The following is a 56,993-nucleotide window of genomic DNA, read 5'->3' as shown; positions in this document are numbered from 1 at the left end:
GCGACGGTGACGTCGCGATTGCTGGCGATCATCGGGGCGTTCGACGAACGGCATCGCGTGCTCACGTTGACTGAGCTCGCGCAGCGGTCCGCCCTACCCGTGCCCACGGTGTCGCGGCTGGCCGGCGAGCTGGTGGCGGGGTCGGCGCTGCACCGCCGCGGCGACGGGCGGTTCGTCATCGGTCGCCTGATATGGGAGGCCGGTCTGCGGGCGCCGGTGGAGGGACGGTTGAAGCAGGTGGCCGAACCGTTCATGCACGACGTGTACGCGGCCACCCTGGCCACCGTGCACCTGGCGGTCCGGGAGGGGGCGCAGGTCCTCTATCTGGAGCGGATGTCGGGCCGGGCCTCGGTGCCGATCGTCAGCACCGTCGGGAGCAGGCTGCCGTTGCATTGCACAGGCGTGGGGAAGGTCCTGCTCGCCTACGCGCCGGCCGCGATCCAGCGTCAGGCGTTCGCAGAGCTGACTCGGGTGACGCCGTACACCATCACCTCGGCTGGTGTGCTCGGCGCCCAGCTCGAACGAGTTCGGCGCGACGGGGTGGCCACGACGTCACAGGAGATGTCACTGGGTGCATATTCGATGGCGGTGCCGGTGATCCGTAGCTCGGACGACACCGTGGCGGCCGCGATCGGGGTGGTGGTGCCCACCCTCAAACGCGACCGCCAGCGGTTGCTCGGAGCGTTGCAGGTCGCCGCGCGAGGTATCGGGCGCCTGCTGTAAGTCAGTGCCGGACGAACTGGTCGGCGGGCACCTTGTGCCCCAGCAGATCGGTGGGCACATCGCGCGTCTCGCGGGCGGTGAGCGCCGCGGCCGCGGCGATCACACAGACCACGGCGGTGAAGATGCTGATGACCACCCAGCCGCCCTCGCGCACCCCGCCCAGCGCGGTGACGATGGTGGGGGCGAAACCCGCCACCAGGAAACCCAATTGGGTACCGATCGCGACACCGGAGAACCGCACGGGGGTGGCGAACATCTCCCCGTAGAAGGACGGCCAGACCGCGTTGGCCGCGGCGTAGCCGAACGAGAAGGTGGCCACCGCCAGGACGAAGGTCAGCAGCTGATTGCCCTCACTCATCGAGAGCATGTAGAAGGGCATCAGCACCGCCGAGGACAGCGCGCCGTAGATGAACACCGGCTTGCGCCCGATCCGGTCGGCCAGTTTGCCGAACAGCGGCTGCGTGACGAGTGCGAACACGTTGGCCACCACGACCAGCCAGAGCGTGACATCGGCGGGCAGGCCCACCTTCTTGCCGTAGGCGATGGCCAGGTTGCCGAACACGGTGGACACGGCGGCGATGAAGGCGCAGAAGATGACCCGCAGCACGTCGGCCCAGTGGTTGCGGAGCAGCGGGATCAGCGGCATCCGGGCGATGGTGCCCGCGGCCTTGGCCTCGGTGAACTGCGGCGTCTCGTGCAGTTGGCGGCGGATGAAGTAGGCCACCACGACCACCACGGCGCTCAGCCAGAACGGCACCCGCCAGCCCCAGCTGTACTTGGCCTCGTCGGGCAGCGACACGAACGGGATGAGCACGAGCGAGGCCAGGATCAGCCCGCCCTGGGTTCCGGTCAGCGTCCACGAGGTGTAGTAGGCGCGCTGGTTGTCGGGGGAGTGCTCGAGCGTGAGCGAGCTGGCCCCGGCCTGCTCGCCGGCGGCCGAGAAGCCCTGCATCAGACGGCAGATCACCAGCAGGGCGGGTGCGGCCCAGCCGATGGTCTCGAAGGTGGGCAGGCAGCCGATGAGGAAGGTGGACAGCCCCATCAGCACGAGGGTGAACATCAGGACCTTCTGGCGGCCGATCCGGTCGCCGAAGTGGCCGAGGATGAAGGCGCCCACCGGTCGGGCCACGTAGGCGAAGCCGAAGGTGGCGAAGGACATCACCAGCGCGGCTTCGTCACCCGAGGGGAAGAAGACGTGCGGGAAGATCAGCGCGGCGGCCGACCCGAACAGGAAGAAGTCGTAGTACTCGACGGCACTTCCCATGAAGCTGGCCAGGGCGGCGCGCCGTGGGGTTCGGCCGGATGCGGTCTCGGGAGGATGCGCTGTGGTGGTCATCGGTTCTCCTATGAACGAATTATGTTGGGCTGAGCTGTCTTACGCGACGAGATTGCGAAAATGGGCGGACATTCTGGCGGCGTCCGGTACGAGACCGGTGATCAGGGCGAAGGCGTCGACGGCCTGGTGTACGGCCATATGGCCGCCGTCGAGGGTCCGGCAGCCGGCGGCGCGGGCCGCCTGCAGAAGGGCGGTGTCCAACGGGCGGTAGACGATATCGGCCACCCACAGGCCCGGGTGCAGCAGTGCGGTGTCGAAGGCGATACCCGGGTGTTCGGCCATCCCGGTGGGGGTGGCGTGTACGACGCCGTCGGCCTCGGGCAGCAGCACCGACAGCTTGTCGAACGAGGATGCGTCCACATGGGCTTGCGGATGGCGGGCGGCCAGGTCACCGGCCAGCGCGGTGGCCCGGTCGACGTCGAGGTCCACGACGGTCAGGTGGTCGGTGCCCAGGCCCAACAGGGCTGCGGCCACCGCTGTTCCGGCGCCGCCGGCGCCGACCAGGATCACGTGTGAGGTGGACGCGCCGGGCAGGCCTTCGGTGAAACCGTGGGCGAACCCGGTGATGTCGGTGTTGTATCCGTGCGCGCGTCCGCCGCGGAACACGACGGTGTTGACGGCGCCCAGGGCGCGCGCGGTGTCGTCGATGTCGTCGAGGTACTCGACGACGAGCTGCTTGCACGGGTGGGTGATGTTGAGGGCGTCGTAGCCCAGGGTCCGGGCCCAGCTCAGCACATCGCCGACGCGATCAGGGGACAGGCCGAGCACGTTGAGGTCCAGGGTGCGGTACACGTAGTCCAGGCCCTGGGCGCGGCCCTCGGTCATGTGCAGGGCCGGCGTGAGGGAAGGGCCGACGCCGGTGCCGACCAGCCCCACGAGGTAGGGGTGCGGTGTGGTCATCTGCTCGCGCTCCTTAATGTACGAACTAGTACGTACGCAAAGTAGAGCACTGTGGTGCGCGTCGCGTCAAGAAGGAAATGTGAGGCGGGTCTCGCGACGTCAGGGTTGGCTGGTCAGCCAGCCGACGACCACATCGCCGATCATCCGGCGCAGGTGGGCGCGCTGCGAGACATCGGAGAAGTCGATCCCGAACAGGTATCCGAAGGTGTATCGGTTGGCCACCTGGAACACGCAATATGAGCTGATCACCAGGTGTACGTCCAGGGCGTCGACATCATCGCGGAAGACGCCGGCGGCGCGGCCGTCGCGCAGGATCTCGTCCAGCAGGGAGGTCGCCGGCCGGGACAGTTCGGGCAGTTCGCGCAGCTGGGTGATGAATTCACCGCGGTGGATGTTCTCGATGGCCACCAGCCTGATGAACGCATCGTGCGCGATGTGGTGGTCGAAGGTGACCTCGGCCAGCATCCTGATGGCCTCCACCGGGCTCTTGTGATCCACCCGCAGCTTCTGCTCGGCATCGCGGATGCCGCGGTACGCGCTCTCCAGAACGGCCAGGTAGAGCTGCTCTTTGCCGCCGAAGTAGTAGTAGATCATCCGTTTGGTGGTGCGGGTGCGCTCGGCGATCTCGTCCACCCGGGCGCCGGAGTAGCCCGATTCGGCGAACACCTCGGTGGCCACCGCCAGCAGCTCCGCGCGGGTGCGTTCGGCATCGCGCTGCAGATCGGCTTTCGGCTTGGCGGCCATGACGGCAGAGCTTACTGGTGGGCGGGTTGGGCCGGTGCACCGCTTCCGGCCCAATTAACTATTTGGTACATTGATGTCCAGAGTGGCCCCCGTCACAGGAGGAATGATGAAGACATCGATCGCCACGGTCTCGCTCTCCGGCTCGCTCGTCGAGAAGCTGCACGCCTGCGCGGCGGCGGGATTCGACGGCGTCGAGATCTTCGAACCCGACCTGATCGCCGGTGATCACTCACCGGAGGAGATCCGCCAGCTGGCCCGCCGACTGGGGCTGTCCCTGGACCTCTACCAACCCCTGCGTGACCTGGAGGGTGTCGACGACACCGTCTTCGCCGACAACCTGCGCCGGGCCGGGGCCACCTTCGCCACCGCCCGCCGTCTCGGTATCGACACCGTGCTGGTGTGCAGCAACGTGGCCACGGCGACCATCGACTCCGACGAGGTGTCGGCGCAGCAGTTGCGTCAGGTGGGGGAGGTCGCCGCCGGTTACGGCGTGCGGATCGCCTTCGAGGCGCTGGCCTGGGGCCGCTTCATCGACGACTACCGCCGCGCCTGGCGGGTGGTGGAACTGGCCGCACACCCGAATGTCGGTGTGTGCCTTGACAGTTTCCATGTGCTCTCGCGCGGGCACGATCCTTCGGAAATCGAGGACATCCCCGGCGACAAGATCTTCTACCTGCAACTGGCGGATGCGCCCGCACTGTCCATGGACGTGTTGTCGTGGAGCCGCCATCATCGCCTGTTCCCCGGCGAGGGCTCATTCGACCTCGCCGGATTCGTCCGCCACACGCTGGCCGCCGGCTACACCGGCCCGCTGTCGCTGGAGGTCTTCAACGACACCTTCCGCCAGACCGATCCCGGTCACACCGCCGTGCACGCCCTTCGGTCGCTGGTGTGGCTGGACGATCAGGTGGCACACACCCTCACCGAGGCCAAACCGCCGACCGGCTTCGACTTCGTGGAGATCAAGGCCGAGGACACCAGCGAGGTGGAAGTCCTGCTCACCCAGCTCGGCTTCACCCCGCGCGGACGCCACCGCACCAAACCGGTCTCGCTGTGGTCGGCCGGCGCGGCCCGGGTGGTGCTCAACGAACAGCAGGCTCGCGATCAGGTGCCGCACGTCGCCGCCATCGGCCTGCAGGTGCCCGATGCCGAGGCCACCTCGCGGCGTGCGGCCGAACTGATGGCACCGGTGGCCTACCGGCGCACGTACGCCGCCGAGCAGCCGTTCGGTGCCGCCGTCGCCCCCGACGGCACCGAGATGTTCTGGAGCAGCGAGCCCGCCTGGGTCGCCGAGTTCGAACGCGGTGCGCCCCAGGGCCCGAGCCCGGTGGCCGCAATCGACCACGTCAACCTCACCCAGCCCTGGCAGACCGCCGAGGACGCCGTGCTCTTCCTCACCAGTGTGTTCGGCCTGACCGCGGGGGAGCCCGCCGAGGTGCCCGGGCCCACCGGGTTGGTGCGCAGCCAGGTCATGCACAACGCCGACAAGTCGGTGCGGTTGCCGCTGAACGTCGCGCCGCACATCCTGGACGGCGCAGGCCTGCCCCAGCACATCGCGTTCTCCTGCACCGATGTCCTCGCGCTGGCCCGCGCCGCACAGGCCGCGGGGCTGCAGTTCCTGGCCATACCGGACAACTACTACGACTACCTGTCCGGCCGGTTCGGCTTGGCCGAGGACACCGTGGCCGAACTGCGCGAGCTCAACCTGCTCTACGACCGGTCACCGCACGGTCATTTCATCCACTTCTACACCCGCACGGTCGGCACCGTGTTCCTGGAATTCGTGCAGCGGTTCGGCGCCTACGACGGTTACGGGACCGACAATGCACCGGTGCGCCTTGCCGCACAGCGGGGCCGCCTCGGTACCGTACGGACGTGACCGAACGCCTACTGCTGCTCGTCAACGGGCCCAACCTGAACCTGCTGGGTACCCGGCAGCCCGAGGTGTACGGCGCCACCACGCTGCCGGAGATCGAGGCCGCGGTGACCGCCCTGGCCGCCGAGCTCGGTTTCGGGGTGCGGGCGGTGCAGAGCAATCACGAGGGTGCGCTGATCGACGCGATCCATGCCGCCCGTGGCGAATGCGCCGGCGTCATCATCAACCCGGGCGCCTACAGCCACACCTCGATCGCGATCCGCGATGCGCTGTCCTCGGTCGACCTGCCGGTCGTGGAGGTACACCTGAGCAATATCCACGCCCGCGAGGAGTTCCGGCACCACTCCTATGTCTCGGGGGTGGCCGACGCCGTGATCGCCGGTGCCGGGCCCGCCGGCTACGACTACGCGGTGCGGTATCTCGCCGCCAAGCTGACATGAGCCTGCAGCCCCCGATCGTGCGCTACGCGGGTTATCTGGTGGCCGCCGAAGCGGTCACCGCCCTCATCGTGGCCGTCGTCCTGGCCGTGCTGGCCAGTGGCGGCACCGACAAACACGCGCAGGGATTCAACGCTTACGGCACCGCGGGCTGGTTCGCCATCATGGGCACCGGCCTGCTGGCCGGCGGCTGGGCGCTGATCACCGGCCGACGCTGGGGGCGCGGGATCGGTGTGTTCGCCAATCTGCTGCTGCTCGGGGTGGCGTGGTACCTGTTCACCTCGCACCAGGTGGCTTACGGGTTCGCCGTCGCGGCGCTCGCCGTCCTGACGCTGGGCATGCTGTTCAGCCCGTCGGCCGTGCACTGGACCACCGGCGAAGACTAGCCCTCGGTTCGGGTGCTGAGCACCCGCCGGGCGCTGGCTCGCCGGTCCTCGATGGCGCGGCCGAATTCCTGCAGCAGCAGGGGGTTCCGCTGCACCACCAACTCGATGTGCTCACGGTCCACGTGGACCACCGTGACCTCGCTGAGGGCATGCGCGTAGCCGATCACGGGCTGCCGGGTCAGGGTGCTCTGGCCGAGGAACCCACCCTCTTCGAGGGTGCCGATCATCAGCCGCGGTTCATCTCCGGTTCCCGTGGTCAGTGCGACACGACCGGCCAGGATGAACGTCATGCGATCCGGCACCTCACCGGCGCGCTGGATCACCTCGTCGGCGCCGTAGCGATCCAGCGTGGCGGAGGGAATCAGCTCCCGCTGCTGCTCGGCGTTCAGTCGCAACGTCGGTGCCACCACTTCGGCGACCGCCGCGGCGATCCGCTCGGGTGTCGTGAAATCGTCTGCGGCCTCGTCGAGATGCAGCCCCGCACGCCGCGACGCGTACCAGATCCATTGCAGGAATATGGTTTTGGCCGGCCCGTCCTCGGCGGGCGAGGTCAGCGGGATGGTGGTGCGGTACTCCAGCCCGCCGACAGGTGTCGCCGACACCGTGCCGCCGGGGCGCAACTGCGGCAGTTCGGAGGCCACCCTGGTCAGTAGAGCGCACACCTGATTGGGGGGATCGGCCAGCGAGAAGATCGTGGTCACGGTGATCTTGTGTTTGTCGCCGGGCCGGCTGAGGTTCGTGAACGAGGCGCCGGCAAGTACCGAGTTCGGCGTGATCTGCAATCCGGTGCTGGTCTCCAGGTGGACTGCGCGCCAATTGACTTCGACGACCCGGCCGCGGGCGGCCGCGGTGTCCAGCCAGTCGCCCAGCTGAAACGGCTGTTCGAACAACATCAGCAGGCCGGAGATGATCTGGCCGACCGAGTTCTGCAAGGTCAGACCGATGACGATCGAGGTGATGCCGAGCGCGGTGAACAGGCCGCGGACGTTCGCGCCCCAGATGTAGGAGAAGATCAGCGCCAAGCCGACGGCGATCAGCACGAAGCGCCCGACGTCGACGAAGATCGTCGGAACCCGCTTGCGCCAGGTGCCTGCGGGAGCGCCCTGGAACAGGGTGGCATTCACCCCGGACAGCAGCAGCACCAGCACGACGAAGGCGAAGAGGGTGGCGACCGTGCGGACCGAGGTGGCTTCGGCGGGAACCTGTCTGGCTTCGGTCAGCAGCAGCAACAGCGCACCGAGCGGCAGTAGGTAGTTGCGCATCACCGTCACCGGTCGCGCCAGGGCGCTCTGTTTCCGCCGCAGTGCATGCTGCCACTCGGTGAGTAACACCAGCCCGATCGGCAGTCCGATCGCTATGCCGACGGCCCAGTAGAACCAGGACGAGGTGAAGACGTCGGTCGTCATCGTGGCTCCACCAGTCGCCAGATGGGTTCGTCGTGCCCGTCCACGTTCACCGTGCCGACGGAGGTGAAGGTCATCGTCTCGCGCAGCGCTTGGTACACCCGGTCGGTGACGTCGATCCCGAGTTGTGACGAGCCGCTCTTGATCTGGTAGGCGACGTTCACCGCCGCTCCCCACATGTCGAACACGACGGAATGGCGGCCGCCGAGACCGCTGCTCACCGTGCCGGTGTCGATACCGGCACGCAGGCCCAGATTGTTGTTGGTCTCACTGTTGAACCGGTCGATGATGCGCTGGCATTCCACCGCGAAATCGACCGTCCGGCGCACGTTGTCCAGCCGCGGCACGTTCAAGCCGCAACTGCCCAGATAGCCGTTGCGCACCGCCCTGCCGCGTTCGATGCCGAGACTGTCTGCGGCGGCGTCGAATTGCCGCTCGATCTCGTTGACCAGGGCCAGCGAGCGATCCGAGGTCAGCTCGGCCTGGAGGCGGTCGAGCCCGACGATATCGGCGAAGATCACCGTGACGTCCTGATGCTCCTCGGCAGCGATCTCCTCACCCTGTCGGTAGCGCTCGGCGATCGGCTCGGGCATCAGCAGTGCCAACAGCCGGGCATTCTCCTTACGCTGCTCGATGAGGAGTTCCTCCTTGACCGTCAGGCTTCGGCTCATCTCGTTGAAAGCCTCGGTCAGATCCCCGATCTCGTCCCGCGTCTCGATCGGTATCGCGACGTCGTAGTCACCGGCGCTGATCCGTTGCGCGCCGGCTTCCAGTCGTCGAATCGGCCGGACGAACAGCTGGGCGAGGAACACCGAGGCCACGCAGACGGCGAAGATGATCCCGACCGTCGACATCACCATGGTCCTGGTGAACGTCGACTCTCTGGCGAAGGCCTCCGCAGTGTTGACCGTCGCAACGATGGACCAGTGCAGCTCCGAATCGGGGATCACCACCGGGGCGTAGGCCTGCAGCGCCCTGTTCCCGAGGTAATCGGTCGCGATCTGGGTCCCCGATTCACCGCGCGCGGCCGCTCGCGTGGTATCCGGTGGGATCGGCTGGACGAGGGTGGTGCCGCCCAGCTGGATGGCCCGGTCGGCGATATCGCTCGGGGTGCCGGCCTCGACGACATCGTGTCGGTAGGCCTGCGGATCCTGCAGGAACACCCGGGAATCGGAGCGCATCAGATTGTCGGGGCCGACCAGGAAGACTTCGCCGGTGTCACCGAGGCCGAACTCCGTCCAGCGCTTGTCGAAGGTCATCAGCCTGTTGACCTTCGACGCCGGGAACTGCATGGCGAGCACACCCACCGCGTGACCGTCCGCCACGACCGGGGTGACCATCCACGCCGTCGGCTCGTTCTCGGCGGGCTGGTAGACCTCGAAATCGGTGAATCCCACATAGTCGAGAGCATTGGAGGACAAGGCTTTTTCGTATGCGGCCCGCAGTTTGGATCCGCTGTACGGTCCGGTCAGGATGTTGGTGCCCAGATCGACGTCTTTGTACGCGGTGTAGACCATGTTGCCGCGGGTGTCCAGGAGCATCGCGTCCTCGAACTCGAAGCGGGTGACGATCTCGCGGAAGAAATCCTGGTATCGGGCGTTGGCGGCCGACCACAGGCTGCCGTCATGGGCGTCGTCCATCTTGACGGCGGCGTCGTCGTTCTGCCGAAGTGCGGTGTAGTTGGCCTGGAGGTAGCGCTGGGCGGTGTCCTGCGGGATCAACTGGTCGGCGTCGAGCTTGACTCCGCTGGACTGCTGAACCTGCGTGAGATAGGTCTTGGTGTAGTAGTCGGTGAGTGACTGCGCCTGCGCCGGACTGAGGGGCTTGTTCTCCAGCGCGTCGAATCCGGCGGTGAAGTCCGCCAGGGCGCTCCGGGTGGTGGCGCCCCGGGCGTAGATGATCATCGAGTTCTTCAGGTCGTTCAGTTGTTCCTGGAGCGCGCGCGACTGTGACTGCCGCACTTCCGTCAGCCGGGTGAAGGCGGAGTCGCGCAGTGAGGTTCGGCCCGTCTGGAAAGCGATGATGCCGACGACGGTGGCCGCCACGATGGTGCACAGCACCAGCATGACCACGAGCTTCGACTGGATGCTGACATTGGCGAGCGGCCGATGACGCCGGAAACGGTCGATTCGCCGGGACGGCGCCGGGGGTTGGTTACCCGATTCGGGCGCGTTGTCACCCCGATCCGCGGCAGCGTGTTGCTCCGATACCTCTGCCATCGGCATCCCTTCGCCGCTCCGACCTCACCGGTCCGGCCGCAGATTAACACCGAAGGGACAGATGGGGACCAAGTGTCTGATGGGATTTGTCAAGAATTTACGCAAACGCAGGCCGGCCGAGACCGAAAACCGCAGCGGATCCTGTGCGAACCCTGTCAGTCGCGTGTGGTCAGGCGTTCTCTTGCGCCAGTGCGGTCAGTTCGGGTCCGGACACCCGATAGGTGGTCCACTCGGTCTGCGGCTTACCGCCGACACTGTCGTACAGGGCGATCGCGTTGACATTCCAGTTGAGCACCGCCCACGACAGCCGGGTGCCTCCGCGCCGCACACATTCGGCGGCCAAGGTGGCCAACAACTTCCGGGCCAGACCCCGCCGCCGGAATGCCGGGCGCACGAACAGGTCTTCGAGGTAGATCCCGGTCACCCCGTCCCAGGTGGAGAAGTTCAGGAACCACACCGCGGTGGCCGCGGCCTGTCCGTCAACCTCGACCACATGCGCGTACGCCACCGGCTCCGGGCCGAAAAGGGCGGTGTGCAAGTGCTCTTCGGTGACGGTGCACTCGTCGGAAGCGTTCTCGAACTCGGCGAGCTCCCGGATCATCCCGACGATCTCGGGCTCGTCACCGGGTCGGGCCCAGCGGATCAACTCACTCATTCGCTACTCCTAGTCCTGTCAGGATCGTCCGGAACTTGGTGGTGGTTTCGTCGACCTCGTCATCGGGATCCGATTCGGCGACGATCCCGCCGCCGGCATGCGCCAGTGCGGTGCGGCGGTCGGTCGAGAGCACCGCACAGCGGATCGACACCACCCACCGGCCGTCGCCGCGGGCGTCACACCAGCCCACCGCGCCCGCGTAGAAGCCGCGGTCACCCTCGAGTTCGGCGATGAGTGCGGCGGCCGTGTCGGTGGGTACCCCGCCGACGGCCGGAGTGGGGTGCAGGGCCAGCGCGAGATCCAATGCGGTGGTGCTGCTTTCGCGCAGCCGACCGCGGATCGGGGTGCTCAGGTGCCACAGCGCGTCGGTGCCGTGCAACTCGGGTTCGGGTGCGATCTGAAGCTCGACGCACAGCGGGTCGAGCGCCTTGCGCATCACATCGACGACGAATGCGTGTTCGCGGCGGTTCTTTTCGGACGCCGCGAGCCCCGCGGCGTGGGCGGCGTCGACCGCCGGGTCCGCCGATCGCGGAGCCGATCCGGCGAACGGCTGGCAGATCACCGTCTCGCCCTCGCGTGCCACCAGCAGCTCGGGGCTGGCACCGATGAGCGTGCCCGCCGATCCCAGTTCCGCCAGATAGACGGTGGCGGCCGGGTCGGCGCTCGCCAGCCGGCGCAGCACCGAGCGTGGATCCCAGCCGTCGTCGGCGGTCAGTTTCAGCGCGCGGGCCAGCACCACCTTGTCCAGGGCCGACTCGCGCAGCCGGCGTACCGCTTCGGTGACCCGGGCCCGGTGCACCTCGCTGGCGGGCAGGGTCTCCCGTGCGCGCACCGTCGGGGCCGCCGTGACGGGCCAGTCCGGCAGGGCGCCGGTGAACTCCACCCGCTCCGGGGTGAACAGTGCGGCGGGCTTACTCAGGTCAAAAGGCAACGCGCCCAACACGATAGCGGCTGCGCCGGTTCGCAGCGCCTCTTGGGCATCGGGTATCCGGGGGTAGTGCCGGAGGGCTCCGTCGGCGAGCACGGTGCCCGACGGCCCGGAGAGCACGAACGACGGTGTCACGCCGGCAGGCACGGGTTCACATGGCCGGTCAGGCCCAGTGCGGTGATCTGGCGTACGCCGTGCTCGAAACCGCATACGGCGATCGAGGCCGCGGCCATCGACAACCGGATTCCCTCGGACACCGGCAACTCGATCCATCGGGTCAGCATCGAGCGGGAGAAATGGCCGTGCCCGACGAACACCACATCACGGTCGACCATCTGGCCCAGCGCCAACTCCACCGCGGCGTCGGCCCGTGCGGTGACATCGGCCATGCTCTCGCCGCCCGGGCACGGATGCGTCCACACCGTCCAACCCGGCACGGACTGCCTGATCTGCGGTGTGGTGAGCCCCTCGTAGTCGCCGTAATCCCACTCGGCCAGCAGGGGCGTGACCTCGTCGACGGTCAGCCCGGCCAGCTCGGCGGTCACCAGGGCGCGCCGGCGCGGACTGCTCACCACCAGCGGGTTGCTCAGCTGCAGATCGCCCAGCGCCTCGGCGGCGAGCTCGGCCTGCTTCCGGCCGACATCGGTGAGTTCGAGATCGGTGCGGCCGGTGTGCTTGCCGATCTTCGACCATTCGGTCTCACCGTGGCGAAGCAGGAACAGCCGGTGTTGCTGGACGCTCACCTCGGGGCGAGCGAAGCGACGGGGAAACTTGTCGGGGCGAGCGAAGCGACGGGGGAACCTTTTGGGCGAGCGAAGCGACGGGGGACATCCACCGGGCCGATTCTGCCCCACGCCCGGCCGCAGTGGACGCTCGCGTGCTTGGATGGTCGGTGTGACGCGAGTACTAGCGGTCGCCAATCAAAAGGGTGGGGTCGCCAAGACCACGACAGTGGCGTCGTTGGGTGCTGCCTTCGTCGAGCTGAAGCAGCGGGTGCTGCTGATCGACCTGGACCCGCAGGGCTGTCTGACGTTCTCGCTGGGCCAGGATCCGGACGACCTGGCGGTGTCGGTGCACGAGGTGCTGCTCGGTGACGTGGAGCCCAATGCGGCGCTGGTGACCACCGCCGAGGGCATGACGGTGCTGCCGGCCAATATCGACCTGGCCGGTGCTGAGGCGATGCTGTTGATGCGGGCTGGCCGTGAATACGCGCTCAAGCGCGCCCTGGCCAAGGTGTCCGACCAGTTCGACGTCATCATCATCGACTGCCCGCCGTCGCTCGGGGTGCTCACGCTCAACGGTCTGACGGCTGCCGATGAGGTGATCGTGCCGCTGCAGTGCGAGACGCTGGCGCACCGCGGTGTGGGCCAGTTCCTGCGTACCGTCAGCGATGTCCAGCAGATCACCAACCCGGATCTCAAGCTGCTCGGTGCGCTGCCCACGCTGTACGACTCGCGCACCACACACAGCCGTGACGTGCTTTTCGACGTCGTCGACCGGTACAACCTGCCGGTGCTCGCGCCACCGATTCCCCGCACGGTGCGGTTCGCGGAGGCCACGGCCTCCGGCGCCTCGGTCCTGACGGGCCGGAAGAACAAGGGCGCCAACGCTTATCGCGATCTGGCCGGAGCACTTCTGCGACACTGGAAGACCGGCAAGGCGCTGGCGACGTTCACCCCGGAGCTCTGAGCCCCAGCGCCCGAGGGGATCACCCCAGCGCCACCACGGTGCCCCCGCGCTGCTCCAGCAGCGTCGACCCGGCCACCGCGGGGATCACCGGGTCCTGCGACGGCGGCCGCTTGAGGTCGATATGGCGCACCCCGGCACCGGTTTCGGGATTGAACACGTCGTAGCCCGAGGTGACCGGCACCAGCAACTCGCCGGCCATCAACGTCGCGGGCCCGACCGGAGCGTTGGATCCCGACGGTGCCACCGTGTACTTGTAGCGCAGCTGATTCGCGTCGAACACCAGCACCGAATCGCCGGTCCACCAGGTGATCAGGTCACCGGGATGGGATACCGCGGCGTTGGGGGACACCTTCTGGTTCAGCAGGGTGCTCGCCGTGACCGTGCCGGTGTCGTCCACGACGTTCACGGTCGGTTTCGGGGTCGGGATGTACAGCGCGGTGGTGGTGTCCGACACCGCGATCACCCGCGCGTCCGAGTCGACCGAGACACCGGGCTGCTGCTGGAATTTCGTCTTGGGAGTGTCCTCCTCGTCCGACGGCGTCAGCATCGTCAGGCGCATATCGGCCTGATTGGGGCAGCCCTCCAGCACCGATACCTGCGATGAGCTCGCCGCGGCGGACACCAGTCGGCACAGCGGGTCCTGTGGCACATCGGGTTTGATCCGCGCGTCCAGTGCGCCCCAACTGAGCATGCGCACCATGTCCGAGCGCCACAGTTCCAGCCGGCTGTCACCGGCCGAGAGCACCGTGGTGCCGTCGGACGACAGCGTCACCTCGGCGTCCGCGTAGGCCGTCCGGGTGGGGCCACGGCGCCCGGTCTGGGCGTCGATGGTGCTCACCTGTCCGCAGCCCCGGTTGTCCGGGTACACCGCCACCGCGTACTGGTAGACCCAGGTCACCCCGCACAGGTCGAGATCACGCGCATAGGACCACAGCCGTGTACCGCTGGCCGGGTCGTGCCCGACGACCTCGCGGCCGTCGCCGGTGACGACGGCACCGGCGACCACCAGGGGCTGGGTGGTCTTGGCGCTCGGGGTCGACCACAGCTCGTGCAGTGCGTCGGGAACCTTCGTGGCGGGTTTCAGGCTCGGCACCGGCGCGGCGGCCGGTGTGCTGATCGTGGCCCGCGCATCACTGGTCCACCAGATCAGCGCGGCGACCACCGCCACCACCACGGCGATGGCCGCGGCTGCCACCAGGTCACCGCGGGTGCGGCGCTCCGGCGACAGTAGTCGAGGGAGTGCGGGCATTTAGCCGGCGGCGGGGGTCGCGGCCTTACGCGGACGGCGGCGACGCCGGCGCTTGGGCGCACCACCGGTTTCGTCGGTGCCCTCCTCGGCGGTCTCACCGGTGCCACTGAGCTCGGTCACGGCGACCTCGTTGAGCGCGGCGCCGTCCACCTGCTCGGGATGGCCGGTCGCCCCCTGGCCACCACGAGTGCGCCGCCGACTGCGGGTGCGCGCGGGGCGCTCGGCCCTTTCGGTCCGCTCGCCGCCCTCGTCGGGGGTGCGCGTCTTGGGTTTGCGTGGGGCCGCGATCGATCCCGTGGCCTCGGTGGGGATATTCAGTTCGGTGTACAGATGGGGCGAGTTCGAGTAGGTCTCGACGGGATCGGGGGTGTTCAGCCCGAGCGCCTTGTCGATCATCGTCCACCGGGGCAGCTCGTCCCAATCGACCAAGGTGACGGCGATACCGGTCTTGCCGGCGCGGCCGGTGCGACCGATGCGGTGCACGTAGGCCTGCTCGTCCTCGGGGATCTGGAAGTTGATCACGTGGGTGATGTCATCGATGTCGATACCGCGGGCGGCCACGTCGGTGGCCACCAGGACGTCGACGTCACCGTTGCGGAAGCCTTTGAGGGCCTTCTCACGGGCGATCTGACCCAGATCGCCGTGCACGGCGCCGACCTTGAAACCGCGCTCGCCCAGTTCGTCGGCCACCTTCTGCGCGGTGCGCTTGGTGCGGGTGAAGATCATCGTCGCGCCGCGGCCCTCGGCCTGCAGGATGCGCGCGACCATCTCGACCTTGTCCAGGGCGTGGGCGCGGTAGGCGAACTGCTCGGTGGTGTCGTGGGTCTGTGAGGACTGCGGTGCTTCGGCACGGATATGCGTCGGCTGGTTCATGAATGTCCGGGCCAGCGTGATGATCGGATCCGGCATGGTCGCCGAGAACAGCATCGCCTGGCGGGTGTCCGGGGTGAGCCGCAGGATGCGCTCGATATCCGGCAGGAAGCCCAGGTCGAGCATCTCGTCGGCTTCGTCGAGCACCAACACCGACAGGCCGCCGAGCTGCAGATGGCCCTGCTGGGCCAGATCCAGCAGCCGGCCCGGGGTGCCGACCACGACGTCCACGCCCTTCTGAAGCGCCTCGATCTGCGGTTCGTAGGGGCGGCCGCCGTAGATGGCGGTGACCTTCAACTTGCGGCCGTCCGGGCCCGGCACGTACTTCGCGGCGGTGGTCAGGTCGTCGAAGACCTGCAGACACAGCTCACGGGTCGGGACGACGATCAGGGCGCGCGGGGCGCCGGTCAGCGGGCGGTTCTGGTCGGTGGACACCCGGTGCAGTAGCGGGACGCCGAACGCGAGGGTCTTACCCATCCCGGTGCGGGCCTGGCCGATCAGGTCTTCACCGGCCAGCGCGAGCGGCATGGTGAGTTCCTGGATGGCGAACGGGTGCTCCTTGCCATTCTCGAGGAGTGCGCGGACGATCTCGTCGCGCACGCCGAGGTCGGCGAAGGTGATATTCGGTTTGCTGGTCAGAGCGGTCATATTGTGGTCGGCATAGCTTTCGCTGCCTTGCTGCCTTTCGGTGTCATTCCTCGTCGCGTCTGTTGTCACGCGCGCACGAAGATGACGAGAAAGCGGTCGCTTCTCCCCGGATGGGGTGATGTCAGCCCGCTGGGCCCTGCCCTGTCGATCGGGCCGGCCGAACCACGTGCACGCACATTGCCGTAGGCGACGGCGCCTCAGCGAAGCCGTAAACAAGCCGCTGCCTGTCCCTATGATAGCTGGCTTGTCCGCGGCTCGGTCGCAACGGCACCTGGCGTCTAGAGTTGGCCCATGTCTCAGACGTCCCCGGCGCAGCCGGGTGCAGAGCCGCAGCCGGCCGTCTCGGCCGACCATCCCGGCGTCACCGAACTGTTCGCACTGCTGGCCTACGGCGAGGTCGCGGCCTTCTACCGGCTCACCGAGGAGGCGCGGATGGCGCCGAATCTGGCCGGCCGGATCAGCATGGCCAGCATGGCCGCCGCCGAGATGCGGCACTACGAACTGCTGCGTGACGCGCTGGCCGAACGCCACGTCGACGTCGTCCCGGCAATGACGAAATATGCTTCGGCACTTGAGAATTACCATCGATTGACGACGCCGAGCACATGGCTGGAGGCGTTGGTCAAAACGTATGTCGGCGATGCGCTGGCCGCGGATTTCTATCTCGAGATCGCCCACGTACTACCCGATGATGCGGCCGGCGTGGTGCGGTCGGTGCTCTCCGAGACGGGTCACTCCCAGTTCGTGGTCGCCGAAGTGCGCGCCGCCGTCACCGCCAGCGACCGGCAGCGCCATCGGCTGGCGTTGTGGTCGCGGCGGCTGCTCGGTGAGGCCATCACCCAGGCGCAGTACGTGATGGCCGATCACGACGAACTCGTCGATCTGGTCATCTCCAGCGGTGACGGGCTGCTGCAGATGTCGGAGTTCTTCGACCGGTTGCAGCGCACCCACGCCAGCCGGATGCAGGAACTCGGCCTGGCTTGACGCCGGGCCCGGCCCGCTACTTGGTGCAGGTCGCGATGATCGTGTTGTTGGTCTGGGCGACCAGCGGCGTACCTGCCGCGTCGGTGATCGCGCAGTTGAGCTGAGCCCCGATGCTGGTCGCGGTGACCGAGCTGAGCTGCACCCCCGGGTCGAGGGTGACAGTCTTGGTCCACGGCAGCGCCGCGTTGACGTCGGTCTGCAGTGCACCCTGCTGGTCGGTGTAGATGATCGTCACCAGGTCCAGCATCTGCCGATTGCCGGTGACCGTGTAGGTGATCGTGCGGGCGGCGGCGGGGTCGACCGCGGGCGCGGCGACCGGCGCCACCGGGGTTTCTGCAATGGTCGGTGCCGCGGTGGCCGTCGGCGTGGGGGTCACGGTGGTGACCGTTTCCGCCGGGAGGGTCGGGGTCTGCTGCTGAGCGGGCAGCGGGGCCGGGGCCGGCGCCGAGGTGGTCGCGGGGGCGCTGGTGGTCGCCTGCGCCGCGGAGGTCGACGCCTGGGTGGCTGACACCGAACCGCTGTCGCCGCCGCCGAGGATCACGCCGGTGCAGATGACGGCGACCATCAGGATGACGCCCGCAACGCCCGCGACCCAGATCCACCGGCGGTCCAACTGGTCGTGGTAGTCGGCGGGGAACTCGTACTCGTATTCCGCGCCGTCGTACTCGGTGTTGTCGTACTTCGCGCTGCCGTACTCCGCGTACTCCGCGCCCGTGTCGGCGTCGTCGTACTCGTAGGAGTCATCGGAATAGCGCGACCGGTAGCCGGCGTCGCGCGTCGCGGAATTTCTTGAATAAGGCCTGCTCATAGCGTTTCCCAAGTGGTCGCGGTGCGTACCTGGCCGATGCTAATGGGACTGCTGTGGCGGGTGAGGCCGACGCGGCGAGGCCACCGGTCACGGTCCGGACTCGTTCTCGTAGCTGTCGGGTCGCGACCCGTGTGACAGCCCGCTTCGCTCTCGGCGTACCGACCTTGGCGTCGTGGCCCGGGCCGCGTCCACTAGCCTGATTGCACGCAAGGCACACCAACCGAAAGGGTCGCAGCGTGGACGTCAAGATCGGGGTCGCCGACAGCCCGCGAGAGCTGGTCATCAACAGCGCGCAGACCCCAGGCGAGGTCGAAGAACTCATCACCAAGGCGCTGGGTTCGGACGGAGTGCTTGCGTTGACCGACGAAAAGGGGCGCCGTTACCTGGTGCAGGCGTCGAAAATCGCCTACGTGGAAATCGGCGCCGCCGATACCCGCCGAGTCGGCTTCGGTGTGGGCGCGGTGGGAGCCGAGGCCGTCAAGAACGGGTGAGCGGCACGTGTGACAGGCCGCCCCAGGCGAACTGCACCGTGCCCTCGACGGCCGCCTCTTTCGTGATGGGGCGGTCGTTGTCGAGCCAGTACCGCGCGCAGTCCACACTCGTGGACACCAGACCGACCGCGATCATCCTGGCTCGATGCGCCTCCAGCCCGGAATCGCGGCTGATCAGGTCGAACACCGCGTCGGTGCACGATTCGGTGGCCACCCGTACCTGGGCCGATACCTGGGGTTCGGTGACGTAGTCGTTCTCGAAGATGAGGCGGTAGCCCTGGCTGTCGTGTTCGACGAAATCGAAGAAGGCCTGCACGGCCGCACGCAGTCGCTGACGGTTGTCGGTGGTGGTCCGCAACGCCTGCCGGACACCGGACACCAGATTGTCCACGTGTCGTTGCAGCACCGCCAGATACAGCTCCAGCTTGGACGAAAAGTGTTGGTAGAGCACAGGTTTGCTGACACCGGCCCGGTCGGCGATCTCATCCATGCCCGCGGCGTGGTAACCGCGGTCGACGAACACCTCGCTGGCGGCGATGAGTAGCTGCCCGCGGCGTTCGTCACGCGGGAGCCGGTTTCCGCGCCGGGTGCCGCCGGTGCCCGCCTTGGCGCCTCTTTGTTCGGCGGCATTGGCGAGATCACTCATCAGGTCCTCAATCTTGAACTCTCATACGCGCACTCAGGCGCTAGCGGGCATGTGCCCATGTGTTGATCGTCACGACATTACTACCGCACCGTGAGGTAGGCCCCGTCGCAGGTCCCTGTGACGGTGGCGCGCCGGACCTGCGCACGTCACGGTCTGTGTAATCCTGGTGCGGTGACCTACGACCCGGGGCGTCGCGCAAGCGACCGTGCGCCCCTCGGGGAGGAGCGAAGCGACCGGGGGAATGTTCCCGTGCTGCGCAGTGACCGGCGCGAGCCGCTGCGCGCCCAGCGCGACCCGCTGGCTGACGACCAGGGTCGGCCCCGCTCCAACCGCGAGGACCGTCGGAATCTGCGCAAGCAGACGTGGCTGGGCCGGTTCGTGTCCACCTACGGATGGCGGGCCTACGCACTGCCGGTGCTGGCCGTACTCACCGTCGTGGTGCTGTACCAGACCGTCACCGGGACGAGTGCGCCCATGCCGGCCAAGGCCGACGGCCCGATCCAGGGTCCGCCCACCCTCAACGCTGCCGGCACCGCCATCATCGGGGCGCCGCCCAAGGGCCTCACCCAGTTCGACGCGAACCTGCCGACCGGCATCCTGCCCGACGGTGGCCCGTTCACCGAGTCGGGCGCCAAGACGTGGCATGTGGTTCCCGGCACCACCCCCAAGGTGGGCACGGGGGACACCAAGACCTTCCGCTACACCGTCGAGGTCGAGGACGGCGTGGACACCACGTCCTTCGGCGGCGACGACGGCTTCGCCCGCATGGTCAGCGAGACCCTGGCCAACCCGAAGAGTTGGCGGCACAACCCCCAGTTCGCCTTCGAACGTGTCGACGGTGACGCCCAGCCGGATTTCCGGGTGTCGCTGACCTCGCCGCTGACGGTGCGGGAGGGCTGCGGGTACGACATCCCGCTGGAGGCGTCCTGCTACAACCCGGCGTACGCGGAGAATCAGCCGCGGGTGTTCGTCAACGAGGCCCGCTGGGTGCGCGGTGCGGTGCCGTTCCAGGGCGATATCGGCTCGTACCGGCAGTACCTGATCAACCATGAGGTGGGCCACGCGATCGGCTACCCGAAGCACGAACCGTGCCCGGAGAACGGCGCGCTGGCCCCGGTGATGATGCAGCAGACCTTCTCCACTGACAACGACGATGCCGCCAAATTCGACCCCGAATCGGTGAAGCCCAACGGACTCACCTGCAAGTTCAACTCCTGGCCGTATCCGATCGCCTGACGGCGCGGCAGGGGAAGGTTTACCCCTGGATTACCGTTGAAGCTGTGGGCCTGGTGAGATTGACGCCAGCATTGCGATCGAGTCAAGGAGAGCCACGGTGACGTCGTTACCACCGCTTGTGGAACCAGCCGCCGAACTGACCCGGGACGAGGTTTCCAGGTACAGCCGTCACCTGATCATCCCGGACCTCGGGGTGGACGGTCAGAAGCGTCTCAAGAATGCCAAAGTGCTGGTCATCGGGGCCGGCGGGTTGGGATCTCCGACGCTGCTGTACCTGGCCGCGGCCGGCGTCGGCACCATCGGGATCGTCGAGTTCGACGTGGTCGACGAATCGAACCTGCAACGACAGATCATCCACGGCCAATCCGATATCGGCCGGTCCAAGGCGCAGAGCGCGCGCGACTCCGTGCTCGAGGTCAACCCGCTGGTGAACGTGGTGCTGCACGAGTTGCGCCTGGAGCCTGACAACGCGGTGGACCTTTTCGCGCAGTACGACCTGATTCTCGACGGCACCGACAACTTCGCCACGCGCTACCTGGTCAACGATGCCGCCGTGCTGGCCCACAAGCCGTACGTGTGGGGTTCGATCTACCGGTTCGAGGGCCAGGTCTCGGTGTTCTGGGAAGACGCCCCCGACGGGTTGGGCCTCAACTACCGCGATCTGTACCCGGAGCCGCCGCCGCCGGGCATGGTGCCCTCCTGCGCCGAAGGGGGCGTGCTGGGCATCCTGTGCGCGTCCATCGCCTCGGTGATGGGAACGGAGGCCATCAAGCTGATCACCGGAATCGGCGAGACCCTGCTGGGCCGGCTGATGGTGTACGACGCGCTGGACATGACGTACCGCACCATCAAGATCCGCAAGGATCCGTCGACGCCGAAGATCACCGAACTGATCGATTACGAGGCCTTCTGCGGCGTGATTTCGGACGCCGCTGCCGACGCCGCGGCGGGTTCCACGGTGACCCCGCGCGAACTGCGTGAGCTGCTGGATTCGGGCAAGCCGGTCGCCCTGATCGATGTCCGCGAACCGGTCGAGTGGGAGATCAACCACATCGAGGGCGCCGAGCTGATCCCGAAATCGGCGCTGGAGGCCGGCGGTGGTCTGGCTCAGCTGCCGCAGGACCGGACCCCGGTGTTGTACTGCAAGACCGGGGTGCGTTCGGCCGAGGCGCTGGCCGCCGTGAAGAAGGCCGGTTTCGCCGATGCGCTGCATCTACAGGGCGGAATCGTGGCTTGGGCGAAGCAACTCGAGCCCGACATGGTGATGTACTGAGCGCTCTGTGACGCAGGCACCGCTTAGGCTGACGTGCGTGACTGACGAACTGCCACCGGATCATGTGTTGGCGGCGTTCGGACTGGCGGGGTTGAGCCCCGTCCCGCTCGGCTCCAGTTGGGAGGGCGGCTGGCGCTGCGGCGAAGTGGTGCTGTCGATGGTCGCCGACCACGCGCGCGCCGCCTGGTCGGCGAAGATCCGTGAGACGTTGTTCGCCGACGGGATCCGGCTGGCCCGGCCCGTCCGTTCCACCGACGGCCGCTATGTCGTGGCCGGGTGGCGTGCCGACACCTTCGTCGCCGGCACCCCGGAACCACGGCACGATGAGGTGGTCTCGGCGGCCGTGCGGCTGCACGAGGCGACGGCCAAGCTCGAGCGGCCGCGATTCCTCACCCAGCCGCCGGTGGCGCCGTGGTCCGATGTCGACGTGTTCATCGCCGCCGACCGTGCCGCATGGGAAGACCGGCCGTTGCATGCCTTGCCGCCGGGAGCGCGGGTCTCACCGGGTTCGGCGGACGGGCAGAAGTCGATCGAACTGATCAATCAGCTGGCCTCGCTGCGCAAGCCGACCCGAAGCCCCAGCCAGCTGGTGCACGGCGATCTGTACGGCACCGTGCTCTTCGCCGGCGCCGCCGCGCCCGGTATCACCGACATCACCCCGTACTGGCGGCCCTCGGTGTGGGCGGCCGGCGTCGTCGTCGTCGATGCACTGGCGTGGGGTGACGCCGACGACGGTCTGGTCGAGCGCTGGAGTCCGCTGCCGGAGTGGCCGCAGATGCTGCTGCGCGCACTGATGTTCCGGCTCGCCGTGCACGCGCTGCACCCACGGGCGACGGCGGCGGCATTCCCGGGCCTCGCCCGCACCGCGGCGCTGGTCCGCTTGGCGCTCTAGCCTTCGCCCTCACCCGCGCCCAATTGAACAAACGGGCGCGAAAGTGCCAGGAACACTCCACCGTTTTGTCGATCTCGGCAGTGGAGAGCACGTTGGTGCGCTGACTTGGCGTCCTGGGTCTTGGTTACTCGCACTTCTGCGCCCCTGCCGCCAAGTCGACGATGCTCGCGGTTTCCCTGATCGGTGTGTTACGCCGCCATTGCGGCGGTGAGGTGCGCGCAACGCAGATGTATTCCATCCCTAACCAGTCGGTAATGGTGGGCGCCTGTAATTGGAAGCACCCCAACAACACCCAAACTTGGAGTCCTTCATGGCATTTGACGCATCCATCGCCGAGAACATCGCCACCTCGCTGGCCGAGATCCCGCACCCGTCGCTACCCAAAGGGTCGAACATCTACGGCGGCACCAAGATCTTCCCCGACTACCAGGCCGAGGAGGGCGAGAGCTACTTCACCCTCGTGCACGGTATCGCCCACGAATCCTCCGTCTCCTTCGTGGCGGTGCTGCAGGCCACCCGGGCGCTGCGCAAGGGCTTCGAGTCGGCGATCTATTTCTACGGCCCCGGCGCCATCAATTGCCTTGCCACCCGCGGCTTTCCGAAGACCGGCGACTCCGGCTTCCCCGGCGAGCAGAACATCAACGACGCCCTGGCGACCTTCATCAAGGAGGGCGGCACCGTGTTCGCCTGCCGGTTCGGGCTCGCCCTGCACGGCGGGCGCGAAGAGGACCTCATCGAAGGCGTGATCCCGGCGCATCCGCTCGATGTCCAGGACGCGCTCATCTACTACGCCCGCAAGGGCGCCATCATCAACTCGACCTACATGGTCTAGGGGCGCACCGTCATGACCACACTTGCCGCCGTCTCGGCCAACTTCACCCGGGACCTGGAACAGAACTACGCGCTCATCGCGGCGCTCACCGAGGAGGCCCGTACCAAGGGCGTCGACTTCCTGGTGTTCCCGGAGGCCGCCATCGGCGGCTATCTGTCCTCGCTGGGCAACCACGGCGACACCGTCAAGAACACCAAACGCTCACTGCCACCGGCCATTCGGCTGGACGGACCGGAGATCGCCAGGGTTCAGCAGATCGTCGGTGACCTGGTGATCGCCATCGGCTTCTGCGAACTGGACGACGACGGCGAGACACGCTACAACACCGCCGCGGTGCTGGACGGCAACACCGTATACGGCACCTATCGCAAGGTGCACCAGCCACTCGGTGAGGGCATGTCCTATTCCGCGGGATCCGGATACGGGGTGTTCGACACCCCGGTCGGCCGTGTCGGCCTGCAGATCTGCTACGACAAGGCCTTTCCCGAAGCCGCCCGGATGATGGCCCTGGGCGGCGCGCAGATCATCGCCAGCCTGTCGGCGTGGCCCGCGGCGCGCACCGCCACCGCGGAGAACCTGCAGGACGACCGATGGACCTACCGGTTCAACCTCTTCGACACCGCTCGTGCGCTGGACAACCAGGTGTTCTGGATCGCCTCCAACCAGAGTGGAACCTTCGGCTCGCTGCGCTACGTCGGCAATGCCAAGGTCGTGGATCCCGGCGGAAACGTCTTGGCCACCACACTTCTCGGTAGCGGGATGGCCGTGGCCGAGGTCGACATCGACGACACGTTCCGCACCATGCGCGCCGGGATGTTCCATCTGCGCGACCGCAGGCCCGACGTGTACGGCCCGCTCACCGATACCGACGCCATGCGCGAGGCAAAGTGGCGGGAGCTGGCCCATGCCTGAGATGACCTTCGAGGTGCGCTGGCCCGACGGCAGCACCCAGCGGTGCTACTCACCGAGCCTCGTCATGCACGACTATCTGTGCACCGGAACGCATTACACCGTCGGTGAGTTCGTGGACCGGTCCACCCGAGGACTGGCCGAGGCCAGTGAGCGGGTGCGGGCCAAGTTCGGGTTCGCCTGCACCTCGGCCGCCGACACCACCGAGCGGATCGCCGGCGCCGCAGCCCGATTCCCGCAACAGGCGCTCATCCAGATCACCGGCATGCATCCCGCACTGGAGCAGTCATGACCACCACGCACATCCCGGTCGCGATCATCGGCGGCGGGCAGGCCGGGCTGTCGGTCAGCTGGTACCTGGGCCGCATGGGCGTCGAGCACGTCGTGCTGGAGGCCCAAACCCCGGTGCATGCCTGGGCTGACACCCGCTGGGACAACTTCACTCTGGTCACGCCCAACTGGCACTGCCGGCTACCCGGGTACGCCTACGCTGGACCGGATCCGGACGGCTTCATGACCCGCGACGAGGTAGTGGCCTGGCTGGCGGGCTGGCTGGACACGTTCGAGCCGCCGCTGCGTACGCATACCCGGGTCACCCGACTGGCCAACCGCGCCGAGGGTGGATTCGAGCTCACCCTGGACGGGCACGAGACGCTGACCTGCGAGCAGGCCGTCATCGCCACCGGTGGCTATCCACTTCCTGTGATACCCCCGTACGCAAGCACATTGGACGCCGGTATCACCCAGATCCATTCCGAGTTGTACCGTAACGCCGCCCAGTTGCCCGACGGTGCGGTCCTGGTGGTCGGTACTGGACAGTCCGGCGCCCAGATCGCCGAGGATCTCCATCTGGCAGGCCGACAGGTGCACCTGGCCGTCGGCAGCGCGCCACGCGTCGCCCGGTTCTACCGGGGCCGGGACTGCATGACCTGGCTGGCGGATATGGGGCTCTACGACAAGCCTGCCCAGCAGTACCCGGGTGGTAAGGCCGCCATCGAGAAGACCAACCACTACGTCACCGGCCGCGACGGCGGCCGCGATGTCGACCTGCGGCAGTTCGCAGCCGAGGGGATGAAGCTCTACGGCACGCTGGCCGACGGCAAGGACTCGTGGTTGCGGTTCGAGCCCACCCTCACCGATGCGCTGGATCACGCCGATGCGGTGTACAACTCGATCTGCTCCGATATCGACCGCTACATCGACGGAGCGGGAATCGACGCGCCGCCGCCGTCCCGTTACCAGCCCGTGTGGTCACCCGAAGCCGAGCCCACCGCACTGGATCTGGCCGAAGCCGGCGTCACCAGCATCGTGTGGGCCATCGGGTATCGGCCCGACTACCGCTGGATCGAGGCCAGCGCGTTCGACGGTGGCGGCCGGCCCATGCAGACCCGCGGGATCACCAACGTCGACGGGCTGAGCTTCATCGGACTACCGTGGATGCACACCTGGGGATCCGGCCGTTTTCTGGGCATCGACCGCGACGCCAAACACGTCGCCGACACCATCATCAGCAGCAAGGTTCGCCGCCGCACCTTCCATACCGACGCCGTCGCGATCTAGGGAGTTGTTGTGTCTGTATCCACGCGAGTCGACCTGGCCCTGCTGGGTTTCCGCGGCCGTCCACCGGTCAGCCGCACCGCGGGCGCCGGCCCGAGCGCCGACGGCCACCTCGTCATCGACGGCCTCAACGCGGCCATTCCGCGGAATCCGCAGAGTCCGTTCGTGTTCGATGGCAGCCGGGTGCTGCTCGACGGCGAGGACACCGGGTTGGACGTCGAGGTCGTCGACCGGCCCAGGTTCTACGACCTGAGCACATCCGACGGGGTGCCCTACGAGAAACTGGCCCGGCTGCACGGTCGTAACGTGCTGGCCACCACCGTGGTGCAGACCTGTATCCGCTACGGGGAGGACCAGCGCTGCCGGTTCTGCACCATCGAGGAGTCGCTGCGCAGCGGCGCCACCACGGCGGTCAAGCGGCCGGCCGAACTCGCCGAGGTGGCCGAGGCCGCCGTCCGGCTCGACGGCGTCACCCAGATGGTGATGACCACCGGCACCTCGGCCGGAACCGACCGCGGTGCGCGACATCTGGCCCGCTGCGTGCGGGCCGTCAAGGCCGTCGTGCCGAACCTGCCCATCCAGGTGCAGTGCGAGCCACCCGCCGACCTGGCGGTACTCACCGAACTGCGGGAGGCCGGCGCGGACGCCATCGGTATCCATGTCGAATCGCTCGACGAGCAGGTGCGACGACGCTGGATGCCCGGCAAGGCCACGGTGTCGATGGACAGCTATCGGGCCGCGTGGCGGGAGGCGGTGCGGGTGTTCGGCCGCAACCAGGTCTCCACGTACCTGCTGGTCGGACTGGGCGAGAATCCGGACGAACTCGTCGCCGGGGCAACCGAACTGATCGAGATGGGTGTCTACCCGTTCGTGGTGCCCTACCGGCCGCAGCCCGGCTCGTTGGCCGTCGATGTCGATGCTGCCGCCGCCCCGGACTCGGCCCTGGTGGAGAAGGTTTCCCGCGAGGTCGCCGCGGCGCTGGCCGTGGCGGGGATGACCGGAACCGACCAGCGGGCCGGGTGCGCCGCCTGCGGAGCCTGCTCGGTACTGCAAAGCCTGGGGGCCTGATGATCAGATTCGATGCCAGCCCGGTGCCCTCGGAGCTGTCCATTCTCGCCGGAACACGCCCGCCTGCACCGTTTCTCATCCACCCGGCCGAGGGTGTCGAGCTCGACGGTTACCACCGGCTGCGGCGGGACGCCTTCGTCCTCGAGCAGGGCCTTTTCGCCCACAGCGACCGTGACGATATCGATGACGATCCCCGCACTGTGGTGTTGGTCGCCACCGGGCCCGACGGCCGAGTTCTCGGGGGAGTCCGGTTGGCACCTGTCGGTGCGGTGGACCTGGGCTGGTGGACCGGCAGCCGACTGGTCGCCGAACGCGGCGGGCCCCGCGGTGTCGGGCCGGCGCTGATCCAGGCCGCCTGCGCATACGCCGAGTCGGCGGGCGTGCTGCGCTTCGAAGCCACCGTGCAACCGCGTTATCTGCCGCTGTTCGACGCACTCGGCTGGCAGACCCTGGGCGACACCGAGGTCGCCGGCCGGCCGCACGCGGCGGTCCGCTGGCCGCTCAACCCGTTCCGGGCCCTGGCCGCGGCCACCAAGACGTTCCTCGGGCCGGCGCTGGCTCCGCTGCGGGCCCCGGACGGCGCACTCGGCCCGGTCGGGTTCGTCGGCGACGACGGCGCGCCGGTCCCGGGCACCGATCTCGTGGCCGCCTGCGACGCCATCATTCCGTCCATGGTCGAACGCGACCCCGAATGGGCGGGCTGGTGCTCGGTGCTGGTGAATGTCAACGACCTGGCCGCGATGGGGGCCGCACCGGTGGGGCTGCTGGATGCGGTCGGTGCCCCCACCCGGGCCCTACTGGATCGGATCATCCGCGGCATCGCCGCGGCGTCGCACGCCTGGAACGTGCCGGTGCTCGGCGGGCACACCCAACTCGGCGTGCCCGCTGCGCTGGCCGTCACCGCACTGGGCCGCACCCGCACACCCGTGCCCGGCGGCGGCGGGCGCGCCGGTGACGCCATCGCGCTCACCGCCGATCTCACCGGTGGCTGGCGGCCCGGATATACCGGCCGGCAATGGGATTCGACAAGTGGACGGGACGGTACCGACCTGCGCGCCATGACCGGACTCGTCGCCGCGATGCGCCCCGCCGCGGCCAAGGATGTCAGCATGGCCGGCGTCGTCGGCACCTTGGGCATGCTGGCCGAAGCAGGCGGCACCGGAGCCGAACTGGACGTTGCCGCGGTGCCGCGTCCCGCCGGCGCTGCCATGGGCTCATGGCTGACCTGTTTTCCCGGCTACGCGATGCTCACCGCGGGTGCCCTCGAGTCGGTGCCGACGCCGCCGGGGGTGGTCACCGCCGCCTGCGGGTCGCTCACCAGAGCGCCGGGAGTGCGCCTACGCTGGCCTGACGGGGTGACGACGACGGCACTGACGTCGTCGGTCACCGGTCTCGGAGCGGCTTGAGGGGAGCCATGGCGACAGTCACGCTGGGAGCCGTTGCCGCTCATTTCGGCCGCGATGTGGATCGCGGGGTGTCCAAGGTCGTCGGCATCGTCGAATCGGCGGCCCGCGACGGGGTCGACCTCTTGGTGCTGCCGGATGCCTGCCTCGGGGGCTATATCGGTGATTTCGCCGCGCCCGACCCCGACGACCCGCCGCCGGCACTGGATCCCGACGGCCCCGAGATCGCCGCCGTGATCGCCGCGGCGGGCCCGATGACCGTGTGTGTCGGCTACGCCGAGGCCGCACCGGGCGGGGGCCGGTACAACGCCTCGATCTGCGTGTCCGGCGACGGTGTGCTCGGCGCCTACCGCAAGGTGCACCAGCCCGCCGGTGAGGCCCTCACCTATCTGGCCGGTGATGCATTCGCGGCGTTCGACACACCCGTCGGGCGGGTCGGCATGCTCATCGACTACGACAAGACCTTCCCCGAGGCTGCCCGGGCGCTGGCGCTCGACGGTGCGCACATCATCGCTGCATTGTCGGCCTGGCCCGCGAGCATCACCGACCGTGCGTCCCGGCTGCCCGCCGACCGGCAGTCACGGCTGTTCGACCTCTACGACTGCGCCCGGGCCGCGGAGAACCAGGTGGTCCTGGTGTCCTCCAATCAGACCGGCGTGATGGGCAACCTGCGCTTCCTCGGGCAGGCCAAGGTGGTCGGACCGGGCGGGGACATCCTGGCCACCACGCGGTCCAAGGGCGGGATGGCAAAGGTCGAGATCGATGTCGAAGCTGAGATCTCACGCGCCAGAAGGGTGTTGAACCACCTCGCCGAACGGCGCCCGGAGACGTATCGCCTCAAGTCGGTGCGGGGCTGACATGCGGATCGCCCTGCTGACGTACTCCACCAAACCCCGTGGGGGAGTGGTGCATACGCTCTATCTCGCCGAGGCGCTGGCGCGGCTGGGCGCCGAGGTGACGGTGTGGTCGCTGGCCCGTGCCGGGGACCGGGGCTTCTTCCGTGACGTCGACCCGGCCGTGACGGTCCGGCTGGTGGAGTTCACCGACCATGAGGGAGACACCGTCACCGATCGCATCGTCCGGTCGATCGAGGTACTCGGGCGCGCGTTCACCCCGGGTGACTACGACATCGTGCATGCGCAGGATTGCATCAGCGCCAACGCCGTCGGCGTCTGCATCCGCACCGTCCACCACCTCGACCAGTTCACCACCCCGGTGCTCGCGGAATGTCACGAGAAGGCGATCGTCGAGCCGTACGCCCGTATCTGCGTGTCCGCCGCGGTGGCGGCCGAGGTACGTGCCGGCTGGGGATTCGACCCTATCGTGATACCCAATGGTGTTGACGCGCAACGATTCATCGACGCGGCCGCGGACACCGAGGGTCAATCCCGCTGGCGGGACGAGCTGGGTGGCTACATCCTGACCGTCGGCGGTATCGAACCGCGCAAGGGCACCGTGGATCTGGTGCAGGCCTATCACCTTCTGCGACAACAGCACCCCGAACTGGCCCTGGTGATCGCCGGCGGTGAGACGCTGTTCGACTACCGCGACTACCGGGCCGCATTCGACACGGCCTGTGCCGAGCTCGATGTCGACCCGGTCATCCTCGGTGCGATCGCCGACGATGATCTGCCGGCGCTGGTCGCCGCGTGCGACGTGTTCGCCTTCCCGTCCACCAAGGAGGGATTCGGATTGGCGGCGATGGAGGCGCTGGCGGCCGGGCGGCCGGTGGTGACCCGTGATCTGCCGGTGCTGCGGGAGGTGTTCGGCGACACGGTGCGCTTTGCCGCCGATATGTCCGGATTCGCCGCCGAAATGGTTGCGGCCCTTGCCGAACACGCCGACCCCACGCCCGGCCGGGAACTGGCGGCCGCGATGACCTGGGAGGCGGCCGCCCGGGCCCACCTGGACTTCTACGCGAACGCGTGACGGTACTCGCGTAGCGGCACCCGCCCATCGGCGGCAAGCACCCCCTCGGCCCGAAGTCGTTCGAGTTGCCGGGTCGCCAGATGCGGGGCAGGTCGCCCGGATGCGGGAATCACCCTGTGCCACGGAAGGTCTGAGGAATCGGTGCGCATCACCCAGCCGACGATCCGCGGGCTGGACAGACCGGCCTCCGCGGCGATATCACCGTAGGTGCTCACCCGGCCGGCCGGTATCGCGGCCACCAGCGCGCGCACCGCCTCCACCTGCTCCTCGGTGACGCGCGCCATCTCAGCCCAGCTGACCGCGGATGATGGCGGCGGTCTCGGCCGGGAGGGCCTGGTTCACCATGTGATCGCAATCCAGATCGGTCAGGACGAACCGGTCGCCCAGTGCCGCCTGCAGAGCGCCGATCAGTTCGGCGCTGACATACGGCGGCGAAGTCCGGGTGGCGCGAATCAAGGTGACCGGAATGACGTTGGCGGGCAGTGCGATCGGGCGGGTCAGCTCACTCCAGTACGACATCGTGGCCGGAACGCTGATCCGCCAGCCCAGCCGGCCGTTGGGCAGCGTGATCAGATGCTCGTCGAGTTCACGCTCGAGTTCGGCGGGGTCGGCGGCGGCCACCTCGCCCCATGAGCCGGACAGCTTGTCCGCGCGAGCCTCGTCTCGATCCGGGTAGTCGGGGGAGGACAGCATCGCATCGGCGATATCGCGCATCCAGCCGCCGTCCAGCGCCACCGCCGGATCAAGCAGTACCAGCCCGGCCACCAGATCGGGGCGGGTCGCGGCCAGTGTCAGCGCCACCGCCCCGCCGAACGAGTGGCCGGCCACCAGCACCGGCCCGGAAGCCTCGGCGTCCAGCACGTCGGCCAGCGCCGCCACGTTGGCCTCGATGGTCCACGGCGCCGCCCAGCTCGACCGGCCGTGCCCGATCAGGTCGGGAGCCAGGATCGACACCTCGGGCAGATGTTCGGTGGCCAGTTTCTCCCACCGCCTTCCGTGTCCGGTCAGTCCGTGGATGGCCAGGACCTGGACGGGTTTGTCGGGACCGTAGCGATAGGTGTGCAGCACGTGGGTGACGCTACATTCGCTCGCCCGGACTTGTCGTACCCCCGTGATGACATGTCGCCATGACCGCATCGAGGACCGCGCTGAGCCCCGGCGCGTTGGCCGACTCCGGTCTGCGCGGCACCGTGCGGGTACTCGGCGGTCCCGGCACCGGCAAGACCCGGCTGCTCATCGACACGGCCGCTACGCACATCGCCGCCGGCGCCCCGACCGAGTCGGTGCTGCTGCTCACAGGGTCGGCGCGACTGGGTGCCGCCGCCAGGGCCGAGATCACCGCCACCCTGCTGCGCAGCGGCGCCGGTGTGGTCCGGGAACCGCTGGTGCGTACCGTGCATTCCTACGCCTTCGCGGTGCTGCGGCTGGCCGCCCAGCGCAACGGTGACCCGCCCCCGCGCCTGATCACCGGCGCCGAGCAGGACGGCATCATCCGCGAGCTGCTCGCCGGTGATCTCGAAGACGGCGCCGGCATGTGGCCGTCGGCGCTGCATCCCGCACTGAGCACCGCGGGCTTCGCCTCCGAACTGCGTGATCTGATGGCGCGCTGCGCCGAGCGTGGGGTCGACCCGGTGGCGCTCCAACGCCTCGGCAGGATGTCGGGCCGCGCGGAATGGCAGGCGGCGGGTCGCTTCGCGCAGGTGTACGAGCAGGTCATGTTGTTGCGCGCCGCGGTCGGGATGGCGGCCCCGCAGGCCACCGTGCCGGCCCTGGGCGCCGCCGAACTCGTCGGGGCGGCCCTGGACGCGCTGGCCACCGATCCCGACCTGCTGGCGGCTGAACGCGCCCGCGTCCAGCTGCTACTGGTCGACGATGCCCAGCACTTCGACCCGCAGGCCGCGCTGCTGGTGCGGGTGCTCTCGGCAGGTGCCGGACTCACGGTCATCGCCGGTGATCCCAACCAGGCGGTCTTCGGGTATCGCGGTGCCGATCCCGCGTTGTTGCGCACCGACACCCCCGCGGTCACGCTGACCGCTTCGCATCGTTGCTCGGCAGCCGTGGCCACCGCGATCTCCGGCATTGCCCGCAGGCTGCCCGCTGCCGAGGGGTTCGGCGAATTCACCAGTGCCACTGAGGAATCCGGGTCGGTCTCGGTACGCATCGCGGCCTCGGCGCACGCCGAAGCCACCCTGGTCGCCGACGCGCTGCGGCGTGCCCACCTGGTCGACGGGGTGCCGTGGTCGCAGATGGCGGTGATCGTGCGGTCCGTGCCGCGGGCCGGCGCCGCGCTCGGGCGGGCCCTGGCCGCCGCCGGTGTCCCGGTGGACCTGCCCGCCGCCGAACCGATCCTGGCCCGGCAGCCCGCCGTGCATGCCCTGCTCACCGTGCTCGGTGCCGCCACCGGCGATATGCCGGGTGACGCGGTGCTCGACCTGGTCACCGGTCCGCTCGGCCGGATCGACCCGGTGTCCCTGCGCCAGCTGCGCCGGACACTGCGCCGCCTAGACAACCATCAGCGCGAATTCCCCGAACTCCTCGCCGAAGCTGTGCGGCACGTGCCCGACGGACTGGCCCCCGAACACGGCCGCAGCCTGCAGCGGGTCGGCACGGTGCTGCGCGCCGCGCAGCGCAGCCACCGCGCGGGGGAAGATCCCCGCGCCACGCTGTGGCAGGCCTGGCACCGCAGCGGACTGCAGCGCCGCTGGGTGACGGCCGCCGAGCGTGGCGGCGCCGCGGGAGCGGCCGCCGAGCGTGATCTGGACGCTGTCACCACCCTGTTCGAGGTGGCCGAACAGTACGTCACCCGAACCACCGGGGCGACGCTGACGGGTCTGCTCGACCATGTCGACGGTTTGAGCCTGCCGGTGACCGCCGATCGCACGCCCCGCGGCGAAGCGGTTGCGGTGTGTAGCGCGCACGCGGTACTGGATCGGGACTGGGACTTCGTGGTCATCGCCGGTGTACAGGAAGGACTGTGGCCCAACACCGTTCCACGCGGCGGCGTGCTGGCCACCCAGCACCTGGTCGATATTCTGGACGGGGTGACCGAGCCCGGCCAGCCGGTGTCGGTCCGGGCGCCGCTGGTGGCCGAGGAACGACGTCTGCTCATCGCCGCGATGGGGCGGGCCCGCACCCGGCTGCTGGTGACGGCCGTCGACAGCGATGCCGGTGACGCCGCGATGCTGCCGTCACCGTTCTGCGCTGAACTGGCCGATCTGGCCACTGACGCGCAGGTAAGCGACCCCGCTCCCGTCGTCGCCCCGCGGATACTGACCCCCGCGGCGCTGGTGGGCCGACTGCGGGCCGTGGTGTGCGCCCCGGAAGGAGAGCTCGACGACGAGGTACGTGCCTGCGCGGCAGCACAATTGGCCCGGCTGGTCGAAGCCGGGGTGGCCGGCGCGGACCCGGCATCCTGGTACGGCAGGACGGCGCCGTCCACCAGCGAGCCGCTGTGGTCGGGCGATGAGCACGTGGTGACCGTGTCGCCGTCGACCGTGCAGACCCTGTCCGAATGCCCCCTGCGCTGGCTGCTGGAACGCCACGGCGCAAGCGACAGCCGCGATGTCCGCTCGGCGGTCGGATCCCTGATACATGCCCTGGTCGCCGACTCGACCAAGACGGAGAACCAACTGTTGGCCGAACTGGAAAGCATCTGGGGCGCGCTGCCGTTCGAATCCCAGTGGTACGCCGACAACGAACTGGCCCGCCACGGCGCCATGCTCACCGCTTTCGCGCAATGGCGCGAACTCACCCGCCACCAGCTGACCGAGGTGGGCACCGAGGTCGCGGTCGACGGCATGGTCGCCCCCGGGGTCCGGGTGCGGGGCCGCATCGACCGTCTGGAGCGCGACAACGCCGACCGCCTGGTGATCGTCGACGTCAAGACCGGGAAGAGCCCGGTCATCAAGGACGACGCCCAGCGCCACGCCCAGCTGGCGCTCTACCAACTCGCCGTCGCAGAAGGTGTGCTGCCACACGGCGACGAACCCGGTGGCGGTGTGCTGGTGTACCCCGGCAAGCCCAGTGCGGGCGGGGCGACCGAACGCCACCAGGACGCGCTGACACCGGATGACGTGGCCCGGTGGCGCGAGCAGGTCGCCGCCGCGGCCGGGGCCACCCAGGGGCCCGCATTCGTCGCCCGGGTGAACGACAATTGCGGGCACTGCCCGGTGCGCGCGATGTGTCCGGCGCACCAGCGTGGGGAGGAGCAGTGATCAGCACCAGGTACAGCCCGGCCGAACTCGCCGATGCGCTGGGTCTTTTCGCACCGACCGACGAGCAGGCGGCCGTCATCGCCGCGCCCCCGGGACCGGTGGTCGTGATCGCCGGCGCGGGTGCGGGCAAGACCGAGACGATGGCCGCGCGGGTGGTGTGGCTGGTCGCCAACGGTTACGCCGCGCCGGCCGAGGTGCTCGGGCTGACCTTCACCCGCAAGGCCGCCGGCCAGCTGCTGCGCCGGGTCCGCGCCAGGCTGGCCAGACTCGCCGGCTCCGGGCTGTGCCCGGAACTCCGGGCCGACGAACCCCCGACCATCAGCACCTACCACGCGTTCGCCGGTTCCCTGCTGCGCGAACACGGCCTGTTGCTGCCGGTGGAACCCGACACCCGGCTGATCGGGGCGACCGAGCTGTGGCAGTTGGCCTTCCAGGTGGTGTGTGAACATCCCCGGACACTGGACACCGACAAATCCCCGGCCGCGGTCACCGGTCAGGTACTGCGACTGGCGGGGGCACTCTCGGAACATCTGGTGGACACCGCTGCGCTGACCGACACCCATATCGAGTTGGAGCGGCTCATCCTGAATCTGCCCGCGGGCGCCAACCAGCGCGACCGCGGGCCCAGTCAATGGCTGCTGAAGTTGTTGGACACCCAGACCGAACGCACCCAGTTGGTCCCGCTCGTCGACGAACTGCACCGCCGCATGCGCGCGGCAAAAGTGATGGACTTCGGCGCGCAGATGTCGGCGGCGGCCCGCTTGGCCGTGGCAGCGCCACGGGTGGGAGAGCAGCTGCGGCAACGCTATCGGGTGGTGTTGCTCGACGAATACCAGGACACCGGTCACGCGCAGCGGATCGCCCTGTCGTCGTTGTTCGGCGGCGGCATCGACGACGGCCTGGCGCTCACCGCGGTGGGAGATCCCATTCAGTCCATCTACGGCTGGCGCGGTGCCTCGGCCACCAATCTGCCCCGGTTCGCCACCGATTTCCCGCTCTCGGACGGGACGCCGGCACCCACCCTGGAGCTGCGGACCAGCTGGCGCAATCCGCCGCAGGCACTGCATCTGGCCAACGCGGTGTCCGCGGAGGCCCGGAGCCGCTCGGTCAGCGTGCGGGAGCTGCTGCCGCGTCCCGATGCCGAGCGCGGCGATATCCGCTGCGCACTGCTCACCGATGTGGTGGCCGAACGGAACTGGGTGGCCGACGAGATCGCGCGGCGTTACCTGGCCGGCCCCACCCCGCCCAGCACGGCAGTGCTGGTGCGCCGCAATGCCGATGCCGCCCCGATGGCCGACGCGCTGACCGCGCGCGGTGTTCCCGTCGAGGTCGTCGGTGTGGCCGGGCTGCTGGCTATCCCCGAGGTCGCCGACGTGGTCGCCATGCTGCGGCTGATCGCCGACCCGACGGCCGGGGCGGCCGCGATGCGGGTGCTGACCGGACCGCGCTGGCGTCTGGGCGCCCGCGATATCGCGGCCCTGTGGCAGCGGGCGGTGGAGTTGGACGGGCCGGCGGCGGTGGCGAGCACCGCGCAGATCGTCGCCGCCGCCGCGCCGGATGCCGACGCGGCCTGCCTCGCCGACGCGATCTGCGACCCGGGAGCCCAGGGCCGTTACTCGGCGCCGGGTTACGCGCGCATCGTCGCCCTCGGCCGCGAGTTGACGGTCCTGCGCGCTCATCTGGCACATCCGCTGCCCGATCTGATCGCCGAGATCCGCCGGGTGCTCGGGGTCGACGCCGAAGCCAGGGCCGCCCGGCCGGTGGCTGCCGGCTGGGGCGGCACCGAACATCTCGACGCTTTCGGTGACGTCGTCGCCGATTTCGCCGATCGCGCCGAGGCTTCCCCGGACGGTCTGCTGGCCTATCTGGAGGTGGCTGCGGACATCGAGAACGGTTTGGCGCCGGCCGAAGTCACCGTCGCCGCCGACCGGGTTCAGATTCTCACCGTGCACGCGGCCAAGGGTTTGGAATGGCAGGTGGTCGCCGTGCCTCATCTGAGCGCCCGGGTGTTCCCGTCCACCGCGATGGCGCGAACCTGGCTCACCGATGCCGGTGACCTACCGCCGCTGCTGCGCGGCGATCGGGCCACCGAGTCGCAGCACGGTGTGCCGGTACTGGACACCACCGACGTCTTCGACCGGAAAGCCCTGTCCGACAGGATCGCCGCGCACAAGGACCATCTGGCGCAGCGGCGGGTGGATGAGGAGCGCCGGCTGCTGTACGTGGCGCTCACCCGCTGCGAACACACGCTGTTGGTGTCCGGCCACCATTGGGGGCCCACCGAATCGAAGCCACGCGGACCATCGGAATTCCTCCTGGAGCTGCGGGGCATCATCGACGCTTCGGCGGCCTCCGGTGATCCCTGCGGGGTCATCGACCACTGGGCCCCGGATCCGGCCGAGGGGGACCCGAACCCGTTGCGTGACACGGTCGTCGAGGCGGTGTGGCCGGCTGAGCCGGCGCGGCGTGAGGTGCTCGACCGTGGCGCCGAACTCGTGCGCCGAGCCGATTCCTCGGCGGATGTCAGCGCCGCCGACGCGGAGAACTGGGCCGCCGATGTCGACGCGTTGTTGGCCGAACGGGCCAGGGCCGGTGCGCCGGAGGCGGTGACACTGCCCGCGCAACTGTCGGTCAGCATGCTGGTCGAACTGGGTAAGGACAGGGCGGCCGCCGCGCAGCTGTTGCGGCGCAGGCTGCCGGTCCGGCCCGACCCGCATGCCTTGCTGGGCACCGCATTCCATGACTGGGTGCAGCGCTTCTTCCACGCCGAGCGGCTGTTCGACCTGGACGATCTGCCCGGTGCTGTCGATGGGGACACCGGGCGGGCGCACGCCGAGGAACTGGCCGGGTTGCAGGCCGCGTTCGCGTCATCGGCGTGGGCGGCGCGAACCCCCGTCGACGTCGAGGTGCCTTTCGACATGATGATCGGCACGACGGTGGTGCGCGGACGTGTCGATGCCGTGTTCGACGACGGGGACGGCGCGCAGATCGTGGTCGACTGGAAGACCGGTGACCCGCCGAGCACCCCCGACGCTCAGCGGGCGGCCGCGGTCCAGCTCGCGGTGTACCGGCTGGCGTGGGCGGGGATGTCCGGCCGTCCGCTGGACTCGGTGCGGGCGGCGTTCCACTACGTGCGTAGCGGTGTCACCGTGCGGCCCGACGAACTCCCCGGGCCCGAGGAACTGGCCGCGCTGCTGGCGCAGGAGGAGCTGACCTCGTGACGGTCACGAATTGCGGTAGATCTTCCACGCCTGCGTGATCATCGGGACCTGCAACGGCAGCCGGGCCACCGCGCCGATGCGCATCGGCAGCGGCTTGTCCTTCCACAGCCGGACCATGTTCACGTTGGCCGGGAACACCCCGACAAACAACGCGATCGAGGCGAGCGCACCGAGCTTGCGGGTGCGCGGTGCGAGCAACAGCGCGCCTGCCCCGGCCTCCGCAACACCGGAGGCGTAGGTGTAAAACCGCGCGCTACCAGGAAGTTCCTCCGGGACGATCGTGTCGAAGGGCTTGGGCGCGACGAAGTGCAGGATGCCCATGCCCACCAGCCAGCCACCCATGAAGCGAGCACGGGACTGGTTGGATGACTGTCGAACGGCCGAGGAAATGGAAGTCATGGTTACATTGTGACGTGCCCAGCTCACGCCAATCGGTGAACCGTGGCCAAAGGTAGGTTGCGTCGGCGGCTGGAGGCGGTCGACCAGAACCTGACTTCCCGCCCGGACGCCGACCTCGTCGAAATCCTCAACATCCCGGAGAAGTTCGTCAGTCCGGGTCGCCGAATCTTCATGCGGGTCATCTGGGCGCTGTCCGCTCTGGTCGCGGCGGTGCTCATCGTCTACATCGACCGGCACGGCTACCGCGATGTCGCGGCCACCCCGGAGGAAAGCGACCCGCTGTCCCTGCTGGACTGCATCTACTACGCCACCGTGTCGCTGTCCACCACCGGTTACGGCGACATCACGCCCTATACCGAATCCGCGCGCCTGGTCAACGTTCTGGTGATCACGCCGCTGCGCGTGGCGTTCCTGATCGTGCTCATCGGGACCACCGTCGAGACCTTGACCACCCAGTCGCGCCAGGCACTGAAGATCCAGCGATGGAGGAGATCCGTGCGCAACCACACCATCGTCGTCGGCTACGGGACGAAGGGCCGGACTGCGGTTTCCGCGATGATCGGCGATGACGTGGCGCCCGGGGACATCGTCGTGGTCGACGACGACCCGGCCGCGCTGGAGCGGGCCAAGAGCGCGGGGCTGGTCACCGTGCGCGGTAGCGCCACCGACTCGGAGGTGTTGCGGCTGGCAAGCGCCCAGCACGCCAAGTCGATCATCGTCGCCGCCAACCGGGATGACACCGCGGTGCTCGTCACGCTCACGGCACGCGAACTCGCCCCCAACGCGAAGATCATCGCCGCGGTACGGGAGGCCGAGAACCAGCATCTGCTGCGCCAATCCGGCGCCGACACGACCGTCGTCACCTCCGAGACCGCGGGTCGGCTGCTGGGCATCGCCACGCAGACGCCGAGCGTGGTGGAGATGATGGAGGACCTGCTCACTCCCGATGCCGGGTTCGCGGTTGCCGAACGGCCCGTCGAGCCCAAGGAGGAGGGCGGTTCACCGCGCCATCTGGCCGACATCGTGCTGGGTGTGGTGCGCGACGGGCAGCTGCTGCGTGTGGACGACGAACGTGTCGACGCCCTCGAGCCGACCGACCGCCTGCTCTACATCCGGTCGAAGGAGTAACCGATGAGCGCGTTCACGCTGCGCAATGTCCCGCTGCTGTCCCGCATCGGCGCCGACCGTGACGACCAGGTCCGCACCGATATCGATGCCGCGATCGCCGGCTGGCCCGACGCCGCCGTGTTGCATGTCGACCGGCGCAACCAGGTCTTGATCTCCGGCAGCAGTGTGGTGCTGAGCAAGACGACCGCTCTCGGTGACACCCCGCCGGACCACGCGGTGTTCCTGGGCACGCTGGCCGACGGCCGGCATGTCTGGGCGATCCGTGGCGCCCTGGAAGCCCCGGAGGACGACTCCGTCGAGACCGAGGTGCTCGATCTGCGCCGCGCCGGCCCGATCTTCGACGATGCCAGCGCACAGCTGGTGGCCACAGCCACGGCGCTGCTGAACTGGCATGACGCCGCCCGGTTCAGCCCGGTGGACGGCTCGCCGACCAAGACGATCAAGGCCGGGTGGGCCCGCATCAACCCGGTCAACGGGCATGAGGAGTTTCCCCGTATCGATCCGGCGATCATCTGCTTGGTGCACGACGGCCACGACCGGGCGGTGCTTGCCCGCCAGACCGTCTGGCCGGAACGGTTGTTCTCGCTACTGGCCGGCTTCGTGGAGGCAGGGGAGTCGTTCGAGTCGTGCGTGGAGCGCGAGATCGCCGAGGAGATCGGGCTCACTGTGCGCGATATCCACTACCTCGGCAGCCAGCCGTGGCCGTTCCCGCGCTCGCTGATGGTGGGTTTTCATGCCATCGGCGACCCCGACCAGCCGTTCTCGTTCAACGACGGTGAGATCGCCGAGGCCGAGTGGTTCACCCGCGCGCAGGTGCGCGAAGCACTCGAACACGGCGACTGGAACAGCGACTCACCGTCGCGGCTGTTGCTGCCCGGATCCATCTCGATCGCCCGGGAGATCATCGAGTCGTGGGCCGCGGCCGGCTGACCAGCCCGACCGCGTACCCGCAGCTCGTACTCGCGCGCGATATCGCGGGCACGGTCACACAGCGTCATGAGGTGCCACGCATCGCGCAGCCTGGACGGTTCGGATGACAGTGCGTCGATCTCGGCGTTGACCGCGTCGAACTCGGCCCGAAGTGCATCGATCGTGTCGAGGTTGCCGTTCATGTATCGAACACTAGTTCGATACACCGACAAGCGCGCGATCAGCCCAGCTTTGCCTTGACCTGCTTGACGTTCGGGTTGGTCAGGGTGGACCCATCGGCGAACTTGACGGTCGGCACCACGTGGTTACCGCCGTTGACCGAGCCCACGAACTCCGCTGCGGCAGGATCGCCCTCGATATCGATCTCGGTCCAGGAGATGCCTTCGGCCTTCAGGGCGGTCTTCAGGCGAGAGCAATAGCCACACCATGAGGTGGTGTACATGGTCAACGCAGCGGTAGTCATAGTGCCTACAACGTAGCGGACCTCATGTGCATGCCCGGCAGCGAAGCGACGTCCTGGGGCGAGCGAAGCGACGGGGGAGCGACGTCCGAGCGAGGATGTCACCACGCCCTGCGATGATGGACGCCATGCCGTCCGTCGACAGCCTCCTCGTCGACCTCGACGACGAACAACGCGAGGCCGTGCTCGCCCCCCGGGGGCCGGTGTGTGTGCTCGCCGGCGCCGGTACCGGCAAGACCCGCACCATCACCCGGCGCATCGCGCATCTGGTGGCCGCCGGTCATGTCGCACCCGGACAGGTGCTCGCGGTGACGTTCACCGCGCGCGCGGCCGGGGAGATGCGGGCCAGGCTCCGAGCCCTCGGCGACGAGTCGGGGGTGGGCACCGCGGCGGTGCAGGCGGTCACCTTCCACGCGGCGGCACGCCGGCAGCTGCAATACTTCTGGCCCCGCGTGGTCGGCAACACCGATTGGCAGCTGCTCGACAGTAAGTTCGCCGTGGTGGCTCAGGCCGCCAATCGCGCTGCGCTGCAGGCCAGTACCGACGATGTGCGCGACCTCGCCGGTGAGATCGAATGGGCCAAGGCGTCCTTGATCACGCCGGAGGGTTACGCGACCGCGGTCGCCAAGGCCGGACGCGACATTCCGATGGACGCTGCCACCGTGGCCAAGGTGTACGACGGCTACGAGCATCTCAAGACCCACCGCGACGGCACCGCACTACTCGACTTCGACGACCTGCTGCTGCACACCGCCGCGGCCATCGAGAACGATGCCGCCGTCGCGAGTGAATTCCGGGACCGCTACCGCTGTTTCGTCGTCGACGAGTACCAGGACGTCACGCCACTGCAGCAGCGGGTGCTCAACGCGTGGTTGGGCGACCGCGACGATCTGACCGTTGTCGGCGACGCCAACCAGACCATCTACTCGTTCACCGGTGCCACGCCGCGATTCCTGCTCGACTTCTCCCGGCGCTTTCCGGAGGCCACCGTGGTCCGCCTGGAGCGGGACTACCGCTCCACACCTCAGGTGGTGTCACTGGCCAATCAGGTCATCGCGGCGGCCCGCGGCCGGATGGCCGGCAGCAAGCTGCACCTGGTCGGCCAGCGTGACCCGGGGCCCAAGCCGTCCTTCACCGAGTACTCCGATGAGGCAGCCGAGGCGGCCGCCGTGGCCAAACGAGTCGCCAAGCTCGTCCAATCCGGTACGCCGGCATCCGAAATCGCGGTGCTGTACCGGATCAATGCGCAGTCCGAGGTCTACGAGGAGGCGCTGACCGCGGCCGGCATCCCGTTCCAGGTGCGCGGTGGCGAAGGGTTCTTCAGCCGTCAGGAGGTCCGCCAGGCGCTGCTGGCCATCCAGCGCGCCGCGGGGGCCGAACACGACGGTGAGCTGCCGCAGGTCGTGCGCGCGTTGTTGGAGCCGCTCGGGCTGACGGCCGAGCCGCCCACCGGCACCAAGGCGCGCGAGCGCTGGGAGGCCCTGGCCGCGCTCGCCGAACTGGTGGATGACGAAGTGGCGCAACGGCCTTCGTTGGATCTACGCACCCTGCTGGTCGAACTGCGGCAACGTGCCGAATCACGGCACCCGCCGGTCGTGCAGGGTGTCACGCTGGCATCGCTGCACGCGGCCAAGGGACTGGAGTGGGACGCGGTGTTCCTGGTCGGTCTGACCGACGGCACGCTGCCCATCTCGCATGCCTTGGCAAAAGGCGCCGACAGCGAACCCGTGGAGGAGGAGCGTCGCCTGCTCTATGTCGGAATCACCAGGGCGCGGGTGCATCTGATGCTCAGCTGGGCACTGGCCCGGGCCGCGGGCGGCCGACAGGGCAGGCGCCCCTCGCGATTCCTCAACGGCGTGGCCCCGCAGTCCCCGGTCGATGCCCCGGCCGGGCGGGCCCGAAAGGCGCGCGGCCCCGCGCCGCGGTGTCGGGTGTGCAACAAGGCGCTCGAATCCGCGACGGCGATCACGCTGCGCCGTTGTGAGGGCTGCCCGTCCGATATCGACGAGGCGCTGTTGGCCGAACTCAAGGAATGGCGGCTGCGCACCTCCAAGGAGCTCAACGTGCCGGCGTATGTGGTGTTCACCGACAACACCCTCATCGCCATTGCCGAGATGCGGCCGGCCGACGACACGGCACTGGTATCGATTCCCGGTATCGGAGCGCGCAAGCTCGAGCAGTACGGGACCGATGTGCTGGAGCTCGTCAAGAATCGGTCATAGGTCCCATAAATACTGCCAAAACCGCAGGTCAGAAAATCGCTTGTCGGTTTGGGCTGGTACCGTTTAACCTCGAGATCACCAGATTCCGTGCGACTCATCGAAAGGAGGGGAACGACATCATGCTGAACATTCAGGGAACCAGCGGCGTACACGCCGATGCGGTGGCGATGTCTGTCCTCTCCGGGGCGGCCTTTCACTCGGGCATGCCCGTCATGCCCGCCGTCGCCTCCGCCCATCGAGCTGGTTGGGCGCTCACTGCCGTTAACCCGCAGTACAAGCGCCGCACCGCCGCCGCGACATCTACGTCCGTCAAGCGGGGCACCACCTAGGTAGCCCCCAGAACGCCGAAAAGGCCACGGACCCGATGTCACCGGATCCGTGGCCATCGTTTTTGGGAAACCTTTTCGGAACTCCCGAACACCCTGGTCACCGGTCCACAACAACGACCGACACCGATACAACGACCAGGAAATAGGGAGAGACATGTCGGACATGACATGCCAGGAACTCGAACTGCCCGCGGTGCCGTGCCATGGGGGGGATCCCGACCTGTGGTTCGCCGAGAACCCGATCCAACTGGAGCAGGCCAAGGCGCTGTGCGCCGACTGCCCCATCCGCAGCCTGTGCCTGGCCGAGGCGCTGGAACGCCAGGAGCCGTGGGGCGTCTGGGGTGGCGAGATCCTCGAGCGGGGTGCCGTCGTGGCGCGCAAGCGTCCGCGTGGGCGTCCGCGGAAGGACAACCGCGAGGGGCAGGCGGCCTAGCTTCTCAGCTAGGCCGCCTGGCCTCAGGCGGCGTCGTCCTCGGCGAACCCCGGAACCAGTTCTGTGGCAATCGCTTTCACGGGCACGTGGGCGTCCAGCTGACAGCAGATGGCGATCGTCGACGCAATCACTCGAAGCGGGATGGCCAGCTGTGGCGGCAGATCGAGCTGACGGGCCATCTTGATCTGGGCCACCGAGTTGTCCATCTGGCCGGCGGCCATCTTCTGCAGCCAGCGCCGGCGATAGTGGAAGACATCGACCTCGATGGGCTGCACGTACTGGCGCAACATATCGTCGACTTCTTCCGCCGAGACCTGCTGACCTTTCTGGATGAAACCGGCAGCCTCCATGGCGGGCAGTGCTTCTTCGTAATTCTTGTCGCGTGCCAGCCGGATGGTCCGGCCGAGCGCGGACGGGAATCCGCCGGGCATCGGGGCCACCGCACCGAAGTCGATGACGCCCATCCGGCCGTCGGGCAGCAGCATGAAATTGCCGGGGTGCGCGTCGCCGTGCATCATCTCCAGGCGCTTCGGTGCGCCGAAGGTCAGCTCGGTCAGCCGGGTGCCCATCAGGTCACGCTGCTCGGGGGTGCCTTCGCGGATGATCACCGACATCGGGATGCCTTCCATCCATTCGGCGATGACAACCTTGGGTGCGCTGGCCACGATGTGCGGTACGGCGAAATGCGGGTCGTTCTCATAGGCCTTGGCGAAGGCGCGCTGGTTGTCGGCTTCCAGCCGGTAGTCCAGTTCCATCTCGGTGCGTTCGATCAGCTCGCTGACGACACCCTCGATATCGGCGCCCGGCGCGAGCTGTTTGAACACGCTGACCAGACGCTGGATGGTTTTCAGGTCGGCGCGCAGTGCCTCGTCGGCACCCGGGTACTGGATCTTCACGGCGACCTCGCGCCCGTCGGACCACACCGCTTTGTGAACCTGGCCGATGCTCGCCGACGCGATCGGAGTGTCGTCGAAGGACGTGAACCGGTCGCGCCATTTCGTGCCCAGCTGCGCGTCGAGCACGCGGTGCACCTTGGCGGCCGGCAACGGTGGGGCCTCGCGCTGAAGTTTGGTCAGTGCCTCGCGGTAGGGCTTGCCGTACTGCTCAGGGATGGCGGCTTCCATCACCGACAAGGCCTGGCCCACCTTCATCGCCCCGCCCTTGAGCTCACCGAGCACGGTGAACAGCTGTTGGGCGGCCTTGTCCATCAACTCGGCCGTGACCTCGTCCTTGGACTTGCCGGTCAGCCGCTTGCCGAAACCGAGTGCCGCGCGGCCGGCGAAGCCGACGGGCAGGGTCGCGAGCTTGGCGTTGCGCGCCACGCTTCCACGCTTGATATCAGCCACGTTGACCATCATCCATGACTACGCTGTCTGTCCCGCACTGAACCTGCATCCGCACAGGTCAGCACGGGCAGGACGGATGCCTGGACCAGCGCCGGGCCAGCACGGAGCCACGGCCCACGTCGAATTCCAGGGTGGTGTCCAAGGTCATCGGCGGTTCCGGGGTGCCCAGCGGATCACCTGCGCAGCGCAGCGCGTGGACCACCCGGTCCACCTGGTTGAGGGCCAGTGCCGCGGTGCCCATCAGGGTGGCGCGGTCCGCCGCCCCGATGGCATGACGCAGTTGGGCGGCCACCGCGGGCCAGGCCGCGTCCCGGTCTCGGCGGTGCCGGTCGGCGCAGGACAGACACGACGTCACACCGGGAATCACCAGCGGTCCCACCAACCCGGTGCCGTCGCGCACCCGAACCGGCAGGTGTGGAACCTCAGCCGCGTGCAGATCGCGCACCACGCGGGGATCGGCGACCAGGGCGTCGGTGAGCACCACCAGGTCGGCGCGGTCGGTGGTCACGACGGCGTGGGGCTGACTGCTCTGGGTGACGCGGGTTCCCGAGCATTTGAGGGCGCCGGCCAGGAGGTCCGACAACGGACCGCGGCCGTGGATGCGGATGGTCACCGACCGTCCGGCGCGTTGGCCGGTGGTGAGCACACCCGCCTGTTCCAGGACACCGAGCAGCTCGGTCACCACCGTGGGGCCGGCGGACTCGGGCGCCCCGAGCTGTCGTGCGCAATCGCACAGCTCGGCCACGGTCGAGGCTGTCTGCATTCGGCGCAGCAGGGCGGCCAGCGAGGTAGAGGTCAGGCCGGCCGGCGGGTGTACCACCACCGCCCGGCGCGGATCCCACCCCACCTGCACCGTGTCATCGGGTCGCAGCAGCACCGGCATCGACGGATTCAGCAGGTAGCGCCTCATGTATCGACTGTGCCACGGCCGGAAGCCCGGTCGCGTCAGTTATTCACAGGGCCCTCGGGGCCTTGTTTCCCTTCGTCTTCGAGCTCGGCCAAGGCCTGATCGATGCCCGTGGTGTCGCCGCCGATGGCCCGGTCGATGAAGGCGGCCGGCTCATCGAGATCGTCGGCTCCGGGTAACAGATCGGGGTGCTGCCAGACGGCATCGCGCGCGTCGGGCCCGACCGCCTCAGTCAGCTTCTCCCACAGCGCCGCCGCCTCGCGCATCTTGCGGGGTCGCAACTCCAGTCCGACCAGGGTGGCGAAGGTCTGTTCGGCGGGTCCACCGGTCGCGCGCCGGCGACGCAGTGTCTCCGACAGGGCGGCCGTGCCGGGGATGCGGTCGCCAAGGGCCGCGGTCACCACCGTCTGCACCCAGCCCTCGACGAGGGCCAGCAGGGTTTCCAGCCGTTCCAGCGTCGCGACTTGTTCTGGGGTGGCCTTGGGCTCGAACATGCCCTGACTGAGCAGCTGCTCCATGGCCGACGGGTCGGCGAGCATGGCCGGGTTGAGCCCGCTGGCCATGTCCTCGATCCCGCTCATGTCGATCTTCATGCCCTTGGCGAACGCTTCGACGGCGCTCAGCAGCTGACTGGACAGCCACGGCACATGGCTGAACAGGCGGTGATGGGCGGCCTCGCGGGCGGCCAGGAACGTCAGCACCTCGCTGCGGGGCTGTTCCAGTCCCTCGGACAGGGATTCGACAGCCTCGGGCAGCAGCGCGGCGACACCCTTGGGGCCCAGCGGCAGGCCGATATCCGTCGAGGTTAGGACCTCCTTGGACAGTTTGCCCAGCGCCTGGCCGAGCTGGCTGCCGAACGCCATGCCGCCCATCTGCGACATCATCGCCAGCAGCGGGCCCGCCATGGCCTTGGCTTCCTCGGGCAGCGCCGACGCCCACACCGTCGAGATCTGTTCGGCGACCGGATCGCACAGCCGCTTCCAGGTGTTCAGCGTGTTGTCGATCCAGTCGGTCGGGGTCCAGGCCACGGCCTTCGTGGTGCCGGCGGGCAGCGCCGTCACACCGTCGAGCCACGTCTCGGCCAGGTGTACGGCGTCGGTGATCGCGGAGCTCGTCTTCTCCGACACCGGGGCGACGAATCCGATGGAGCTGGAGGCCAGCTGACGGGCAAGGTCGTAGTTCACCGGACCGGCCTGCTGGCCAGTGCCCGTCACATTGCCTGCGCCGCTGAACATTTCGCCGAGCTTGGTGAAGATCTGGCCCAGATCGGCCATGTCGAATCCGGCCCCGCCCAGTCCGAACGGGTCCGCGCCAGACCCCTGGCCGGGGTTTTCTTTGCGCTTGTCACGGTCGGGGTCGTCCCCGTGGGAGAAGCCGAAGGGCAGGTCAGCCATGGCTTCAACGGTACTCATACCTGGCGATCACCGTGGGGCCGCGGGTCACGCTGTGGGTGAACGCGCTCTACTGTGGGCGGCGTGAACAGGCGGATTATGACGCTGGTGGTCGCGCTGGTGCCGATCGTGGCGTTCGGCGTACTGCTGTCGTTGGTGACGGTCCCTTATGTGTCGCTGGGCCCGGGCCCGACCTTCAACACCCTCGGTGAGGTGGACGGCAAGCAGGTCGTCGACATCAAGAGCACCGACAGCACGGCCGGCTCCATCGTGCATCCCACCTCCGGGCATCTGAACATGACCACGGTGTCGCAGCGGGACGGGCTGACCCTCGGTGAGGCGCTGGCGTTGTGGATGTCCGGACGCGATCAGCTGGTGCCGCGCGAGCTGGTGTACCCGCCGGACAAGTCGAAGGACGATATCGACAAGGCCAACACCAACGACTTCAAGGCTTCGGAGGACAACGCCGAGTACGCGGCACTGTCGTATCTGAAGTACCCGAAGGCGGTGACGGTCGAATCGGTGACCGATCCCGGGCCGTCGGCGGGCAAGTTGAAGGCCGGTGACGCGATCGACATGGTCAACAATGTCGAGGTGCCGAACATGGAGGCATTCCAGGCGATCGTGAAGAGCACGAAGCCGGGGGACCAGATGGTGATCGACTACCGGCGGAAGAATCAGCCCGCCGGCACCGTCACCGTCACCCTGGGCTCCAATCCCGACCGCGATCACGGATTCCTGGGCATCGGCGTGCTGGATGCACCCTGGGCTCCCTTCGACATCGAGTTCAACCTCGCCAATATCGGCGGGCCGTCGGCCGGGTTGATGTTCAGCCTCGCCGTCATCGACAAACTCACCACCGGCGATCTCAACGACGGGAAGTTCGTCGCGGGCACGGGCACGATCAGTGCCGACGGTGTCGTCGGGTCGATCGGCGGTATCACCCACAAGATGATGGCCGCGCAGGAGGCCGGGGCGACCGTGTTTCTGGTGCCGGCGGACAACTGCGCCGAGGCACTGACGGCGCGCGACGACCGGCTGACCCTGGTCAAGGTCGATACGCTCACCACGGCCGTCGACGCCTTGCACACCATTTCTGCCGGTGGCGAACCGCCGCGTTGCTGAGAGTGCGCTTGGCAGGCCATGCGTAGAGTTATTGCAGTTGTGGCGGCCCTTCCGGTGGCGGCGGCCACCCGATCAGCATGAACCACAGACTGGAGTTGACGAGTGGGTATGCGGCCCGCGGCGCGAATGCCGAAGCTGACACGACGTAGCCGAATCCTCATCGGGGTGGCCCTGGCCGTCGTCCTGCTGCTGTTGGTGGGACCCCGGATCATCGACACCTACGTCGACTGGCTCTGGTTCGGCGAGCTGGGCTACCGGTCGGTCTTCACCACGAGGCTGTTCACCGAGATCGTGCTGGCCCTGGCGGCCGCTGTCTTGATCGGTGCGTTGGTGTTCGCCGGGATGACGCTGGCCTACCGCACCCGGCCGGTGTTCGTGCCCTCCAACGGGCCCAACGACCCGGTGGCGCGGTACCGCACCACGGTGATGAGCCGGCTGCGGCTCTTCGGCATCGGCGTCCCGGTGATCATCGGCCTCGGAGCGGCCGTCTTCGCCTGGAACTCCTGGACGATCGTGCAGATGTTCCTGCACGGTGGCGATTTCGGCGTCACCGATCCGCAGTTCGGCCGCGATCTCGGTTTCTACGCTTTCGATCTGCCGTTCTACCGGTGGTTGCTGGACTTGCTGATGACCGGTGTGTTCATCGCGTTCCTGGCGAACCTGGTGACGCACTACCTGTTCGGTGGAATCCGGCTGTCCGGCCGCGCCGGGGTGCTCAGCCGGGCTGCGCGCATCCAACTGGTGTCGTTGGTCGGCACGCTGGTCTTGTTCAAGGCCGCGGCCTACTGGCTGGACCGCTATGAGCTGCTCAGCAACACCCGCGGTGGCAAGCCGTTCACCGGTGCCGGCTACACCGATATCAATGCCGTGTTGCCGGCCAAGCTGATCCTGCTGGCCATCGCGCTGATCTGCGCGGCCGCGGTGTTCTCCGCCCTGGTGCTGCGTGACCTGCGTATCCCCGCCATCGGGCTGGTGCTGTTGCTGCTGTCCTCGCTGATCATCGGCGCGGGCTGGCCGATGATCGTCGAGCAGTTCAGCGTCAAACCGAATGCGGCGCAGAAGGAAAGCGAATACATCAGCCGAAGTATCACCGCGACCAGACAGGCCTACGGTCTGACCGATCAGACCGTCACCTACCGCGATTACAGCGGCAACGCCGCGACGACCGCCCAGCAGGTGGCGGCCGACCGCGCGACGACGTCGAACATCCGGCTGCTGGACCCCACCATCGTCAGCCCGGCGTTCACCCAGTTCCAGCAGGGCAAGAACTTCTACAGTTTCCCCGAGCAGCTGGCCATGGACCGCTACAACGGGCCCGACGGCAACCTGCGCGACTTCGTCGTCGCCGCACGCGAACTCAACCCGGAACGGCTGATCGACAATCAGCGGGACTGGATCAACCGGCACACCGTGTACACCCACGGAAACGGTTTCATCGCCTCGCCCGCCAACACCGTGCGCGGGGTCGCCAACGACCCCAACCAGAACGGCGGCTACCCGGAGTTCCTGGCCAGCGTGGTCGGCGCCAACGGCAGCGTGGTCTCGCCCGGTCCCGCGCCGCTGGATCAGCCGCGGATCTACTACGGCCCGGTGATCGCCAGCGCACCTGGCGATTACGCGATCGTCGGCCGCAACGGCGGTGACCGCGAATACGACTACGAGACCAACACCGAGACCAAGAACTACACCTACACCGGTGGTGGTGGCGTCCCGATCGGCAACTGGCTGGCGCGCAGCGTGTTCGCGGCGAAGTTCGCCGAGCGGAACTTCCTGTTCTCCAACGTGATCGGCTCCAACAGCAAGATCCTGTTCAACCGGGATCCGTCCGAGCGTGTCGAGGCGGTGGCGCCCTGGCTCACCACCGACAACGGGGTGTACCCGGCCATCGTCAACAAGCGGATGGTGTGGATCGTCGACGGCTACACCACGCTGGACAACTACCCGTATTCGGAGCTGACCTCGCTGTCCAGCGCCACCATCGACTCCAATGAGGTGGCGGTCAACCGGCTGCTTCCGGACAAGCAGGTGTCTTACATCCGTAACTCGGTGAAGGCCACCGTCGACGCTTATGACGGCACCGTGACGCTGTATGCGCAGGACGAGAACGATCCGGTGCTCAAGGCGTGGATGTCGGTGTTCCCGAACACGGTGAAGCCCAAGAGTGAGATGTCTCCGGAGCTGCGGGAGCACCTGCGCTACCCCGAGGATCTGTTCAAGGTGCAGCGCCAACTGCTGGCCCGCTACCACGTCAACGATCCGGTGACGTTCTTCTCCACGTCGGATTTCTGGGACGTGCCGCTGGATCCCAACCCGACCGCCAGCAGCTACCAGCCGCCGTATTACATCGTTGCCAAAGACATTGCACAGAATGACAATTCGGCGTCGTTCCAGCTGACCAGTGCGATGAACCGGTTCCGTCGCGACTTCCTGGCTGCCTATATCAGCGCCAGTTCCGACCCGCAGACGTACGGCAAGATCACCGTGCTCACCATCCCGGGTCAGGTCAACGGTCCGAAGCTGGCGTTCAACGCCATCAGTACCGATACCGCGGTCAGTCAGGACCTCGGTGTCATCGGCCGGGACAACCAGAACCGGATCCGGTGGGGCAATCTGCTGACGCTGCCGGTCAGTGAGGGCGGCCTGCTCTACGTGGCGCCGGTGTACGCCTCGCCGGGCGCCAGTGACGCCGCATCGTCATACCCGCGCCTGATCCGGGTCGCGATGATGTACAACGACAAGGTCGGGTACGGCCCGACCGTCGGCGATGCGCTCACCGAGATCTTCGGTCCCGGCGCGGCCGCCACGGCCACCGGGCCGGCGCCGACCGACGTCCCGGGCGCCAAGCCGCCCGCGTCGCCGCCTGCGGCGCAGACCCCGGCCACGCCGCCGCAGCAGGGCCAGGCGCCCGAGGTCCCGGTGCCGGTCGGCGCCATCCCCGGTGGTGGCGTCCAGCTGTCGACCGCCAAAGCCGCTGCGCTGCAGGACGTCAACAGCGCGCTGGATGCGGTGCAGCAGGCGCAGCACACCGGCAACTTCGCCGACTACGGTGCGGCGTTGCAGAGGCTCGACGACGCGATGAACAAGTATCGAGAGGCCAAGTAGCTCGATGTAGCCGCGTTTGTGCGGTTTCATACGTCACTCGCCGGTGCGAGCGTATGAGACCGCACAAACGCGTCGCCCGCGTACTTGGAATGCGTTCCAAGAAGATCTCAAGTGGGTTCGTCCATTCTTTTCGCCTGTCATACGTGCATGGTTGAAAGGACTCCGATGACCCTGGCCGAAACTGTCGGCGATGATGTTCTGTCCACGCTGCCCGACCACGTCAGTGCGCTGGTCGCGTTGCCCGGAGAGCCCGGCTACGAACGCTGCACCCCGTGGAATGTGGCCGCGCAGGTGCAGCCGGCGGCGGTGGTCTTCGCCACCGAACCGCACCACGTGGCCGAGGCGGTCCGCTTTGCCGCCGGGTGCGGCCGGCGGGTCACCGTGCAGGCGACCGGTCACGGGGCCATCCCGATCGGGCAGGACGCCATTCTGGTACTCACCTCGGCGATGACCGAATGCGTCATCGATGCCGATGCCCGCATCGCGCGGGTGTCCGCGGGTGTGAAATGGCAGCAGGTGATCGATGCCGCTGCGCCTTATGGCCTTGCGCCGCTATGCGGATCGTCGACCGGTGTCGGGGTGGTGGGATTCCTCACCGGCGGCGGTGTCGGACCGCTGGCGCGCAGCGTCGGGGTGTCCTCCGACTACGTGCGATCCTTCGATGTGGTCACCGGTGCGGGGGAACTGTTGCACGTGACCCCCGACGAGCACGCCGAACTGTTCTGGGGACTGCGCGGCGGGAAGGCGACAGTGGGGATCGTCACCGCGGTGGAGATCGAGCTCCTGCCGATTCCCGAATTCTACGGCGGCGCCGTCTATTTCGATGGCGACGAGGCCGCTACGGTACTGCGGGCATGGCGCGACTGGTGTGCCACGTTGCCCGAGAATGTCAACACTTCGATTGCGCTGCAGCATCTGCCGCCGCTGCCCGGCGTGCCGGAACCACTGGCCGGCCGCTTGACAGTTGCGGTGCGCTACGCAGCCCTCGACGACTTCGCCGAAGCGGCAACGCTGCTGGATCCGATCCGGGCTGCCGGAACACCGGTCCTCGACACCGTCGAAGTCCAGCCCTATGCGGCGATCGCAGCGGTACACGCGGATCCGGTCGACCCCATGCCGGTGCACGAGGAGCAGACGTTGTTGCGCGAGCTCACCGCCGATGCGGTCGACATTGTGCTCGCCGCGGCCGGGCCGGGATCGGCGTCGGTGCAGACCATCGTCGAGGTGCGGATGCTCGGCGGAGCATTCGCCCGGCAGGCCGAGCACAGCAGCGCGTTCTGCCACCGAAACGCCGCCTACGCGGTCACCACCATCGGCGTGCTCGCCGGCCCCACCGCGCAGCTGGTGCCTGCCCAGGCCGGCGCGCTGGGGCGGGCACTGGCGCCGTGGTCGACCGGTGGCCTGATGCCGAATTTCGCGCCGTCGGCCGATCCTGCGCGGATGGCGCGGGTGTACGACGAGGACACCCGGCACTGGCTGGCCGCCCTCGCTGACCGGTATGACCCCGACGGTGTGTTCCGGACAGGTCAAGTGGTGCGTCACCCAGCCCCAGAACTGCCCGAAAAGAGCCTCTGAGCACTCGATTTGGATTCGCACGCACCCCTTCTGTAACGTTGTATTCACCAACGCGGGGTGGAGCAGCTCGGTAGCTCGCTGGGCTCATAACCCAGAGGTCGCAGGTTCGAATCCTGTCCCCGCTACCAGTTGAAATGGCCCCCGGAGACATCTCCGGGGGCCATTTTCATGCCGTTTGGGAACACTTTTGGGAACATTAGCCTTGGTAACGATCGAGTGCTCGCGCTGTGGGGCCGACAGGACGGGATGCTAGGCGCGATAAGCGCAGCCCTCGGCAGGGACGGATAGGGCGTGTCTGTGCGTGCACGGGTTCGGTTGCAGATATCTATCCGATCAGGGCGTCGGACCGCTCGTATGGCCCGTTCGTCAGGGCGAGGCACCTCAAAAAGCGAGCGTCGAAGCAGCGATTTGTCAGTCGTGTCGGCTAGATTGACGGCAAGAGTCGAAGGGGGCTTCGCGTGACCATTGCGCATGCGACAGACCTAGCAACGCAGGTGCTGTCAGAGGTCGGTTGGCAGAACCGGGGCGTAGTTCTGTACGGGAGTCGGGCAAGGGGGACTTACCGCGCGGACAGCGACGTAGATGTCCTCAAACTAGTCGAAGGACACCCAAGGTCGTACTCCGCTGGATCGATGAATGTGACCGCTTACACCGTGGACCACCTGACGAATATGGCGGCGAGGGGCAGCCTATTTGTTCGGCATCTCGTCGACGAGGGCATAGTGCTGTCCGATCCCAACGGCGCGGTCTCAGATGCACTCGCTGCGTATCAGGAGCCATCCTCTTACGCTGGACTCAAGACAGAGTTGCGTCTGCTCCTTGAAGCGATGTCCAAGTTCGATGCTGCGCAGTATCGCCCGCTGCTCGACAATCTCGCCAGGTTTACAGTCCGGTCGGCTCTATATGTACGGACAGCAGAGCAAGGCAAGCCAATCTTTGATCTTGAGGATGCCGCCGCTTCGGCCAATGCTCCGCAGGTTGCATCTCTGATCCGCAGTACGCTTGTGGAGGATTTTGCGTCGCTTATCGATAGCGGCGTGAAGCTTCTCGACATATCACTACCCAGGGATGTCCCAAATACGCTTCAAGCAATAGCTATCTGGTCTATCGAGCGGTACCCGCTTGTTTCCACTCAGCTGGAACGAGCGATCGCAGGTAACGCCAGAATCGACTACTCGCTCTTATCCTTACCGCCGTCGTAGGTATGGATACATATGACAATGCCATCGTTGCCGGCGATATTCACGGTCAATATGAGCCGCTGCGGTCCTTGCTACTTCTAGTTCGCGAGCGGAGCAGCGCGCTAATTCTCCTAGGCGATTACGTGAACCGGGGCCTGCAGAGTAGGGTGGTGTTGGATATCTTGTCGACTGCCCCAGAGCGCGAGGCTGGTAAATTCGTATTTCTCCGTGGTAATCACGAGCGAGCATTGCTCAGATTTCTTGATGGCGGGCCACTAGAAGATTTCGCTGCTCACGGCGGCCTAGCCACAATCAAGTCATATTTGGGCAGCGATACCCCCGACGATCCCGTGGCTGTATTTCGTGAACGATTTGACCCATCGCACCGCGACTTTTTGGAGTCACTTCCTTCTTTTCTTGAGACGGAAAATTTTCTGTTTTCGCACACCGGTTTTGATCCGTCCGATATTCTGCTTCGAACTGACGCTGCTGTAGCTGGAAATGGTAACCCGCGAATATTTACGCACACTGGTCCGTGGCCAAAGCGCCGCACATTTTTCGGGCATTTTGTGCAAACTGGCGGGAAACCCTTCGTAACCTCGCACCTAGTCTGCTTGGACACAGGCTGCGGAACGTTTAGTGACGGACCCTTGACGGCCTATGACATCGAAAGAGATGAAATCTTGCAGTTCGAAGCAGGCGCGGGAGTTCAGTAGTGGCGAATCACGGCTATGGCTTGCAGCAGCTCACGCGTGCGTTGACTTTGAACGAGTCGGTGATTGCAGTGCATTACGCGTGCGAGTCGATCCTGACGCCAAAGGATCATCCGCCGGGTGTTGCGAGTATCGCGATTTATGATCTTAGTACGCGCGAGGTGAGTGCATACAGTAGGAATGATGCGCCTAAGGGAATCTCGCCGGACCATATCGAGCTGGATTTGTTGAAGCGATTCTTTTCGCGTTTGGCAACTTTTCAAGAATCGCTTGTTGTTCACTGGAACATGAATAGGCCAGAATATGGTTTCGATGCGTTAGCTTCTCGGGTGCGTTATCTTACGGACCAACCTGGCGATATCATCATTCCAAATCGCAGAATAGATATCGACGATTTGCTTGTCGAAGAATTTGGCGACGATTATGCGCCACATGGCCGCCTCCTCAGCATGGCAAATCTTAACGATCTCGATGTCAGATCGTTCCTAAAAGGAAAAGATGAAGCTGACCGATTTTCTAGCGCCGATTGGTCCGCTCTCGCGAGGTCATGCGCCAGCAAAGCAAAGATAATCGGTGATATTCTTCAAAAGCTAGCGAATGGTACCATTAAGACGGCGGCCTCGCCGGGGGTGATCGGTTTTGGAGGGGCTCGCCTGGACGCCGTCAAGGTTATTGTGGGCATCGCGGAGCAGTTCGTACTAGTCCAGCGAAGTTTGCGAAAACACCCCCACGGTGGAGCGGTGATAAAGTTCGAGAATGAATGGGATGATCAGTATCTCTTTAAAGCGCTGCTGAGGCTCTTTTTCGACGATGTTCGTGACGAAGTTTATGCACCTATTTATGCCGGTTCGAATAGTCGCATTGACTACTTGCTGCCGGAATACGATATTGGAATTGAGCTGAAGCATGCTTCGCAGAATTTGACTGATAAAGAAGTCGGGGAGCAGTTATTAGTCGATCGTGATCGTTATAAGTCCTTGGCTAACGTGAGCCACTTGATTTGTATTGTCTTTGATCCAGGTGGCTGGGTAGTAAATCCGCGCGGTCTTGAGAATGATCTTCAAGTCAACGTCTCTGAACCAGGCATGACGGTCACTGTCGTGATTGTTGACCGGTAATTGGCAATCAGCAGATCGACTCGTTCAACGAGTTCGTTGACGAGTTACGCCACCGTGGTGGGAGGCTCCGCGCAGATTGCCGTAGCTTTCGGCGTGATCATGCGTCTATTTGTGTGGACGATCACGCCTTACTGTTAGGCCGAGAGGTGTGATCGTCCTTGGCCGAACACCGATCGCCTGGCTTGCGGCCCGCTAGCCGCTCAGTATCGGATCGCTCGCTATCCGTCGAACGTACTAATTCGGCGCGGCATGTGCATAGGTTGTCGGTGACGCCTGGGACAATTTTACGTCGTGACGGAACTAATGGCGCTGAGCCGGCCGACCCTGGTTTGTCTTCTGCAAAGCGGAGACGAGATTGCTCTCCCCTTAAGGGTCAACGGCGTCGGTCCAGTCGAATACCATCGAGCTACCATCACTGCAGTCGAGGACGACGAGCCTAACCGCATTATCCGAATCAACTTCTACGTCGGTTCGCTGGATCATTCCGGCTCTCAGGATGCCAAGCCAGGCAATCTCATGCACCTTCTAACCGCCGTGGACGAATCCCGCGATCCGGTCTACGTAGCCGGCACGGACCTTTGGAAATGGGAAGGGGTCTGGGTTGACGATCCCGACGGCGGTGGCAAGGTCCAACTGATTCGCGCTGTGCGCGGGCCTCATCCGGAGGATGGCCACGAGATCTTGGCTCTTGTCGTGGAAGACGGCCAAAGCCAACGTAAGCCGGTTTTGATGGATCTGACGGGTGGACTGTTCTGTGAGTGGGATTAGTTCAACGGTGCCGCGGCTGAGAGACGGCGGGCAGATGAGCTGGTCGACGAGTTGCCGCCCAAATCCCCTGTGCTGCCTGGTATCAGCCAGTCGGGTGAGCGGTTAGCGATGACTCCGCAACCATTATGGGTGACGTTTCTACTTTTTGCGGGTCAGTGATTTTGTTCCTCGCGGCATTGATCGTGCTCGTTGTGACTATCCGATCAACAAATTTCGAGGGCCGGAGCCGACCGCGAAGCGGCGCAACAACGGGCCAACGACGACCGACACGCCGCGGTGGCGCGGGCTGTCGCCGATAGGGACGCCGCGCGCGAGCGTGATCGTGCGTCCTGGCGGCGCG

Annotated in this window: 51 protein-coding genes, 1 tRNA gene and 2 pseudogenes (2 of these 54 cut by a window edge); 35 read left to right on the top strand and 19 right to left on the bottom strand. The window is 67.3% G+C overall.

Translation table 11 applies throughout. The features are described from left to right. Positions 1–723: the 3' portion of an IclR family transcriptional regulator gene (locus tag QN239_RS24535; RefSeq protein ID WP_499014394.1), read on the top strand. It extends 27 nt beyond the left edge of the window; the window shows 723 of its 750 coding nt (coding positions 28–750); its start codon lies beyond the left edge, outside the window; its stop codon occupies positions 721–723. A 1-nt stretch (position 724) separates the two neighbouring features. Here QN239_RS24535 and QN239_RS24530 read toward each other — a convergent pair whose 3' ends face one another. The 3 genes from QN239_RS24530 to QN239_RS24520 form a co-directional block, all read right to left on the bottom strand. Next, on the bottom strand, positions 725–2,059 hold the full coding sequence (locus QN239_RS24530) for an MFS transporter (protein WP_499014392.1): 1,335 nt from the start codon (positions 2,057–2,059) through the stop codon (positions 725–727). A gap of 39 nt (positions 2,060–2,098) precedes the next feature. Then, complete coding sequence (locus QN239_RS24525) at positions 2,099–2,959, bottom strand: shikimate dehydrogenase (protein ID WP_499014390.1); 861 nt, start codon at positions 2,957–2,959, stop codon at positions 2,099–2,101. 99 nt (positions 2,960–3,058) lie between these two features. Further along, positions 3,059–3,703, bottom strand: coding sequence for a TetR/AcrR family transcriptional regulator (locus QN239_RS24520; RefSeq protein WP_167157572.1), 645 nt, complete (start codon positions 3,701–3,703; stop codon positions 3,059–3,061). Between the two features lie 106 nt (positions 3,704–3,809). Here QN239_RS24520 and QN239_RS24515 point away from each other — a divergent pair, with 106 nt between their 5' ends. Genes QN239_RS24515 through QN239_RS24505 form a run of 3 tightly spaced genes read left to right on the top strand, consistent with a single transcriptional unit; the run spans position 3,810 to position 6,402 of the window. Beyond that, a complete protein-coding gene (locus QN239_RS24515) occupies positions 3,810–5,582 on the top strand; it encodes a bifunctional sugar phosphate isomerase/epimerase/4-hydroxyphenylpyruvate dioxygenase family protein (protein WP_499014388.1) in 1,773 nt (590 codons plus the stop codon). Continuing rightward, positions 5,579–6,019, top strand: coding sequence for a type II 3-dehydroquinate dehydratase (gene aroQ, locus QN239_RS24510; protein WP_499014387.1), 441 nt, complete (start codon positions 5,579–5,581; stop codon positions 6,017–6,019). The genes QN239_RS24515 and aroQ overlap by 4 nt, the downstream gene beginning before the upstream one ends. Further along, positions 6,016–6,402: a hypothetical protein gene (locus QN239_RS24505; RefSeq protein ID WP_187098656.1), complete on the top strand. Its 387-nt coding sequence runs from the start codon at positions 6,016–6,018 to the stop codon at positions 6,400–6,402. Before aroQ ends, QN239_RS24505 begins: the two co-directional genes overlap by 4 nt. Here the strand turns inward: QN239_RS24505 and QN239_RS24500 are convergent. From QN239_RS24500 to QN239_RS24480, 5 genes are all read right to left on the bottom strand, one after another. Next, entirely contained in the window at positions 6,399–7,808 is a 1,410-nt protein-coding gene (locus QN239_RS24500) for a mechanosensitive ion channel family protein (protein WP_499014386.1), read from the bottom strand. The two genes, QN239_RS24505 and QN239_RS24500, sit on opposite strands and share 4 nt — an antisense overlap. Continuing rightward, entirely contained in the window at positions 7,805–10,024 is a 2,220-nt protein-coding gene (locus QN239_RS24495) for an adenylate/guanylate cyclase domain-containing protein (protein ID WP_499014385.1), read from the bottom strand. The genes QN239_RS24500 and QN239_RS24495 overlap by 4 nt, the downstream gene beginning before the upstream one ends. A 169-nt stretch (positions 10,025–10,193) precedes the next feature. Continuing rightward, a complete protein-coding gene (locus tag QN239_RS24490) occupies positions 10,194–10,679 on the bottom strand; it encodes a GNAT family N-acetyltransferase (RefSeq protein WP_499014383.1) in 486 nt (161 codons plus the stop codon). After that, the gene (locus QN239_RS24485; protein ID WP_499014381.1) at positions 10,672–11,754 is read right to left on the bottom strand and encodes an isochorismate synthase; all 1,083 of its coding nucleotides are present in this window, start codon (positions 11,752–11,754) and stop codon (positions 10,672–10,674) included. Before QN239_RS24485 ends, QN239_RS24490 begins: the two co-directional genes overlap by 8 nt. Next, positions 11,739–12,350 carry an acid phosphatase gene (locus QN239_RS24480; protein ID WP_499014379.1) on the bottom strand — a complete coding sequence of 204 codons (612 nt, stop codon included), beginning with the start codon at positions 12,348–12,350 and terminating at the stop codon, positions 11,739–11,741. The genes QN239_RS24485 and QN239_RS24480 overlap by 16 nt, the downstream gene beginning before the upstream one ends. A gap of 142 nt (positions 12,351–12,492) precedes the next feature. On the opposite strand from QN239_RS24480, the gene QN239_RS24475 reads away from it, so the two are divergent. Next, positions 12,493–13,296, top strand: coding sequence for a ParA family protein (locus tag QN239_RS24475; protein WP_090355663.1), 804 nt, complete (start codon positions 12,493–12,495; stop codon positions 13,294–13,296). Between the two features lie 19 nt (positions 13,297–13,315). Here QN239_RS24475 and QN239_RS24470 read toward each other — a convergent pair whose 3' ends face one another. Together QN239_RS24470 and QN239_RS24465 are read right to left on the bottom strand one after the other, a co-directional pair. Continuing rightward, positions 13,316–14,545, bottom strand: coding sequence for an Rv3212 family protein (locus QN239_RS24470; RefSeq protein ID WP_499014377.1), 1,230 nt, complete (start codon positions 14,543–14,545; stop codon positions 13,316–13,318). Continuing rightward, positions 14,546–16,063 carry a DEAD/DEAH box helicase gene (locus QN239_RS24465; RefSeq protein ID WP_499014376.1) on the bottom strand — a complete coding sequence of 506 codons (1,518 nt, stop codon included), beginning with the start codon at positions 16,061–16,063 and terminating at the stop codon, positions 14,546–14,548. Between the two features lie 291 nt (positions 16,064–16,354). On the opposite strand from QN239_RS24465, the gene QN239_RS24460 reads away from it, so the two are divergent. Further along, complete coding sequence (locus tag QN239_RS24460) at positions 16,355–17,047, top strand: ferritin-like fold-containing protein (RefSeq protein WP_090355654.1); 693 nt, start codon at positions 16,355–16,357, stop codon at positions 17,045–17,047. 16 nt (positions 17,048–17,063) lie between these two features. Here QN239_RS24460 and QN239_RS24455 read toward each other — a convergent pair whose 3' ends face one another. Next, a complete protein-coding gene (locus tag QN239_RS24455; RefSeq protein WP_499014374.1) occupies positions 17,064–17,855 on the bottom strand; it encodes a hypothetical protein in 792 nt (263 codons plus the stop codon). A 236-nt stretch (positions 17,856–18,091) separates the two neighbouring features. Between QN239_RS24455 and QN239_RS24450 the strand changes: the two genes are divergently transcribed. After that, entirely contained in the window at positions 18,092–18,346 is a 255-nt protein-coding gene (locus QN239_RS24450; protein WP_090355649.1) for a DUF3107 domain-containing protein, read from the top strand. On the opposite strand, the gene fasR is transcribed toward QN239_RS24450, so the two are convergent. Beyond that, a complete protein-coding gene (gene fasR, locus QN239_RS24445; RefSeq protein WP_090355646.1) occupies positions 18,333–18,992 on the bottom strand; it encodes an HTH-type transcriptional activator FasR in 660 nt (219 codons plus the stop codon). The two genes, QN239_RS24450 and fasR, sit on opposite strands and share 14 nt — an antisense overlap. Positions 18,993–19,163: 171 nt before the next feature. On the opposite strand from fasR, the gene QN239_RS24440 reads away from it, so the two are divergent. The 11 genes from QN239_RS24440 (at position 19,164) to QN239_RS24390 (ending at position 30,091) form a co-directional block, all read left to right on the top strand. Further along, positions 19,164–20,228 carry a DUF3152 domain-containing protein gene (locus QN239_RS24440; RefSeq protein ID WP_090355643.1) on the top strand — a complete coding sequence of 355 codons (1,065 nt, stop codon included), beginning with the start codon at positions 19,164–19,166 and terminating at the stop codon, positions 20,226–20,228. 97 nt (positions 20,229–20,325) lie between these two features. After that, positions 20,326–21,501, top strand: a complete 1,176-nt coding sequence (moeZ, locus tag QN239_RS24435) for an adenylyltransferase/sulfurtransferase MoeZ (RefSeq protein ID WP_090355640.1) — start codon at positions 20,326–20,328, stop codon at positions 21,499–21,501. A 37-nt stretch (positions 21,502–21,538) separates the two neighbouring features. Further along, entirely contained in the window at positions 21,539–22,393 is an 855-nt protein-coding gene (locus QN239_RS24430) for a TIGR02569 family protein (protein ID WP_090355638.1), read from the top strand. A 310-nt stretch (positions 22,394–22,703) separates the two neighbouring features. Continuing rightward, positions 22,704–23,225 (top strand): MSMEG_0572/Sll0783 family nitrogen starvation response protein, encoded by a 522-nt coding sequence (locus QN239_RS24425; RefSeq protein ID WP_090355635.1) that lies wholly within the window; start codon positions 22,704–22,706, stop codon positions 23,223–23,225. Between the two features lie 12 nt (positions 23,226–23,237). Next, positions 23,238–24,137 carry a carbon-nitrogen hydrolase family protein gene (locus QN239_RS24420; RefSeq protein ID WP_499014371.1) on the top strand — a complete coding sequence of 300 codons (900 nt, stop codon included), beginning with the start codon at positions 23,238–23,240 and terminating at the stop codon, positions 24,135–24,137. Continuing rightward, positions 24,130–24,426 carry an MSMEG_0570 family nitrogen starvation response protein gene (locus QN239_RS24415; protein WP_167157606.1) on the top strand — a complete coding sequence of 99 codons (297 nt, stop codon included), beginning with the start codon at positions 24,130–24,132 and terminating at the stop codon, positions 24,424–24,426. Before QN239_RS24420 ends, QN239_RS24415 begins: the two co-directional genes overlap by 8 nt. Then, positions 24,423–25,694 (top strand): MSMEG_0569 family flavin-dependent oxidoreductase, encoded by a 1,272-nt coding sequence (locus QN239_RS24410; RefSeq protein ID WP_499014369.1) that lies wholly within the window; start codon positions 24,423–24,425, stop codon positions 25,692–25,694. The genes QN239_RS24415 and QN239_RS24410 overlap by 4 nt, the downstream gene beginning before the upstream one ends. A 9-nt stretch (positions 25,695–25,703) precedes the next feature. Continuing rightward, positions 25,704–26,759, top strand: coding sequence for an MSMEG_0568 family radical SAM protein (locus QN239_RS24405; RefSeq protein ID WP_499014367.1), 1,056 nt, complete (start codon positions 25,704–25,706; stop codon positions 26,757–26,759). After that, positions 26,759–28,165 (top strand): MSMEG_0567/sll0787 family protein, encoded by a 1,407-nt coding sequence (locus QN239_RS24400; protein WP_499014365.1) that lies wholly within the window; start codon positions 26,759–26,761, stop codon positions 28,163–28,165. The genes QN239_RS24405 and QN239_RS24400 overlap by 1 nt, the downstream gene beginning before the upstream one ends. An 8-nt stretch (positions 28,166–28,173) precedes the next feature. Beyond that, positions 28,174–29,019, top strand: coding sequence for a carbon-nitrogen hydrolase family protein (locus tag QN239_RS24395; RefSeq protein ID WP_499014363.1), 846 nt, complete (start codon positions 28,174–28,176; stop codon positions 29,017–29,019). Between the two features lies 1 nt (position 29,020). Continuing rightward, the gene (locus QN239_RS24390) at positions 29,021–30,091 is read left to right on the top strand and encodes an MSMEG_0565 family glycosyltransferase (RefSeq protein WP_499014361.1); all 1,071 of its coding nucleotides are present in this window, start codon (positions 29,021–29,023) and stop codon (positions 30,089–30,091) included. On the opposite strand, the gene QN239_RS24385 is transcribed toward QN239_RS24390, so the two are convergent. Next, positions 30,076–30,375 carry an MGMT family protein gene (locus QN239_RS24385; RefSeq protein ID WP_499014359.1) on the bottom strand — a complete coding sequence of 100 codons (300 nt, stop codon included), beginning with the start codon at positions 30,373–30,375 and terminating at the stop codon, positions 30,076–30,078. The two genes, QN239_RS24390 and QN239_RS24385, sit on opposite strands and share 16 nt — an antisense overlap. 1 nt (position 30,376) lies before the next feature. After that, positions 30,377–31,228, bottom strand: coding sequence for an alpha/beta fold hydrolase (locus QN239_RS24380; RefSeq protein WP_499014357.1), 852 nt, complete (start codon positions 31,226–31,228; stop codon positions 30,377–30,379). Between QN239_RS24380 and QN239_RS24375 the strand changes: the two genes are divergently transcribed. After that, the gene (locus QN239_RS24375; RefSeq protein WP_499014355.1) at positions 31,219–34,305 is read left to right on the top strand and encodes a PD-(D/E)XK nuclease family protein; all 3,087 of its coding nucleotides are present in this window, start codon (positions 31,219–31,221) and stop codon (positions 34,303–34,305) included. The two genes, QN239_RS24380 and QN239_RS24375, sit on opposite strands and share 10 nt — an antisense overlap. Continuing rightward, entirely contained in the window at positions 34,245–37,526 is a 3,282-nt protein-coding gene (locus QN239_RS24370) for an ATP-dependent helicase (RefSeq protein WP_499014353.1), read from the top strand. The genes QN239_RS24375 and QN239_RS24370 overlap by 61 nt, the downstream gene beginning before the upstream one ends. A gap of 3 nt (positions 37,527–37,529) precedes the next feature. Here QN239_RS24370 and QN239_RS24365 read toward each other — a convergent pair whose 3' ends face one another. Then, positions 37,530–37,925, bottom strand: a complete 396-nt coding sequence (locus QN239_RS24365) for a DoxX family protein (protein WP_267290194.1) — start codon at positions 37,923–37,925, stop codon at positions 37,530–37,532. Positions 37,926–37,967: 42 nt separating this feature from the next. Here QN239_RS24365 and QN239_RS24360 point away from each other — a divergent pair, with 42 nt between their 5' ends. Both QN239_RS24360 and nudC read left to right on the top strand, forming a co-directional pair. Next, entirely contained in the window at positions 37,968–39,053 is a 1,086-nt protein-coding gene (locus tag QN239_RS24360; protein WP_090355604.1) for a potassium channel family protein, read from the top strand. 3 nt (positions 39,054–39,056) lie between these two features. Then, positions 39,057–39,983: an NAD(+) diphosphatase gene (gene nudC / locus QN239_RS24355; protein WP_090355601.1), complete on the top strand. Its 927-nt coding sequence runs from the start codon at positions 39,057–39,059 to the stop codon at positions 39,981–39,983. 220 nt (positions 39,984–40,203) lie between these two features. On the opposite strand, the gene mrx1 is transcribed toward nudC, so the two are convergent. Continuing rightward, entirely contained in the window at positions 40,204–40,446 is a 243-nt protein-coding gene (mrx1, locus tag QN239_RS24350) for a mycoredoxin Mrx1 (RefSeq protein ID WP_499014350.1), read from the bottom strand. 95 nt (positions 40,447–40,541) lie between these two features. Here mrx1 and QN239_RS24345 point away from each other — a divergent pair, with 95 nt between their 5' ends. The 3 genes from QN239_RS24345 to QN239_RS24335 all read left to right on the top strand — a co-directional run bounded on the left by QN239_RS24345 (position 40,542) and on the right by QN239_RS24335 (position 43,427). Further along, positions 40,542–42,665, top strand: coding sequence for an ATP-dependent DNA helicase UvrD2 (locus QN239_RS24345; RefSeq protein ID WP_499014348.1), 2,124 nt, complete (start codon positions 40,542–40,544; stop codon positions 42,663–42,665). A gap of 119 nt (positions 42,666–42,784) precedes the next feature. Beyond that, complete coding sequence (locus tag QN239_RS24340; protein ID WP_499014346.1) at positions 42,785–42,994, top strand: hypothetical protein; 210 nt, start codon at positions 42,785–42,787, stop codon at positions 42,992–42,994. Positions 42,995–43,148: 154 nt separating this feature from the next. Further along, positions 43,149–43,427: a WhiB family transcriptional regulator gene (locus QN239_RS24335; RefSeq protein WP_090355590.1), complete on the top strand. Its 279-nt coding sequence runs from the start codon at positions 43,149–43,151 to the stop codon at positions 43,425–43,427. Positions 43,428–43,450: 23 nt separating this feature from the next. On the opposite strand, the pseudogene QN239_RS24330 reads toward QN239_RS24335, so the two are convergent. The 3 genes and pseudogenes from QN239_RS24330 to QN239_RS24320 form a co-directional block, all read right to left on the bottom strand. After that, positions 43,451–44,789: pseudogene (locus QN239_RS24330) on the bottom strand (macrolide-binding ATPase MABP-1). A gap of 42 nt (positions 44,790–44,831) precedes the next feature. Beyond that, positions 44,832–45,683, bottom strand: coding sequence for a bacteriocin biosynthesis cyclodehydratase domain-containing protein (locus QN239_RS24325; protein ID WP_499014344.1), 852 nt, complete (start codon positions 45,681–45,683; stop codon positions 44,832–44,834). Between the two features lie 35 nt (positions 45,684–45,718). After that, the gene (locus QN239_RS24320; protein ID WP_499014342.1) at positions 45,719–47,074 is read right to left on the bottom strand and encodes a zinc-dependent metalloprotease; all 1,356 of its coding nucleotides are present in this window, start codon (positions 47,072–47,074) and stop codon (positions 45,719–45,721) included. 81 nt (positions 47,075–47,155) lie between these two features. On the opposite strand from QN239_RS24320, the gene QN239_RS24315 reads away from it, so the two are divergent. From QN239_RS24315 to QN239_RS24270, 10 genes and pseudogenes are all read left to right on the top strand, one after another. After that, a complete protein-coding gene (locus QN239_RS24315) occupies positions 47,156–48,196 on the top strand; it encodes a YlbL family protein (RefSeq protein WP_499014333.1) in 1,041 nt (346 codons plus the stop codon). A gap of 102 nt (positions 48,197–48,298) precedes the next feature. Then, a complete protein-coding gene (locus tag QN239_RS24310) occupies positions 48,299–51,298 on the top strand; it encodes a UPF0182 family protein (RefSeq protein WP_499014331.1) in 3,000 nt (999 codons plus the stop codon). Positions 51,299–51,463: 165 nt separating this feature from the next. Beyond that, positions 51,464–52,873, top strand: a complete 1,410-nt coding sequence (locus QN239_RS24305; protein WP_499014330.1) for an FAD-binding oxidoreductase — start codon at positions 51,464–51,466, stop codon at positions 52,871–52,873. 51 nt (positions 52,874–52,924) lie between these two features. Next, positions 52,925–53,001: transfer RNA gene (locus QN239_RS24300), tRNA-Met, on the top strand. Between the two features lie 330 nt (positions 53,002–53,331). Beyond that, positions 53,332–53,472, top strand: a pseudogene (locus QN239_RS24295) (nucleotidyltransferase domain-containing protein); the annotation flags it as partial. 33 nt (positions 53,473–53,505) lie between these two features. Continuing rightward, on the top strand, positions 53,506–54,075 hold the full coding sequence (locus QN239_RS24290) for a hypothetical protein (protein WP_499017037.1): 570 nt from the start codon (positions 53,506–53,508) through the stop codon (positions 54,073–54,075). Between the two features lie 2 nt (positions 54,076–54,077). Then, positions 54,078–54,770, top strand: coding sequence for a metallophosphoesterase (locus QN239_RS24285; RefSeq protein WP_499014328.1), 693 nt, complete (start codon positions 54,078–54,080; stop codon positions 54,768–54,770). After that, positions 54,770–55,885: a PD-(D/E)XK nuclease domain-containing protein gene (locus QN239_RS24280; protein ID WP_499014326.1), complete on the top strand. Its 1,116-nt coding sequence runs from the start codon at positions 54,770–54,772 to the stop codon at positions 55,883–55,885. Before QN239_RS24285 ends, QN239_RS24280 begins: the two co-directional genes overlap by 1 nt. Before the next feature lie 291 nt (positions 55,886–56,176). Continuing rightward, positions 56,177–56,653 carry a hypothetical protein gene (locus QN239_RS24275; RefSeq protein ID WP_499014324.1) on the top strand — a complete coding sequence of 159 codons (477 nt, stop codon included), beginning with the start codon at positions 56,177–56,179 and terminating at the stop codon, positions 56,651–56,653. A gap of 145 nt (positions 56,654–56,798) precedes the next feature. After that, positions 56,799–56,993, top strand: the beginning of a protein-coding gene (locus QN239_RS24270) for a hypothetical protein (protein ID WP_499014322.1). The gene runs 201 nt beyond the window's last position; only the first 195 of its 396 coding nucleotides appear in the window; it begins with the start codon at positions 56,799–56,801; its stop codon lies off the right edge, out of view.

The sequence above is a fragment of the Mycolicibacterium sp. Y3 genome, assembly GCF_051188035.1.
Taxonomy (GTDB): Bacteria; Actinomycetota; Actinomycetes; order Mycobacteriales; family Mycobacteriaceae; genus Mycobacterium; species Mycobacterium fluoranthenivorans.
This window is presented reverse-complemented; position numbering and strand designations above follow the sequence as displayed.

What these genes read in the sequence shown, in the direction of transcription:
- QN239_RS24530 (WP_499014392.1), bottom strand. Translation starts at nt 2,059, where the DNA reads ATGACCACCACAGCGCATCCTCCCGAGACCGCATCCGGCCGAACCCCA.
- QN239_RS24525 (WP_499014390.1), bottom strand. Translation starts at nt 2,959, where the DNA reads ATGACCACACCGCACCCCTACCTCGTGGGGCTGGTCGGCACCGGCGTC.
- QN239_RS24520 (WP_167157572.1), bottom strand. Translation starts at nt 3,703, where the DNA reads ATGGCCGCCAAGCCGAAAGCCGATCTGCAGCGCGATGCCGAACGCACC.
- QN239_RS24515 (WP_499014388.1), top strand. Translation starts at nt 3,810, where the DNA reads ATGAAGACATCGATCGCCACGGTCTCGCTCTCCGGCTCGCTCGTCGAG.
- QN239_RS24505 (WP_187098656.1), top strand. Translation starts at nt 6,016, where the DNA reads ATGAGCCTGCAGCCCCCGATCGTGCGCTACGCGGGTTATCTGGTGGCC.
- QN239_RS24500 (WP_499014386.1), bottom strand. Translation starts at nt 7,808, where the DNA reads ATGACGACCGACGTCTTCACCTCGTCCTGGTTCTACTGGGCCGTCGGC.
- QN239_RS24495 (WP_499014385.1), bottom strand. Translation starts at nt 10,024, where the DNA reads ATGGCAGAGGTATCGGAGCAACACGCTGCCGCGGATCGGGGTGACAAC.
- QN239_RS24490 (WP_499014383.1), bottom strand. Translation starts at nt 10,679, where the DNA reads ATGAGTGAGTTGATCCGCTGGGCCCGACCCGGTGACGAGCCCGAGATC.
- QN239_RS24475 (WP_090355663.1), top strand. Translation starts at nt 12,493, where the DNA reads ATGGTCGGTGTGACGCGAGTACTAGCGGTCGCCAATCAAAAGGGTGGG.
- QN239_RS24470 (WP_499014377.1), bottom strand. Translation starts at nt 14,545, where the DNA reads ATGCCCGCACTCCCTCGACTACTGTCGCCGGAGCGCCGCACCCGCGGT.
- QN239_RS24465 (WP_499014376.1), bottom strand. Translation starts at nt 16,063, where the DNA reads ATGACCGCTCTGACCAGCAAACCGAATATCACCTTCGCCGACCTCGGC.
- QN239_RS24460 (WP_090355654.1), top strand. Translation starts at nt 16,355, where the DNA reads ATGTCTCAGACGTCCCCGGCGCAGCCGGGTGCAGAGCCGCAGCCGGCC.
- QN239_RS24455 (WP_499014374.1), bottom strand. Translation starts at nt 17,855, where the DNA reads ATGAGCAGGCCTTATTCAAGAAATTCCGCGACGCGCGACGCCGGCTAC.
- fasR (WP_090355646.1), bottom strand. Translation starts at nt 18,992, where the DNA reads ATGAGTGATCTCGCCAATGCCGCCGAACAAAGAGGCGCCAAGGCGGGC.
- QN239_RS24425 (WP_090355635.1), top strand. Translation starts at nt 22,704, where the DNA reads ATGGCATTTGACGCATCCATCGCCGAGAACATCGCCACCTCGCTGGCC.
- QN239_RS24420 (WP_499014371.1), top strand. Translation starts at nt 23,238, where the DNA reads ATGACCACACTTGCCGCCGTCTCGGCCAACTTCACCCGGGACCTGGAA.
- QN239_RS24415 (WP_167157606.1), top strand. Translation starts at nt 24,130, where the DNA reads ATGCCTGAGATGACCTTCGAGGTGCGCTGGCCCGACGGCAGCACCCAG.
- QN239_RS24410 (WP_499014369.1), top strand. Translation starts at nt 24,423, where the DNA reads ATGACCACCACGCACATCCCGGTCGCGATCATCGGCGGCGGGCAGGCC.
- QN239_RS24400 (WP_499014365.1), top strand. Translation starts at nt 26,759, where the DNA reads ATGATCAGATTCGATGCCAGCCCGGTGCCCTCGGAGCTGTCCATTCTC.
- QN239_RS24395 (WP_499014363.1), top strand. Translation starts at nt 28,174, where the DNA reads ATGGCGACAGTCACGCTGGGAGCCGTTGCCGCTCATTTCGGCCGCGAT.
- QN239_RS24390 (WP_499014361.1), top strand. Translation starts at nt 29,021, where the DNA reads ATGCGGATCGCCCTGCTGACGTACTCCACCAAACCCCGTGGGGGAGTG.
- QN239_RS24385 (WP_499014359.1), bottom strand. Translation starts at nt 30,375, where the DNA reads ATGGCGCGCGTCACCGAGGAGCAGGTGGAGGCGGTGCGCGCGCTGGTG.
- QN239_RS24375 (WP_499014355.1), top strand. Translation starts at nt 31,219, where the DNA reads ATGACCGCATCGAGGACCGCGCTGAGCCCCGGCGCGTTGGCCGACTCC.
- QN239_RS24380 (WP_499014357.1), bottom strand. Translation starts at nt 31,228, where the DNA reads ATGCGGTCATGGCGACATGTCATCACGGGGGTACGACAAGTCCGGGCG.
- QN239_RS24365 (WP_267290194.1), bottom strand. Translation starts at nt 37,925, where the DNA reads ATGACTTCCATTTCCTCGGCCGTTCGACAGTCATCCAACCAGTCCCGT.
- nudC (WP_090355601.1), top strand. Translation starts at nt 39,057, where the DNA reads ATGAGCGCGTTCACGCTGCGCAATGTCCCGCTGCTGTCCCGCATCGGC.
- mrx1 (WP_499014350.1), bottom strand. Translation starts at nt 40,446, where the DNA reads ATGACTACCGCTGCGTTGACCATGTACACCACCTCATGGTGTGGCTAT.
- QN239_RS24345 (WP_499014348.1), top strand. Translation starts at nt 40,542, where the DNA reads ATGTCACCACGCCCTGCGATGATGGACGCCATGCCGTCCGTCGACAGC.
- QN239_RS24340 (WP_499014346.1), top strand. Translation starts at nt 42,785, where the DNA reads ATGCTGAACATTCAGGGAACCAGCGGCGTACACGCCGATGCGGTGGCG.
- QN239_RS24335 (WP_090355590.1), top strand. Translation starts at nt 43,149, where the DNA reads ATGTCGGACATGACATGCCAGGAACTCGAACTGCCCGCGGTGCCGTGC.
- QN239_RS24325 (WP_499014344.1), bottom strand. Translation starts at nt 45,683, where the DNA reads ATGAGGCGCTACCTGCTGAATCCGTCGATGCCGGTGCTGCTGCGACCC.
- QN239_RS24320 (WP_499014342.1), bottom strand. Translation starts at nt 47,074, where the DNA reads ATGGCTGACCTGCCCTTCGGCTTCTCCCACGGGGACGACCCCGACCGT.
- QN239_RS24305 (WP_499014330.1), top strand. Translation starts at nt 51,464, where the DNA reads ATGACCCTGGCCGAAACTGTCGGCGATGATGTTCTGTCCACGCTGCCC.
- QN239_RS24290 (WP_499017037.1), top strand. Translation starts at nt 53,506, where the DNA reads ATGAATGTGACCGCTTACACCGTGGACCACCTGACGAATATGGCGGCG.
- QN239_RS24285 (WP_499014328.1), top strand. Translation starts at nt 54,078, where the DNA reads ATGGATACATATGACAATGCCATCGTTGCCGGCGATATTCACGGTCAA.